Source organism: Hathewaya limosa, assembly GCF_030815255.1.
In the GTDB taxonomy this organism is placed as follows: Bacteria; Bacillota; Clostridia; order Clostridiales; family Clostridiaceae; genus Hathewaya; species Hathewaya limosa.
This window is the reverse complement of the sequence record NZ_JAUSWN010000012.1, coordinates 1-57671: the sequence shown is the minus strand read 5'-3', so window position 1 is coordinate 57671 and position 57671 is coordinate 1. Positions and strand designations below refer to the sequence as shown.

Here is a 57671-nt window from a genome sequence, read left to right as displayed (position 1 = left end):
TATTAACATAATTATATTATCATATTTTAAAACATAAAAATAGGGCAAGTATTTATAATACCTACCCTATTTTTGAATTATAATTATTTGGATGAGGACTATAGTGGTCTAGATAATTACTTAATATAATCTATATAACTATATAACTAAAATTTTTAATACTGGATTTTTTAATAATCTCTTTTTCTATAAGTTTATCTGTTACCATAGAATAATAAATATGATACCACCATATAAAATACTCTTCAAAAGATATCTCATAAAAATAATTAGATTCTTTATAGCTTTCATAAAGAATTTTTTTATTGTTTTCGAATATTTTAATATACTCATCCCTAATAATATCTGCAATATTATTTAACATAAAAAATTCTTTTTTAGTTAAAATAGGGATTACTATATCTTTATCTTTCAATAAATTTAATCTGTTAAATCCATTTATAATTTCAGAGTTACAGTTGTATCCTCTATCTTTAGCGATTTTTAAAAATTCTTTTAAAAGAAACTCCTTAGTCTCATTATCATTACAAAAGTAACTTTCACCAAAATACTCTTTTATCTTTTTTTCCTCAATTGTATAAAAATTTATACTGTTCATTCTTTCATTCCCATATAACCCAAAAGCAATATCTCCATAATATTTAAATATATTTCCATATATATTCAAAGCCTCTTTTATACTATTTTTGCCTTTTTCCTGCAAAGAAAAATAATAATTCATATTATTTCTTTTGGTTCTTTTAGATTTAAGAAATAGTTCCTCTACATTATCTATTTGTATACAATCTAAAATCACATCACTTAAAATAAATAATGATATATCTTCAAACTTAAAATTATTAAAACATTTAAGCTTATAGGTACAGCTTTTAATATCCTCTAACTTCGATTTTATTAATTCTACTGCTATATCCACGAGCTTTTCAGATTCTTCTATAAGTTTCTTAGATTCCTCTATAGATATAATCATACAATTAAGTATAAATTTATTTTTTTCTTTTTTTATTAATTCCTCTTGTAGTAACAAAGATAACCTCATATTTATATCTTTATCACTCCATCTAAAATAGTTTTTTATCTCTTCTATGAATATATCATTATGTAATAAAACACATACTTCTTTTAAATTGTATTTATTTATATTTACTCTTGGAAAATTATCACCTTCAGATATTATTTTCTTTTCATATTCACAATTTAATAATACATTCAACGCTTTATTCATCCTCTTCCCCCTGACTAAATTTAAATGAAATTTTATACTAATTTCTCCTTTAACCCTTCTACCTCTCTTGCTCCAATATCATCACCTAAATACTTAAATACTTCTTCACTTTTATTCAAATATTCTAGTGCTTTATTTGTTTCTTTTTTAGATATATATACTTCACCTAACCCCCTAAAAGCACATGCTATACATACCTTATCTTCTGATTTCTCTGCATAATATAGTGATTTTTCTAATAATACTTTAGCCTTATTGCAATCACCCTTTAAAAGATTTATATATCCATTTTCATAATAATTTGCAGATAAATACATGTTTTTATCCTTAAAAACTTTTAAAATTAGATCATATTCTTTTTTTAGATATTGCAATGCTATGTCATAATTGCCTGCTTCCCTCTCTACCATACATAACTGATGATACAATATACTTTCATCTTCTTTATTTTCTTCCTCTATTGCATATGATAATAATTTAAAATAACATTCTCTAGCTTTTTTGTATTGTTTTGATAGAGTTTTAGTAAATCCTAATCCATATAATGCTTGTTTATATAGCTCATTAAATCTATCCTTTGCACTTATTAAAACTTTACAATATAACTTCTCTGCCTCTATGTAATTTTTTTGATCAAAACTTATAAATGCTTTGTTTAATAAGCTTTCAAGTTTATCTCTTTCCTCCAAAATGCCATCCCCTTATTTTATATTCTTTTCATTAAGTACCCACCTTTTCCATTGCTTTTCTAATAACTCCATATTAACTTTCATATATCCAAACACATCACCATTTTCATAGTTTCTTACAATTTTATTTATAGTATTTTTGCCATACTTTTCTTCTATATATTTGATAAGAGTCCATCCCCATTCATAAGCAAATATCCTATTTTTATCTATATCTCTTAAGTTAGGGATTACACAATTTTTAACATTTTCTTCTACAGTTTTTCTAAATTCCTTTTCATATTTCCATTGTTGTGATAGATATACTGCTAGTCCCTCTCCAAACCAAAGAGAGGAATTCTCCATATCTTTACATAAATATTCCTCAAACATATGTGTAGTTTCATGGTAAATTAATCTTTCATACTCTTTTTGATCATACTTATATATAGAATCTTCTTCATATACATTAGGAGATAATAATACTAAATATTCTTCTTGTGGCTGTGCAATTCTACTTTTTCTTGATGGTATTTCTATGTTTACTTTTAAAATATTTAAAACTAAATTTTCATATTCTTTTCTATTACATGCTAAAATTACTTTTATATTAAAACTTCCCTTTTTAATTTCAAAATAATCTGATAATTCTTCATATGCTTTAATTACTTTTTCTAAAGTTTCTTCTACAAAACACTTATCTTTTTCCATATAAAAAACATATATATTTTCCTTATTCATACACTTATAATTTTCTAACATATTCTTATTCTCCTCATTGTATATAAAATTATAATTTATATTTACTTTAATCTTTTATTATTTTATATATAAAAATGTAATAGTAAAAACTACTACATTTTTAATCCCACTAAAAAATAGAATACTCATTATAAAGTTTATTTTTTATAAACTATAATATTTTGGAAAGTACATTTTTCATCTCCTATATTTTCATATGTATGCATTATATTTGCATCAAATTTGATACAGGTTTCTTTTTTTAAAATAACACTTTCACTTTCAAAATTCATTTTCAATGTTCCCTCTGTTACTATTATATACTCTTCTACTCCCTCAGCATGTTTTTCTGATGAATGTATACATTCTTTTTCTAAATCAATTTTCAATATTTCAAAATTATTTTTTATATCAAAGGGAAAAATAGGATAAATCTTCATTTTGTTATTTTCTTCGGAAATAGGAGTTATTTTAGAAGAATCAACTACCTTATAATTAATTTTTTCTTTCTCCATAAAAGAAGAAAATGGTACCTTCAAACCAGTAGAAATTTTCCACAATGTAGATACAGTTGGATTAGATTTTCCTTTTTCTATTTGAGCAAGCATAGCTTTACTTACTCCTGTTAGATTGGCAACCTCATCTAAACTTAATTTTCTTTTATTTCTAATAGCACTTAAATTATTACCTATAATTAAATTTAATTCTTCCATACTTCCTCCCACAAAATATGTTCAATATATTTTATTTTTGTTTAATATATTGAACATTCATCTAATATATTATATAATTTATTATACTTAAAAACTAAAGTTATTCAAAGGAGTTTATATTATTATGAAAAAAGCTTTATTTTATGGAATAATCGCTTCTATGTTTTTCGCCTTTACATTTATACTTAATCGAAGTATGAATTTATCTGGTGGGAACTGGATGTGGAGTTCAGCTTTAAGATTTTTCTTTATGTTACCACTATTATTCATAATTGTTTTAAATCAAAAAGGTACAAAACGGGTTATAAATTCCATTAGACAAAATTTACTCCCTTGGTTTCTATGGAGTACTGTTGGTTTTGGATTATTCTATGCTCCTCTTACATTTGCCTCAATATACGGAGAATCATGGCTTGTTGCTGGTTGTTGGCAAATAACTATTATAGCCGGTATACTTCTAACCCCTATTTTTAAAAGAAATTTACCTTTAAAAAGCTTATTAATGTCTTGTATTATTTTATTTGGTGTTTTTCTAATACAATATGAACAAGCTACTAAGCTTAATATATCTAAAACTTTTCTTTCAATACTTCCTATACTTATAGCAGCTTTTGCATATCCTTTAGGAAATAGAAAAATGATGGAACTATGTAAAGATACATTAACAACTATAGAAAGAATATTTGGAATGACATTATGTAGCATACCTTTTTGGTTAATTATTTCTTTTTTAGGATACCTAAAAGCAGGATCCCCGAATACCAATCAAATTACTCAATCGCTAATAGTAGCAATTTTTTCTGGTGTAATTGCCACAATATTTTTCTTTAAAGCTACGGAATTAGTTAAAAATGATCCTTCTAAATTAGCAATTATAGAAGCTACTCAATCTGGTGAAGTAATATTTAGCATACTTGGTGAAATCTTTTTACTTAATGGTTCTAAGCCTTCACTCCTAGGTCTTTTAGGCTTATTTTTTATTGTTTTAGGTATGATTTTAAGTAGTATTATTGCAACAAATTCAAATTAATATAAAAAATAGCTAGTATACAACTTAATTTATACTAGCCATTTTACTTGCATACCTATCTTAATTATCCTAAAAATTTATTTACAATATAAATCATATTATTTGATTTGGATCTTTTTTTCATTCTTAATGTATCTATTGTCGTTCCTATAGTATGTCCTTCTTTTGTTTCATTTACTTTCTCCTTTTTCTGATCTTCCACAAAAATCCTAAAGTTCTAATTAAGAATTAGTGATAAAAGACGTTGTATATTTCTTTCTAATGTCCCATCTTTAATTTTTTTAATGCTTTCTTCACCCCATTTAGGAAATATAGGTTTTTTATATGCTAAAATTAATCCTTGTAGGATAGTCAAAACTGAATCTACAATTACTTCTTTTTCGTTTATATACCCGTATTCTTTTTTAAACACTTCACTGGCCTCTTCAGATAATGATGAACATACATTTCTTATATCACTATATCTATAACCTATACCTAAAAAATTATAATCAAACATTAATGCTTGTTTTTTATCTTTAGCAACTGCTAAATTAGTATAATAAAAGTCATTATATACTAAGGTTTCTTCTAAATTATTTATATATTTTAAAATACTTTCAAAGTTATTCTCTATTAATTTCCATACATTATTATCTTCCGTATTTGACCTTTGTCTAATTAATTTAAGATTTTCTTGTGTAATAATATCTGTTTCTCTATAAAATTTAAAACTACTCTTCTTTTTAGATAAATATTTACTACCTTCATGATGCAACTTTAAATACCATTTTGCAAGATTTTTTACAACTTCAATATCACTTAAATCCTCTTCTATTCCTAATCTAAAAACTTTATTCTTACTTAAATCATCTAAAAGCAAACTTTTTTCTGTACTAGCTATAACTTTAATAGTAGGAATATCACATTCCTGTAATATAAAATAATTTTCTATTTCTCTTCTAAATTCTTTATTTATAAAATACTTAAGAACATAACTTTTTTCACCATGTCTCATTCTATATAAATAAATACCATCTTTATGTTGTATTTCTTGGAGATCAATTATTTTGTTATTAATATTAAGAAGTTTTTCTAGCTCTTCATAAATATCTTCATATAATCCCAATGTAACTTACCTCCTAAATTTGTGTTTAATCTGTGCCCTTATATTATCCTTCATGGTCATTAATTCTATTTTATTAAGATTTAAATGTTCAAATATAGTTTTTAAAAATTATAATGTGATATAATTTTGTAAACCTCTTTATTCATCCCTATACAACTTATATACTTTTTAAAACCTTCCTCTAACTTTAATAAATCAGATCCAAAGGTTGTTTCTATTTTTTTGTAAACTTCTTTATTTAATTCACTATAAAATTTTTTATACTTATCTACACCTAAAATACCCATAATATACTCTGTAAAAGCTCCAGCTATGGGATAACTTATATTGCAATCACATTTATAAAACTTTTCATTTTCTAAAAGATCTTTTAATCCTACATATAAATTATTTTCTAAAAAATATTTTGTCCATGCATAATTTGATATTCCCAAGTAAACTTTATCAAAATACATAGCTAGTCCTTCTCTAATAAAAACTTGTGGAGGATTTCCTAAGGTATTATATGCAATTAAGTGAGTGTCCTCATGGAAACCTAAGCATTTTACTTCTTCATTATATACAGCATAAACAATATTAGGATATCTAGCAAAACCATTGCAAGGCTCATTATCTCCACATACTTCACCAACTTTTTTAGGTGAATCACATAAAAAATAGTTAATTTTCTTACTCATTGTTACATTTAGCATATAATTAATAGTATTAAAACAATTTTCTTGAAGTTCTATAATTTTTTCTATATTCCTATGTGCCAATGAATTTTCTTCATAATTAAAAACATAATTTTTACTTTTTGTTTTTATAAAACTCATTAGAATTTCCTCCCATCTTCCTACTTTCTAGTTTTACATAAATATTCATTAGCTTTTTCTAGTAATTTTTTATTTTCTTCAAAATCTCCGCATGATTTTTGAAAATTCATACTTTATTTTCTCCTTTCTCTTGAATAAATAATTTAAAATGTTAAAATATATTTACTTAATTCTTTTAATATTCAGTACCATTTGTGTGGAGGATACTATTATGTCAAAATTAAAAACTTTTGTTAAAACTATTCCCGGATTTCGTTCAAATACAAAATTAAATATGATAATTGCAGGTATTTATTATGTTGTTTCATTACTTATTGGCTTTTTAAATGTACAATTAATGATATCTTTTCTTACTATGCCTTATATAGTATTCCTAATGATTGACTGTGTAGATTCTTAAAAGGAGGTTCACTATTATGACTAAGACATTTTTTTATTCTTATAAAAAAGATAATAGTAAAAACTTAAAAATATTAAGCATTATAGGATTATCTATTTTTATTATTAACTTACTGTATATAATTAGAAGTATACTTGATTTCAATGACAAATCATTAAAATTTATTTTAGTCATGCCAGCAATTTTACTTGGTATTATATTAATAAAAACTATTTCACTTATTAAAAACTCAAAACAAGCTGACTTAACTTTGGAAGATTCAAAAATTATTTTAAATAGTATGTTCTTAAAAAAACAATACTCTTTATCATTAAAAGATATTAAAAATATTGACATAAATATTGTAGACGAAATAATAACACTACAATTATCAAATGCCTCACATATTATTAAACTATCCTCTTTTATGAAAAAAGATAGACCTAAAATAATTGATACCTTTAAACAACTTAAAAGTAACTTAGCTTAAAAACATTAAATCTTCATTTATATTGAATCTTACACACTTTTATAAAAGCAATAGAAATTTATTTTTGTGTGTCTTCCAGCATAGCGAGGAAACTAAAAAAATAATTTCTATGCTTCTACTTATAAAAGTTATTTTTCGTTAACTTTGAATGTAATGAGGAAATAAATAACATATTTCCCTTTTGTAATCTCCTATTTACTAAAGAAATTTCTATATCTTTAAAGGAATAAAATTATATTTTGTGTTGACTTCGAACGTAGTGAGGGAATAAGAAAAATACTATTTTATTCCTAGTAATTATAGAACTTTCTTCTATTATCTCAATGAATTTTTATTTATCTTTACCTTATATACTTTTATAAAAGCAATAGAAATTTATTTTTACGTGTCTTCCAGCATAGCGAGGAAACTAAAAAATAATTTCTATGCTTCTACTTATAAAAGTTTCTTTCGTTAACTTTGAATGTAATGAGCAAATAAATAACATATTTCCCTTTTGTAATCTCCTATTTACTAAAGAAATTTCTATATCTTTAAAGGAATAAAATTATATTTTGTGTTGACTTCGAACGTAGTGAGGGAATAAACAAAATATAATTTTATTCCTAATAATTATAGAAATTTCTTTTATTCTCTCAATAAATTTTTATTTCTCTTTACCTTATATACTTTTATAAAAGCAATAGAAATTTATTTTTACGTGTCTTCCAGCATAGCGAGGAAACTAAAAAATAATTTCTATGCTTCTACTTATAAAAGTTTCTTTCGTTAACTTTGAATGTAATGAGGAAATAAATAACATATTTTCCTTTTGTAATCTCCTATTTATTAAAGAAATTTCTATATCTTTAAAGGAATAAAATTATATTTTGTGTTGACTTCGAACGTAGTGAGGGAATAAACAAAATATAATTTTATTCCTAGTAATTATAGAAACTTCTTTTATTCTCTCAATAAATTTTTATTTCTCTTTACCTTATATACTTTTATAAAAGCAATAGAAATTTATTTTTATGTGTCTTCCAGCATAGCGAGGAAACTAAAAAAATAATTTCTATGCTTCTACTTATAAAAGTTTCTTTCGTTAACTTTGAATGTAATGAGCAAATAAATAACATAGTTCCCTTTTGTAATCTCCTATTTACTAAAGAAATTTCTATATCTTTAAAGGAATAAAATTATAGAAATTTCTTTTATTCTCTCAATAAATTTTTATTTCTCTTTACCTTATATACTTTTATAAAAGCAATAGAAATTTATTTTTACGTGTCTTCCAGCATAGCGAGGAAACTAAAAAAATAATTTCTATGCTTCTACTTATAAAAGTTTCTTTCGTTAACTTTGAATGTAATGAGCAAATAAATAACATATTTCCCTTTTGTAATCTCCTATTTACTAAAGAAATTTCTATATCTTTAAAGGAATAAAATTATATTTTGTGTTGACTTCGAACGTAGTGAGGGAATAAGAAAAATACTATTTTATTCCTAGTAATTATAGAACTTTCTTCTATTCTCTCAATAAATTTTTATTTCTCTTTACCTTATATACTTTTATAAAAGCAATAGAAATTTATTTTTACGTGTCTTCCAGCATAGCGTGGAAACTAAAAAAATAATTTCTATGCTTCTACTTATAAAAGTTTCTTTCGTTAACTTTGAATGTAATGAGCAAATAAATAACATATTTCCCTTTTGTAATCTCCCATTTACTAAAGAAATTTCTATATCTTTAAAGGAATAAAATTATATTTTGTGTTGACTTCGAACGTAGTGAGGGAATAAACAAAATATAATTTTATTCCTAATAATTATAGAAATTTCTTCTATGCTCCTTCTTGTAAGAAACTATATTGTGCCATATAAAGGTTATAATAAATACCTTTTTTTGCAAGTAACTCTTCATGGGTTCCCACTTCTACTATTTCTCCACCTTCTACAACCATGATTTTATCGCAATCTCTAATTGTTGATAATCTATGTGCTATTACAAAAGAAGTTCTGCCTTTTAATAATTTTTTTATACCTTGTTGTACTAACATTTCTGTATAGGTATCTATATTAGAAGTTGCTTCATCTAATATTAAAATTCTTGGATCTGCTAATAAAGCCCTCGCAAAAGAAATTAATTGTCTTTGTCCTACTGAAAGTCTTGAACCTCTTTCATTTATCTCTGTATCATATCCTTTTTCTAAACTCATTATAAAATCATGAGCATTAACACTCTTTGCTGCGGCTATTATCTCATCATCTGTAGCATCTAATTTCCCATATCTTATATTTTCTTTTACAGAATATGAAAATAAGAAAGTATCTTGTAGCATTATTCCCATTTGACTTCTTAAGGACTCTAATGTTACATCTTTTACATTTATTCCATCTATTAATATTGTACCCTCTTGCACATCATAGAACCTACTTATTAAATTTATAATTGTTGTTTTACCCGCACCTGTTGCTCCAACTAATGCAACGCTTTCACCTTTATTAACTTTAAAATTTACATCTTTTAAATTTTTTACTGATCCATCATAAGAAAAACTTACATTATTAAATTCAATATTACCCTTAATTTCAGGCATACTAGATGAATGTTCCTTTGAATATATTGTAGGTTTTATATCCATAATTTCAAAAACTCTTTCACCTGCTGATATATTACTAATTAAGGTATTATAAAAATCCGTAATATGCATTATTGGTTGCCAAAACATAGTTACATACCAAGTAAAAGAGATTAAAGTTCCTACCTTTATATTTCCAATTCCTATAAGATCAATACCTTTAATATATATAATAACCGTTCCAACACCCCAAGATAGTTGTACTATTGGCCAAAATAAATCATTTAACCTTGCACAACTTAAAAATGTCTTTAACATATCTTCTGTCATGTTTTTAAAATCTTTTTCACGTCTATGCTCTGCCGCAAAATTTTGAACAAGTTTAATTCCTGAAAAATCCTCATGTGTAAAAGCATTAACATTAGAACGTTTTTGTCTATATTTTGCCCATAAAGATTCACTAAAATATTGAACAATAAACAATCCAACAAATAAAAAAGGTATTAACATAAGTGTCCATAATGCTAATTTAAAGTTCATCCATAACATTAAAATACTTACACAAACAAGTTTTAATAATTGAGGAATAAAATTAGTTATGCTTACATTAAATAGTTCTTGAAGTGCATTAACATCACCCATAACCCTAGCCAAAACTTTTCCAACTGGTCTACTATCAAAAAAACCAAATGATAATTTTTGAATATGAGTATACAAATCTTCCCTTATATTTATTAGAATCTTATTTGTAACACCCGCCATACATTTTATTCTTATTCTTGCTGCAGTCATAGCTAATAAATTTAATACAACTAATATAACTCCTATATTTATAAGTCCTCTAATATTTTTGTTAGCAATATGCTTATCTATGGCTACCTCTAATAAATAAGGACTAAAAAGCGAACTTAACATAGCTATAATCATTAAAAAAATTACTAATATGATTTTCCGCTTAAAAGGTTTTGCATATTTAAAAAGCCTTTTTAAAATGTATAATTTTGAATGTGATACTCTAATTTCATCTTGTCTAGTACCATTAATCTCCATTATATCGCCTCCTCTTCATCAACATTTTCTATAAAGTCTTTAAACTGTTCTTTATAGATTTCATAATACTTTCCTTGTTTCTTTATAAGTGTAGAATGATTACCACTTTCTATAATTTCACCATTTTCCATAAATAAAATTAAATCTGCATTTTTAACTGCTGAAATTCTATGAGCAATTATAAAAGTTGTGCAGCTCTTTTCTCGCTCATTTAAATTTTTTAGTAGCTGAAATTCAGTTTCCATATCTAACGCTGAAGTAGAATCATCTAAAATTAAAATAGGTGCTTTCTTTATTAATGCTCTTGCTATAGATAATCTTTGCTTTTGACCTCCTGACAACCCTATTCCTCTTTCCCCTACTACGGTATCATATCCTTTAGGTAAGTTATTAACAAATTTCCCTGCACAAGCAAGTTTACTAGCATTTTTTAATTCTTCCTCTGATGCATTTTCTAACCCTAATTTTAAATTATTTTTTACCGAATCTGAAAATAAAAATACATCTTGTGGGACTATAGATATATTGTTTCTAAGGCTAAATAAATCATATTTTTTTACATCTATACCATCTACTAAAACCTCACCCTTTGAAACATCATAATTTCTACCTATTAAACTAATTAAAGAGCTTTTTCCTGATCCTGTAGTTCCCATAATTGCTATAGTCATACCTTTTTCAGCTTTAAAATTAATATTTTTTAATACTTCTTCATCTTTGTATTTAAAAGAAACATTTTTAAATTCTATGTCTCCTTCTATATTTTCTTTAATTATTGCATTTTGACAATTACTGATCTTAGGTTCTGTATCTAATATCTTAAAAACTTTCTTTGCAGATGCTTTAGTTTCGGCAAACATATTAGTAAGCCATCCTAAATTTTCCATAGACCATAACATTCCCCAAATATATCCGTTAAAAGCCACTAATGCACCTAAAGTCATCTCACCCTTCAATACAAAATATCCCCCAAGTGAAATCATCACAATAAGAGATAAGTTTGTAAAAAAATCCATCAAAGGTAAATGATTTGCTAACACATTGGCTTGTTCCATATTAAGTTTATAATACTTTTTATTCATTTTTAAAAATTTTAAAATCTCATGTTTTTCACGACTAAAAGCCTTAACAAGTCTAACTCCAGCAATATTTTCTTCTGCTGTTGTATTCATCTCGGCATTTTGATCACTAATCTTTTCGTATACTTCTCCTTCTTTTTTCTCCAAATTCATAGCTAAAAATCCTACTGGTATCATAGTAATTATACAGGCAACAGCTAACTTAGGACTCAACCAAAATAACGCTACTGCACCAAAAACAAAATGAATAAGATTTTCAAGCAACAAACGCAATCCAAAAGATAGAGATCTCCAGATGTTTTCTATATCTTCTGCTATTCTTGACATAAGTTCACCTGTATTTACCTTATCAAAATAGGCAAACTCTAGTTTTTCTATATGATTAAATAATTCTATTTTTATATCTTTATGAACTTTTACACTTAAAACATCAAATAAATATTCTTCTACATATCCAAAAATTCCTTTTAGAATAGTTATTGTTAAAATACTCAGTAATAAAGTTAATAAAAGTTTATGATTTCCACCTACAATAACCTTGTCTACTAAAATTTTAGAAACATATGGATTTATTAAATCTAATCCAATGCTTATTATCATCGCTAAAAATGGAAGTATAACTAAAACTTTATACTTTTGTACATATTTTAAAATCCTTTTCAATACAATTCCCTCCTTTTTAGAAAAAATAAAGATCATGGAAAATAATGCTCCATGACCTTTATAAAAAAGAGATAACTGCATGCAAAGTATATCTCAATTAAAGATAAAAAGGCCATGAGCACATATAACCCATGACCTGTATATTTTCATTTCAAATTATTTATAGCTATAAAACATTGAAATTTACATAATAAGTCCTTGTTTAGAGATAGGGCTATACATTTTTAAATTACTATTTAAGTTTTCAATTAATCTTAAATTACAATTAAACATCTTTAACATAACATCCTACCTCCTTAAACTTATTTTAGTATTAGTGATAAATTAATTTTATTCTCAGAGATAGAACTATTATGATTTACTTCTCTATTAAATTTAACATTTAAAATAACATTAATTAAATTATTCATAGTTACTACCTCCTTAAAATGATTTGGATAAATTCCATAAATTAAGTATAATCCCATTGTTTTTTAAAGTCAATATATTTTTTGAATATTTTAAAAATTAATTAAAGAAATTTTTTTTATTCAAAATATGTTTTTTATAAAAATAACGCTATAAATAATTTTGAATTATCTATAGCGTTTATTGTGTGTATATATAATTATTAATTAAGATTTTATTATTTTTTATTTATTATTAATGACATTTCTTTTGTTCAGCCATGAAATTTTCTACATCATCGGCTTCTTTTATAACATCTTTAGCTAAGTTTACGCAACCATCTTCGGTTACTAATAGATCATCTTCTATTCTTACACCTATATTTTCTTCCGGAATGTAAAGTCCTGGTTCATTAGTTATTATCATTCCTGGTTCTAATTTTGCATTATAATCTCCAATATCATGTGTGTCTAATCCTAAATAATGTCCTATTGAATGGAAATAATACTTAGATAGCTCGCTATCTTCTTTAATTATTCCTAATCCCTTACAAGCATTTGCAAGTTCTTTTCTAGCAACATTTTCAATATCATTCCAAGTTGCACCTGGTTTAACTGCAGCCTCTACAGCCTTTTGAGCAGCTAATACTCCATTGTATACTTCTTTTTGTCTTGAAGTAAATTTACCATTAACAGGGAAAGTACGTGAAAGATCTCCATTATATAATTGATATTGAGCGCCTAAGTCAAGTAATACTACATCACCATCATTTGCCCTACAAGTATTAGCATCATAATGAAGAACTGTACTATTATGTCCTGCTGCAACTATATTATTAAATGCTCTAAACTTAGATCCATTTTTAACCAATGAGTATTCAAAATAAGCTTCTATTTCATATTCCATCATACCTGGTTTTGCATGAGCCCACATATTGTATATACCTTCTTTAGTGATCTCAATTGCTCTTTTTGTTATAGCTATTTCTTCCTCACTTTTTACTGCTCTTAATCTACCTATTTCATCCCCTATATGATGAAGCTTAAGATATGGATATCTTCTCAAAATTTCAGATGCAAAATCTTGAGTTTTAGTTATTCTTATGCCAAATTCTTGTCTTTCTAAATCTAGATATAAATTTTCTGCTCCTACTCTTGAAATAATCCTTCCAAAGTTATCTTCAAATTGATCTAGATATTCAACATTTTCCATTCCAGTTAACTCTTGAGCTTCCTCAACAGTTAGTCTTTCTCCATACCACCTTGCCATTACTGGATCTTGTCTTTCAATAAATAATTTTTCTGTTATACTATTTCCTTGTTTAAATAACATATATACAGCATTTTCCCTTGGGTATCCTGTAATATAATAAAAATTTCTATTTTGTACAAAAGGATATTTATAATCTGCTGATTTGTATGGTGCGTCTTCTTGGAAAAGAACTACAAAAGAATTGTCTTGTATTTTTTCTAGTAGTTTTTTTCTATTTCTTTGAAAAAATTCTTTATTCATGACTATTCCCCCCCATAAATGAATTTGCTTATATCTATAAGTTACCACCTAGGGAACTTTTTTTCAATGAAAAATACAGTATTTATTATAAATTTAACTGTAAATTCAAAATTTTTAAACTTGTAATTATGCTAATTAATAGACATAAATATATTGTTTTCTATATATAACTTTTTTCTAAATGAAAATAGATAACCCTTTCGAATTATCTATTTTCTTTAAAACTTTATAATATAATTATATTATAAGTTAGGATTTACTAAAGAATCTTAATACGTTTAATTAAATCCTTTAATTTGTACTTCTCTAACCCTAAAGATATATCTTTATTATGAAAGCTATGATATATTAGTATCTCTATTTTTGTTATATTTTTAACTTATTTTTTTATACTTATTTGTTATATTTCTCTTTTATAATTAAATTATATAACTGTAATCACAAAATTTCAAGTTATTTTCTTAATTTTCAGAATATTAGTTTCCAACCTATACTTCTTTGTGTATTTTTTAACTAATTTAACTTATAAAATTTATCTTTACTCTTTCCCTTAATCTAAATTTTATGAATACTTTATAAGCTCTTTCTATGCGGTAAATTTTAAATTATAATAATACTATTAATGTAAATTTTATTTTAATTTTTAGGTGGTGAATTTATGGTTACTCTTATATTATTATGTATTGCTGGTTTTGTAGCTGCCTTTATTGATGCTATAGCTGGTGGTGGTGGATTAATAAGTGTCCCTGCTTTTCTAATGGCTGGTATACCTCCACATCTTACTTTAGGTACAAATAAATTTTGTGCAACTTCCGGTTCTATTACCAGCGTTATAAAATTTGCTAAAAGTGGGAAAATTAATTTTAAGCTTTTAAAATCTTTGCTACCCTTTACATTTTTAGGTTCCATATTAGGTGTAATTGTAGTAGGCTTTATACCCGCAGATTCCTTATCTGGAATCGTACTTATCTTGGTTTTATTTATTGGCATATATACTATTTTTTCTAAGGACTTAGGGGTAGAAGAAAAAAAAGTTATTATAACAAAAAAAATAATTCTTATAGGTATGTTATTTGCTTTTAGTTTAGGATTTTATGATGGATTTTTTGGTCCGGGCACTGGATCATTTTTAATCTTTGGATTGATTGGAATTTTTGGACAGGATTTTACTAAGGCCACTGCAAATGCAAAGTTATTAAATGTTACAAGTAATATTTCTGCTTTAATTATGTTTGCAATAAAAGGACAAATTATTTATAAAATTGCTATTCCTGTAGCAATTTGTATGGCTTTAGGTGCTAGAGTGGGCACTAGAATTGCCATAGATAATGGACCTAAACTTATAAAGCCTATCTTTATAATAATGTCCCTTGCAGTAGCTATAAAACTTATATATCCTTACTTAATAAAATTATTGTAGAAAAAAGAGTGATCATAGTTTTTTAAGATCACTCTTTTTCTTATATTTTTCTATATTATATAAGAACAAAAGTATTTAAATATTCTTCACATATTTCTCCTTTATAGTTTAAATAACCTTTCATAGCATCTATAGCCGTAATATTTAATTGTTCTCTATTTTCACCTAAATATTTTGGAACAGCTTGTTCTGTTATATAACTTACATTATAGGTTTTCTGAGCATCTAATTCCTCATTTTCTATAAATAATTTTTGTATTCTATGCATCTTAGGATTTTCTATTTTTACATATGCCTTTATTCCAATAGCCCTTTGTACATATCCACCGGTTTGACCAAAAGGATTTATGTTATAAGTTTTATTAAGCTTTGTTTCTAATAATTCTAAAATTTCATATCCTTTCATTTGAACATTAATTATCTTAGGATTCATAGGCACTATATTGTATAAATCATTTAATGTTATTTTCCCTGGTGCAATTGGAGCTCCATATCTCCATCCATGTGAGAAACAAATTTTATTTCCTGTAGCATGAGATATTGATTTTAAAAGGAAATTATCCATAGTTGATTCTAAAGCTAAATGTCTACTTAATAAAGTTTTTGTTTCTCCAACAATGTTATTTAATTCTTCTTCATAAGGTTCAAAAATCTGTGTTACTATATTTTCTATTTCTTTATTCTTCTCAACTTTATCATTTACAGTAATAAGTTCGTGTTTAAAATCTACAACTTTGCCATTTATTATTTCTAAATCTAACCTTCCAAGAAATGAACCATGGCATCCTGACTGAATAAGTATACTATTTCCTATTCTTATAGGAGAATTTAGTCTATTATGGGTATGGCCACTAATGCATACATCTACTCCCTCTACAGTCTGTAGAATTTTATAATCTGTTGGCATTCCTAAATGAGATAATAATATAATGAAATCTACTTTTTCTTTGTTTCTAAGTTCTGATACAATTTTAGGAAGTTCCTCATATTCGGGAGACATATAAATTCCTTGACTAAACTTTTTAGGAAATCCTTGAACCACATGTTCACATGCCATTCCTATAATTCCTATTTTTAAACCGTTAATATTCTTTATACAATAAGGATCAAAAAGACGTTTATTTTTATCATAAACATACGTATTAGCTGATAATACAGGATAATTTAACCTATTAGCTAATTCCCTTAAATGAGAAGGTGTATATGCAAAATCCCAATGTGCAGTCATGGCATCTATTCCCATGGCATTTAAAACTGGAATAATTGCATTTCCCTGAGTTTGTGTTGTAATAAATGTTCCATGAAAAGTATCTCCACAATCTAAAAAAAGTGTATTGGGACTTTCTTTTTTTATACCATCTATTACAGTTTTAATTCTAGAATACCCACCAGCTTCTTTAACCTTAATTCCTTTAGCTTCAAAAAAAACTTCTTTGTGCGGTAATATATGACCATGTGCATCATTTAATTGAACAATTGTAAGTTTTGTTGATTCCTTCATTTTTATCTCCTTAAGCTTTAATATAACAGTATCCTTCATTTTCTTTATTTGCAACTTCTACAACACCACTTGGAACTATTTGTACAAAGGCACATAATTCTTCTTGTTGAATAGTGAATTTAGTTAATGCCTTTTTGCATGCAGCAAATTTAACATTTCTTTTTATCAACTCATCCATTTGCATATATAACTTAGTGTTAATTGCTATTTGTTCTTTTAAATTAACTACCGCTATAGAATTTGCTAAAATTTCTATTTCAAAATTTTCCCCTGACTTCTCACCTTCATCTAACATATTTTTAGCATTTTCCATAGTTAACTTCCACTTACTTGCATTATCTATATGGTATAAAACTTTCATAACATTTTCCTCCTAAATTTAAATATAATATTGTTTAAATTTAGTTTAATCTATTTTGAAAAACTTATACCTTGGGCATTTTATTATGCTATAATTTAATATACTTTAAAAATATTATATGAAGTGTTTCCTTGCCAAACCACTTCTTAAAATAATAAAACAAGGAGGAATTTAATTATGATACGTTATAATTCTATTCATGGCAAAAATAATAGAGAAATTGTTCTTTTAAAAGCTTCACCATGTATTTGGGGAAAATGTTCTTTTTGTGATTATATTCATGATAATTCAAAGGATACTAAAGCAAATATTCAATTTAATAAAGATGTTTTAAATAATGTTACAGGGGAATTCAAAGTATTAGAAGTTATTAACTCAGGCAGTTGTTTTGAAATACCTAGAGAAACTTTAGAAGATATTAGATCTGTAATTCAAAATAAGGGTATTAAAAAATTATTTTTAGAAAGCCATTGGATTTATAGAAATAGACTTCAAGAAATGAGAGATTTCTTTGGTATACCAATAATCTTTAAGTGTGGAATAGAAACCTTTGATAATGATTTTCGAAACAAATTTTTAAATAAGGGTGCTATTTTTAACCATCCTTCTGAAGTTGCCAAATATTTTAAATCTATATGCCTTCTAGTTGGTATTAAAGGCCAAACTAAAGAAATGTTAAAAAAAGATATGGAATATCTTTTAAAATACTTTGATTATGGGTGTATAAACATATATATTGAAAATTCCACGCCCTTAAAAAGAGATAGAGAATTAATTAAATGGTTTAAAGAAAATTACTCTTTTTTAGATGAAAAAGAAAATATTGAAGTTCTTTGGAACAATACTGATTTTGGTGTAGGTGCAGATGAATAATCTACTCTTTATTTAAAAACTATAAAAAAGTTTTTTAAATAAAAAAGTGACAAACTTAAAAGATGGTTTGTCACTTTTTTATTCTAAAATCTATTTATTTCTTTCTTAATATATATATTCCTAATAATATAAATACTACTGGAACTATATATCTTTTCATTATATTTATTACATCCCATAACCAAGGTATATATGATAAAATCACATTAAATACACCCAATACTCCTATAATTATTAAAAAAATGCCTACTATAGTGCTTACCCTTTCCTTCTGATTATTTAATAATATTTCATCATTTTCTTCAGAACCTTGACTATTATTCACATATTCATTAATTTTTAGTTTCTTTAGTATATCAAGATCATCTGGTACGTATAATCCATTTGAGATCTTACCTGCCGAATCCACAGCATCAAAAAATGTATAAATTATAATTGGTGCAGTAATCCATACTTTCATACCATCAAAGCAAAGTATTTTATTCATAATAGTTGCAAAAATAAATATTGACATGAAAAATAATCCTCTATTGAATAAACCTAGATACATATGTCCAGTACCTGGGAAAAAAGATAAAATCCCTGCTATAAATTTACTTTTCCTTGTCATTAGATCTTCACTCCTTATATTTTTATTACCATCAATTTATATTTTCTTTATGTCTTTCTGTTTTAAATTTAAAATCTGATAATACTCTACTACCTTCTTTAATTTCAGTTTTTATAGCATTTTGTTTAATTTTACATTGAATTTCAAGTAGGGTATATTCAACGTTACTCATAGAAATCATAAAGAAGAACAGTCCTGTTAGAATTAAACTAATAGAAAGTTTTCTTTTAAATGTTAAGAATTGTAATGACGATCTTGAATCTTTAAATTCCTTATTTTCTTTTATTTTAAGCATAAGTTTGTCTGTATAATATTGATCAGGATTTATATTTTTTACAGAGTTTAAGATTTTTTGATCTAAATCATCTCTTCTCTTTTCCATGTTAATCCCTCCCCCTTTTGAAATTCTATTTTCAATTTTTCTTTAGCTCTATAAATTCTTCCTTCTACGGCTTTTTCACTTATATTTAATATAGCTCCTATTTCCTTTTGAGTTAAATCTGAATAATAATATAATACTACAACTTCCTTAAGCCTTGGTGGAAGCTTTTTTATACAATCTCTAATATAATTTTTTTCTATATTATCTTCACTGGGTGCTGGTTTATCTATTTTAAAAGTATCAACTAAAAATTCTTTTATACTTTTCTTTCTTTTATAATCTAAGCATCTTGATATAGAGATTCTATAAATATACGTAGATAAAGAACATTTACCCTTAAAATTTTTTATATTCTTGAATATGGTCATAAACACTTCTTGTGATAGATCTTCTGCCTCATATAAATCTTTGGTATAAGGATAACATACTCTAAGGATTTTTACTTTATACTCGTCTATGATAAATCTATAGCTTTCTTCATCTCCTTGTATTAACTTAGAAATTAATGTTTCCTCCATACCTAAAATCACCCCTCAGTATTAACTTTTACCAGTCCTGTAGACACCTTAATTTCAAGTTTTGAAGTCCCATTTCCTAAAATTTTTTCTATACTTTTTTCTTTTTCATCATTTAAAGTACAAGTTCCTAAGCTGCTATTGATATATGCATTAATGTTTTTTTCTTGGGTATCTAATTCAACATCTCCGTTAACTGTTTTAAGTTTAAGCATTCTAAATTTATCATTTTTAATTTTAATATCTCCATTTATAATAGATACTTTACACTCTTTTATATCGCCTTGCAATTCCGTATCTCCGTTAACATTATTTATATTAAAATCAACTTTTAAGCTTTGATCAAAACATTTTATATCACCATTAACATCACTAATATCTAGCTGTTTACCATCTGGAACGTATAAAGTTATATCAGAACATTTGATGTTCTTATCTTTAAAATTCAACTTATATTCTCTACCATTTCTAGTAGCATCTATTTTATATTTTTCTTTGAATTTATCATTTTTTAATGTAACAATTGCCTCTACTCTAATTTTTTTATCTTCAGATTTTTTTATTTCTACATCTCCATTAACTAAATTTACCTTCAATTTATCTATATTACAATCTATATTTAGCTTATCATAAACTTCTACCTCATTTTGATCATATACATTATCACTGAAATAAACTAAATTTTTAAATTTTGTTTTTAAATCTTCATTATTAAAAATAATCTCATTTAATCCTATTTGTTTATTATCACATATTGTAGAAAATCCTAGATATCCACGCATTCCAATACTAATTATAAAAACTAATATAATTAGATAATTAAACTGTGCTTTATACTTATCCCTTCTTTTACTAGCATAAACTACTTCTATACCTAGAATTATAAATAAAATAAACCAGAATCTTGACATAAAATATGCAATATTTAAATTTATACACCTTATACCTAAAACTAATCCTATAAATATAAACCCTATAGCACTAGTAATGCTTCCTACCTTTTTCATTATTATCCTCCTCTAAAACCATTCTTTGTAAAAGCCCTTACACCTATTTAGACGTAAGCTATGTTAATAATCCCATGAAATTTATTAAAAATATTTTTAATAGTGTTTAAAAAGAAAAACTGCTAATATCACTTAAAGATATAGCAGCTTTTTTAAAATTATTTTAATATTAATCTATATTGATTATCTATTAGTAAGTCAGTTCCTGTTACCCATGAAGATAGATCACTTGCTAAAAATAAAATAACTTTTTTAATATCTTCTGGCATACCTAATTTGTTTAACGTTCTATCCTTAGGTTCACCTTCTTCGTCCTTAATACACTTAGTAAAAGTATCATCTACATTAATTGAATTCACCCTTATATTTTTATCTTCATAATCTATAGCCATATCTTTAGTTAGATTAGCTATTTCTCTTTTTATCACAGAATAAGCAGATATTTTGTGTAAATCCTTTATGGTCCAAGCTGAACAAGTATTTATTATGCTTCCGCCCCCTCCTTGTGCCATAACAGGAATAGCAACCTTGGATAATTGATAAGTTCCTTTAAGTCCTACATCTAAAATTAAATCATTTTCTTTTTCTTCAATCTCCACTACTGTTTTTCTAAAAGCGTCTTCTGCATTATTAAATAAAACATCTATTTTCCCAAAATCTTTCTTTATCTCTTCTATAACATATTTACAATCCTCAAATTTTGTAACATCACATCTATAAAATTTAGCAACTCTTCCTGCACTACAAAGTCTCTCTATGCCTTTATGTCCCGTTGAACTCATATCTAATAACGCTATTTTTGCACCGTATGCTGATAAAAGTTCTGCTGTCTCAATCCCTACACCTTCCGCTCCTCCTGATATTATTGCAACCTTTCTACTTAAATCTAGAAAATTCGTTTTTTGTAACATACTTTTCCTCCCCTATTTATAAATTTAACATAGAAAAAATCATATACCCATTAATAAATTATCCTCCAATTTATGTAAACCTTAACAATCCTATAAACTATTCAATATTATCATCTGATTTTTAATAAAAATATTACTATAATTTATATGTTTTTATTATTAAAATATTACTTAATTAGTTCATACTCCTAATACAAAATCCATAAAAAAATACACTAACATTGTAAAATCGCTAGTGTATTTTTTTATGGATTTTTATAAAAATCTTTTCCGTTAATTACTTATTGAAAAGAATTCTTTTCTTTAATGCATGTTTAACTTACCTATATCTTTTCTATAATACATTCCTTCAAATTTTATATTATTAACTTCTTTATAAGCTTTTTTAATAGCCTTTTCTAGGAGATTATCTGTAGTAGTTATAGATAATACTCTTCCTCCATTAGTAACCAAACTTTCTTTTTCTTTTTTAACACCTGCAAAGAATACTTTTCCTTCTATTGGTTCTTGGATCTCAATCTTAAATCCTTTTTTATACTCCTTAGGATATCCATTTGAAGCTAATACTAAAGTACATGCATTTCCTTCTTTCCATTTAATTTCTTGATCCTTTAACTTTTTATTTATTGCAGCATTTATTATTTCAACTAAATCCGAATCCATTAATGAAAGAACACATTGAGTTTCTGGATCTCCCATTCTAACATTATATTCTAAAAGATATACTCCTTTTTTACATATCATAATTCCAAAGAAAATTACTCCTATAAAATCTAATTTTTCTTTTTTTATTCCTTTTAAAGTTGGATTCATAATGCTCTCTTTAAAGTCCATTAAGACTTCCTTAGTACAATATGGATTAGGTGCTATTACTCCCATTCCCCCTGTATTAGGACCCTTATCTCCATCTAAAAGTTGTTTGTGATCTTTTGAAGATATAAATGGAATTATAACTTCTCCATCTGTTATACTAAGAATGGATGCTTCTACACCTTCTAAAAATTCTTCCATAACTATAGTAGTTCCTGCTCCTTTAAACACATCTTTTCCCATAAAATCTACTATAGTCTTTTTAGCCTCTTCTTTTGAATTTACTATTACTACTCCTTTCCCTGCTGCAAGTCCATCTGCCTTAATAACAATTGGATACGGTGCATTATTAGCATATTCTAAGGCTTTTTCCATATTATCAAATACTTTATATTCAGCTGTTTTAACCCCATATTTTCTCATAAAATTCTTTGCAAAGACTTTACTTCCCTCTAATTGAGCGCTTTCTTTATTAGGACCAAAAATTTTTAATCCTTCTTTTCTAAATAAATCCACAATTCCTTGGCATAAAGGTACCTCAGGTCCTACTATTGTAAGATCTATATCTTTTTCTTTGGCAAAGCGTACAATTTCCTTATTTTCTTTTATATCTATACATTCACATTTATGTTCTAAAGATATTCCCTCATTCCCCTGAACACAGTATATCTTTTCTATGCTATTATTCTCGGATAGCTTATATGCTAATGCATGTTCTCTTCCACCTGAACCAAGTAATAGTATATTCATTACAATTCACCCCTATTTAGCTAAAATATCTATATAAAATTAATGTTTAAAATGCCTCATACCTGTAAATACCATTGCCATTCCATGTTCATTACAAGCATCTATAGACTCTTGATCACGAATAGAACCACCTGGTTGAATTATTGCCTTTATATTATACTTATTGGCTTCATCTACACAATCTCTAAATGGGAAAAAGGCATCAGATGCTAATACTACTCCATCTTTAGCTCTATCTAGTGCTTCTATGGTTGCCCAAATTCTATTAACTTGTCCAGCTCCAATTCCTTTTGCCATTCCATTTTTAACTACAACTATGGCATTGGATTTTACATATTTTACAACCTTCATAGCAAAAATCAAATCTTTCATTTCTTTTTCTGAAGGAACTTTTTCTGTAACTATTTTTAACTGTTCTATAAGATCATTATCCGAACTTTGTACTAAAATACCACCATCTACCTTTACTAATTCACTCTCATTCTCTCTTCCATTCTTACATTTTATTACTCTTAGATTTTTCTTAGATTTTAACACTTCTAAAGCTTCATCTGTAAAATTTGGTGCCATAACTATTTCTAAAAATATTTTTTTCATTTCCTCAGCTGTTTCTTTATCTACAGTTCTATTTATAGCTACAATTCCCCCAAAAATTGAAACTGGATCACATTCAAATGCTTTTACATATACATCTTTTAAAGTGTCTCCTTTTTTAGCTATGGAGACTCCGCATGGAGTATTATGTTTTAAACCACAACAAGCCACTTCATCAAATTCACAAACTACCTTCCATGCAATATCCATATCCTTTATATTATTATAAGATAATTCTTTTCCATTTAATTGTTCATAGTTATTAATCAATCCTTCTCCTGAAGTATTTTTATATAATGCTGCTGTTTGATGAGGATTTTCTCCATATCTAAGGTCCATTGCCTTTTCATAAGATACTGATAAATATTTAGGATATTCTTCTTCTAACATAAACTTACTAATAGCTGCATCATAAGCGGAAGTTAAATTAAATACTTTTCCTGCTAAATATTTTTTAGTTTGTAGGGACACTTCTTTATTTTCTTCTATTTCTTCCATAACATTTTTATAATCTGCAGTGTCACTTAAAACTACCACATCCTGAAAATTTTTGGCCGCAGAACGTAGCATAGTAGGCCCACCTATATCTATAAATTCCATTTTTTCTTCAAACTCCAGATCCTCCTTAACCTTTTCAAAGAAAGGATATAAATTAACAACTACCATATCAATAGGCGTAATATCTTTTTGTTTAAGCTTTTTCATATGTTCCTGGTTATTACGTTTTGCTAAAATACCTCCATGTACCTTAGGATGTAATGTTTTTACTCTTCCATCTAAAATTTCCTCAAATTCAGTAACATCCGATACATCTATAACATTAATTCCATTTTCCTTTAAATATTTGAAAGTTCCACCTGTAGATAATATATCTACACCTTTAGATTGAAGAAATTTTGCAAGTCCCAATATACCATCCTTATAAAAAACACTTATTAAGGCTCTTTTTATCATTATCCTAATCCTCCCTAATTATCACTTTTCCATTTTTAATCTCCACTTTATTTTCTATTAACAACTTAATTGCTTCTGGTAATGCTTTATGTTCTTGTACTAAAACTCTTTTTTGAAGTTCTTCTGGAGTATCTTCGCCATAAACTGGAACAGTTTTTTGAAGAATAATATTACCTGTATCTGTACCCTCATCTACAAAATGCACAGTACATCCAGACACTTTAACTCCATATTCAATAGCTTTGTCATGAACCTTTATTCCATACATACCTTTACCACAAAAACTAGGAATTAAAGAAGGATGAATATTTATAATTCTATTTTTAAATTTCTTTAATATATCACCTTGTAAAATTGATAAAAATCCTGCAAGGACAATTAAATCCACATCATTTTGTAAAAATTTTAAAATTTCATCTGATATAGATTCACGTAGTACTTTTTTAGGAAGAACTAATGTTTTAATATTATGTTTTTTAGCTCTTTCTATGGCAAAAGCCTTCTCATTATCTGAAACTACATATTCTACTTTACAATTTAAATATTTATTTTCAATATTATCTATTATAGCTTGTAGATTACTTCCACCTCCAGAAACTAAAACTGCTATTTTAAACAAACTCCAGCACCTCCAGCTCTTACATAGCCAATTTCAAATACCTTTTCTCCTAAAGATTGAAGTAATTCTTTTATCAAGTCTACCTCTTCTTTGCTTACACAAAGTACAAACCCAATTCCCATATTAAAAGTATTAAACATATGCTCCTCATCTACACCCTTTTTCATTATTTCTTTAAATATAGGTGGTATTTCAAAAGTATTTTTATCTATTACTGCAGTAAATTCACCTTTAAACATTCTTGGTATATTTTCATAAAAACCTCCACCTGTAATATGTGCCATTCCTTTAATTTCATATTTTTTTAATACTTCCAAAATAGGTTTTACATAAATCTTTGTTGGTGTTAAGAGAGTTTTCCATACTGGTTGTCCCATAAATTCTTCATCTAAATTTTTGAAAATCTTTCTAACTAAAGAATATCCATTACTATGGATTCCTGATGAAGCTAACCCTAATAAAATATCACCATCTTTTATGTTACTTCCATCGATTATTTTATCCTTGTCTACTATTCCAACTGAAAATCCTGCCAAATCATACTCTCCATCCCTATAAAAACCTGGCATTTCAGCAGTTTCTCCTCCAATTAAAGCACATTGTGATTGCATACATCCATCTGATACTCCTTTTACTATATCAGCTGCAACCTTTGAATCTAACTTTCCACAAGCCATATAGTCTAAAAAAAATAATGGTTTTGCACCATGACATAAAATATCATTAACACACATAGCTACACAATCGATTCCTATAGTATCATATTTCTTGGACTTAAAAGCTATATCTAATTTAGTACCAACCCCATCAGTTCCTGAAACTAAAACAGGATTTTCATAGCCTACTCCAATTTCAAACATTCCTGCAAAACTTCCTATATTATTTAGAACACCTTTTGTATAAGTATTCTTAGTATATTCCTTCATTAAATTAACAGCTTTATACCCTTCTTCAATATTAACCCCTGAATCTTTATATGTGATCATATTTTCCCCTCCATTAATCATTAAAATTTTATTTTATAGGTGCTGAAATTGGATATACGCCCTTAAAACATCCTAAACAAAAATTTCCATTATCTTTTAAGGAATTTACTAATCCTTTTACGCTTAAGTAATGTAAACTATCTGCCCCAATCTCATCTTTTATGCTTTCTATATCATTATTTGATCCTATAAGCTCGCTTCTATAAGGAGTATCTATTCCAAAATAACAAGGATATTTTACAACTGGAGATGCTACCATAAAGTGTACTTCCTTTGCTCCAGCTTTTTTTAATATTTCTACTAATCTTTTACTAGTAGTACCTCTTACTATAGAATCGTCTATTAAGACTATACTTTTTCCTTTAACTACTTCTTTTAATGCATTTAATTTAACTGTAACTGCTTTTTCTCTCATTTCTTGAGAAGGTGCTATGAAAGTTCTACCTACATATTTATTTTTAATAAGTGCAACATCAAAAGGAATTCCTGAAGCCCTAGAATATCCTATAGCCGCTGGTATTCCTGAATCAGGTACTCCTATTACTAGATCCGCTTTTACTGGTGATTCCTCAAATAATTTCTTTCCTGTTAGTATTCTAGCATTATTTACTCCTATTCCATCCATAACACTATCTGGTCTAGCAAAATATACATATTCAAAGGCGCAAACAGCCTTTTTACTCTTCTCAGCAAAATTTATAGACTTAATACCATCTTTGTTTATAATCACAATTTCACCTGGTTTTACATCTCTTATAAATTCTACTCCTGTACAATCTAAACCACAACTCTCAGAGGATATAACATAATTTTCTCCTATTTTCCCTAGGCATAAAGGTCTAATTCCATGTGGATCTCGTACTCCTATAAGTTCATTTTTAGTTAATATTACAATTGCATAAGATCCTTTTACAGCCTGCATTGTATCAACTACTGCTTGTTCTATACCTTTTTTAGCACTTCGTGAAATTAAATTTAATATAACTTCTGAATCAATAGATGTTTGAAAAATACATCCACAATCTTCTAAAAGTTCTCTTATAACTTCTGCATTAACAAGTGTTCCATTATGTGCTATAGCAATATCACCTAATTTACAACTTCCTACTACTGGTTGGGCATTCTTTATTAAACTCTCTCCTGCAGTAGAATATCGAACATGTCCTATTGCACAATTTCCTTTCATATTATCTAAAATTTTTGTATCAAACACCTCTGAAACCAAGCCCATTCCTTTATGGATTTTCATTTCTCCCTCATCTGAAGTTACAATTCCACAACTTTCTTGTCCTCTATGTTGAAGTGCATAAAGTCCATAATAAGTTAACTTTGATACATCTAACTCTCCTTCTCTAGAATAAATTCCGTAAACCCCACATTCCTCATGAAATTTATCTTCAAGTTCATCTATATAAGTTACACATTCATTATTTGTTTTTTTATTATCTTCCATGAACTTTCGCCTCCATTACATTTTTAGAAAACTATATATATCTTCTTAACTTTTATGCAATTTATTATGCTTAACTATGCCATAACTAATTAAATTCTTACTAGCTATGACATAGTCTTTTATTTTATTTTTGCATTCTATTTAATATTTCTTTATATCCTTGTACTAAATCTCCTAAATTTCTCCTGAATCTATCTTTGTCCAGTCTTTCTCCTGTTGTCATATCCCAAAATCTACATGTATCAGGTGATACTTCATCAGCTAAAATTATTTTTCCATTAAACTTTCCAAATTCTAATTTGAAATCAACTAATTTAATATTTTCTTTAGCATAAAAATCTTTTAAAATATCATTTACCTTTAAAGCCTGTTCATATATATAATTCAATTCTTCAAATGTTACAATGCCCATTGCTACAGCATGATAATCGTTCATTAATGGATCTCCTAATTCATCATTTTTATAACTTAATTCTAAAACAGTAGTTTTAAGAGCTGTTCCTTCTTCTAACCCATATCGTTTTGCCATACTTCCTGCTGCTACATTTCTAACTATAACTTCTAGTGGAACTATATTAACCTTTTTACAAACTTGTTCTCTATGACTTAACTTTTCAATAAAATGTGTTTCTACTCCATTATCTTCTAATAATTTAAAAAGAATGGAAGTAATTTCATTATTCAAAACTCCCTTTTCGTCTATGGAAGCCTTTTTAGCACCATTAAATGCTGTTGCATCATCTTTGTAATAAATTATAACCTTATTCTCTTCATCAGTAGCATAAATCTTTTTGGCTTTTCCTTCATATAATTGATTTAATTTTTTCATTATAAATCCACCCCTTCATTATTTTCCTCAATAAATTTTTTCTTCATATTATGTCTAAAATTTATAAGTTTTTCTTTTAATTCAGGATATTTTATAGAGAGTATTTCCACTGCTAACATACCAGCATTATAACTATTATTAATTCCAACTGTAGCTACTGGAATAGATTTTGGCATTTGGACTATTGAAAGTAATGCATCCATTCCCTCCATGGAAGCCTTAATAGGAACCCCTATTACAGGTAAAATTGTTTTTGATGCTATAACTCCTGGTAAATGAGCTGCCAAACCAGCACCCGCTATAATACATTCAAAGTTTTCCTTTTCAAGATTATTGATAACTTCCTCTAATTTTTCTGGTACTCTATGTGCTGAAAGAATATATGCCTTGTATTCAATATTAAATTCTTTTAATACTTTAGCTGAATTTTTCATAATTTCTGTATCTGATTTACTTCCAAAAATAATTGCAACTTTCATAAATTACTCCCCCTTATATAAAAAAACTCACCATAATAGGTATTATGATGAGTTTTTAATAACAGATATAGTAATAAGTATCAAAATAAATTTATATACTTAATTCACCATAATTCCTAATAGTCAAAGATTTGCGGCCTTTGCTAGAAACGCTTGAACCCTATTATCAAGCTTATATTAAGAACTACTTATTTAAATTATTAAGTTTTAATTATAATTAAATATTATCATTTTGCAAAGATTAAGTCAATACATTGTTTTTGTTTTATTTGAAATTATTCGTATATTAACGAACATTTTAATATATTGTAATTTTTATTTTCGCTTTTTTACACTTATAATATTTTTTATATATTTAATATCTTTGAACTTTCCATACTCTAAGTACTATTTAAAATATTCAACACCTGATGTAAAAATACTTTGGTTATAATTTCCTTCTACATTTTTAAATGTTCCATTAGATATTCTTTCAGTATGTCCCATTTTTCCAAGAACTCTTCCATCTGGACTAGTTATTCCTTCAATAGCCATAACTGATCCATTAGGATTATATTTTATATCATTTGTATAATTACCATTTGAATCTACATATTGAGTAGCCACTTGTCCATTTTTAAATAATTCTTTAACTACTTCGTCAGTAGCATAAAATCTTCCCTCTCCATGAGATACCGGAACAGTATAGATATCTCCTTGTCTAGCTCTATTAAACCATGGTGATTTAGTAGATACTACTTTTGTATTTACCACACAAGATATATGTCTTCCTATAGAATTAAAGGTTAATGTTGGAGAATCTTCTTTAATATCAACTATATCTCCATAAGGTACTAATCCTAATTTTATTAATGCTTGGAATCCATTACAAATTCCTAACATTAGTCCATCTTTAACATTTAAATGTTCACGAACAGCCTGTTTTATTCTTTCATTTCTAAAAATAGCTGCTATAAACTTGCCTGATCCATCTGGTTCATCTCCTGCACTAAATCCACCTGGTATCATAATGATCTGGCTTTTTCTAATTAACTTCTCCATATTTTCTATAGATTCATTAATATCCTTAGATGTTAAATTATTAAATACAAATAACTCAGTTTCCGCACCTGCTTTTTCAAATGCCAATTTACTATCATATTCGCAATTTGATCCTGGGAAGACTGGAATTAATACTTTTGGTTTAGGAGTATTTATTAATATATTACATTTTTCATGTTGATTTTTTAATACAGTTTTATCTACTTCTATACCAATAGCTTCTTCACTCTTATGTTCTTTATATTTTGTTGGGAAAATCGGTTCTAAAGTTTCTTCCCATTTTTCTATTGCATTATTTAATTTAATAACTTGATTAGCTATATGAATTTCTTGTGATTTAATAGTTTTACCTATTACTTTATAAGAGATTCCATGGAATTTGTCTAAAATATTTACATCACCTTTAAATTCCACAACTATATTTCCATAGTCAGATGAGAATAACTCTTCTTCACTATAATCTTCTTCAAATTTAAAACCAATTTTATTTCCAAAACACATTTTTGATATACTTTCAGCAACTCCTCCAAATTTTATAGCTGAGGCTGAAATTATATTTTTACTTTTAATAAGCTCATGTATAGCCCTAAAGTTATTCCTTAATATATTAAAATCTGGTATTTCTTCTTTATTTCTTTTCACATTAAACATTATAACTTTATTATTATATTCCTTAAATTCAGGAGTACATACTTCATCAAGTTCTGCAGTAGTAACAGCAAAAGAAATTAATGTCGGAGGTACATGTATATCCTTAAAGGTACCAGACATACTATCTTTTCCTCCAATTGCCGCAATTTCAAAAGAAGTTTGTGCAAGTAATGCTCCTAATAATGCCGAAAATGGTTTTCCCCATTTTTCTTCATTGCTACTAAGTTTCTCAAAGTATTCTTGAAAAGAAAGTCTTACTTTAGAATAATCTCCTCCACTTGCTACAATTTTAGATAATGACTCTATTACTGCATATAATGCACCGTGAAAAGGACTCCATTTTCCTATTTTAGGATTATATCCGTAAGACATTAATGATACTGTAGAAGTTTCTCCATGTAAAACTGGAATCTTAGCACACATAGCATCAATTGGAGTTAATTGATTTTTCCCTCCAAAAGGCATAAATACCGTAGATGCTCCTACTGTACTATCAAACATTTCACATAGTCCTTTTTGAGAACATACATTTAAATCTTTTAAATTATTTATAAAGACTTCTTTTAAATTTAAATTTTTATATCTTTCATTTCTTTCTTCAAAATAACTACTATCTTTTGGTGCCTTAACTACTACATTCATAAATTGTCTGGCACCGTTAGTATCCAAAAATTCTCTACTTAAGTCTAAAATTATTTTATTATTCCATTGCATTTTAACTCTTTTTTCTTCAGTTACTTCTGCAACAACTACAGCCTTTAAATTTTCATCATGGGCATACCTTATAAATTTATTCGCATCTTCATTTTTAACAACTACAGCCATCCTTTCTTGTGATTCTGATATTGCTAGTTCCGTTCCATCTAATCCTTCATATTTTTTAGGTACTTTATCTAAATCTATAAATAATCCTTCTGCTAATTCTCCTACTGCAACTGAAACTCCACCTGCCCCAAAATCATTACATCTTTTAATCATAGTTGTAACCTTTGGATTTCTAAATAACCTTTGAATTTTTCTTTCCGTTGGTGCATTTCCTTTTTGCACTTCAGATCCACAAGTTAAAATAGATTTTTCAGTATGTTCCTTTGAAGAACCTGAAGCTCCTCCGCAACCATCTCTTCCTGTTCTTCCACCTAATAATATTATAAGATCTCCACATTTTGGCTCTTCTCTTCTTACATTTTCAATTGGAGTTGCTCCAATAACAGCACCTACTTCCATTCTTTTAGCTAAAAATCCTTCATCATAAAGTTCTGTAACTTGTCCTGTCGCCAATCCAATTTGATTTCCATAGCTACTATATCCTCTAGCTGCTTCTTTGGTTATTTTACTTTGTGGAAGTTTACCCTTCAATGTTTTATCTATAGCTTTTCTAGGATCTGCAGCTCCTGTTACACGCATAGCTTGATAAACATAGCTTCTTCCTGATAGTGGATCTCTAATAGCCCCTCCTAAACAAGTTGAAGCTCCACCAAATGGCTCTATTTCAGTTGGATGATTATGGGTTTCATTTTTAAACATTAAAAGCCACTTTTCATTTTTTTCATCTACTTTAACATCTATAACTATGCTACAAGCATTAATTTCATCTGATTTATCTAGATCTTCTAACTTCCCATCTGCTCTTAATTGTTTCATTCCAATTACTGCTAAATCCATTAATGTTTGTTTTTTATCTTTTCCACTATATAATTTTTCTCTAATCTTTAAATAATTTTTATATTCCTCTTGAATAATATCTGTATATTTTCCTTCTTCAATATTAATCTCTTCTAAAATTGTATTAAAAGTAGTATGTCTGCAATGATCTGACCAATAAGTATCTATAACCTTTATTTCCGTTATAGTAGGAAATTTATTTTCTTTTCTAAAATATTGTTGACATAACTTCAAATCTTCAAAACTCATAGCAAGGTTTCTATCTTGTAAAAAACTTTTTAACTCTTCATCATTTAATGTATTAAAACTTTCTAAAACTTCTACTGAATTTTTTAATTCTATTTCTTTATCATCATCCTTAATTTTATCTAAAGAAGTTTCTTTAGAATCCACCTTATTTATGTAGTAATTCTTTATTTTGTCTAATTCATCACTTGTAATATCCCCTTCTATAAGAATAACTCTAGCATTTTTTACAGTACATTCTTTTCCTTGTAAAATTAATTTAATACACTGTTCAGCTGAATCCGCTCTTTGATCATACTGACCTTTTAAAAATTCTACTGCAAAAATATTTTTATTTACATATTCAATATCTTTTTCAAATATCATATCCACATTAGGTTCACTTAATACATATTTCTTTATCTTATTAAACTCTTCTTCGTTAACTTCAAAAACATCATATCTATTTAAGAGTCTAACATTTGTAATTTTTTCTATACCTAAGTTGTCTTTAAAATCTCTTAATAATTTTTGTGCTTCCACATTAAAGTTCGGTTTTTTTTCTACAAAAACTCTATAATTTTGTAAATTCATTTTAATCCTCCTTAAGTTAGAACTATTTACGAATATTTTTTTTATTTTTTTGTATATTGTTCGATAGACTTATTATAATATATATTTCAAATATTTAAAAGTATAACTTTTAAATATTCTTACAATTTACAATTTTATATTTTCTATATAATTATTCCATAAAAAATAAAGCAAATCAAAGGAATCTTATTATATCCTTGATTTGCTTTATTTTTTAAGTTAAACTTTATAAATTTAGTTGTTTATTTAGTTTTGACATGTTTTGATATATCATCATAATCTTTTAACTTTTCTTTTACTATGGCTGATAATGCTATAATTGCGATTAAATTAGGAATAACCATTATTCCATTGAAAAAGTCTGCAAGTTCCCAAACTAAATCAACTTTTAATGCACAACCTATAAATACAAAGAACATAACCAAAACTCTATATCCTGGTAAAGCTTTTTTACCAAATAAATATTTAATATTTGCTTCACCAAAGAAATACCATCCTATTATAGTTGAAAAGGCAAAGAAGAATAATGATATAGCTATGAATTTTTCTCCAAAATTACCCATTCCAGCAGTAAATGCCTTTTGAGTTAAACTAATACCTGTAGTTTTTCCATCTAAAGCTCCTGTAGTTAAAATTACAAGTGCTGTTAAAGTTAAAATTACAAAAGTATCAACAAATACACCAACTATAGCAACTAAACCTTGATCACATGGATGGTCAACCTTTGCCACTGCATGTGCATGAGGTGTAGATCCCATACCTGCTTCATTAGAGAATAATCCTCTTGAAACACCGTATCTAACAGCTTGTTTAATAGTAACTCCGACTACTCCACCACCTACTGCTTGGGGGTTAAATGCACCTTCAAAAATCATTCCTAATGCAGGTAATATTTGATTATAATTCATAAATATAATTACTAAACTTCCAATAATATAAAATAACGCCATAACAGGAACTATTTTTTCAGCAAAAGATGCTATTCTTGATATACCACCTATAAAAATAGCTGCTGTTAAAACTGCTAATATACCTCCAATTATATATGGACTAATATTAAATGCTGTTTTAAAAGCACTTCCTATAGAATTAGCTTGTACCATATTTCCTATAAATCCAAGAGCTATAATTATACTTATAGAGAAAAATCCTGCTAAAAATTTATTATGGAGTCCTTGGCTAATATAATATGCAGGGCCCCCTGTTACTTCTCCATCTTTCTTAGTTTTAAAAACTTGAGCTAATGTAGCCTCTGCAAAGATTGTACTCATTCCAAAGAAAGCACTAATCCACATCCAAAATATAGCACCTGGTCCTCCAGAAGCCATAGCTGTTGCAGCTCCTGCTAGGTTTCCTGTACCAACTTGTGCTGATATAGCTGTTGCTAAGGCTTGGAAAGAAGACATACCATCTTTTCCTGCTTTTTTACCAAAGCTTATTCCTCCAAAGGTATTTTTAAAAGCCTTTCCAAACTTTTTAACTTGTACAAATTTTAACTTAAATGAAAAGAAAATCCCTGTACCACAAAGAAGAAAAATTAAAATATAATTCCATAAATAGTGGTTTAAACCTTTAACTAAATTCAATGCTGAATCCATGCAAAACCCTCCTTCTTTTTTTTAAATCTTAATAAATAATAAATAAATAATAAATAATTGATTAACAAATAACTTTTAATTAATTATATGATATTTTTTGTAAATTTGCAACACTTTCTGAATATTCGAAATGGTTTTTAATTAAATTTGTTTCTTATTGAATTTTATATATTGATTTTATATAGTTTACATATACTAGATTAAAGTTTGCAACTACTTTACAGTTAACTTTTATATATTATGATATAATTATTAAGTAATTTAACATATAGTTTTTGTTTAATTTAAAGGAGGATTTTATGAAAAAAATTATATTATCATTATGTTTATGTTTTAGCATATTATTTACTTTAACTGCTTGTGGTAATTCAAATGCTACCGATACCAAAAGTAAAGAAAATAAGACTGAAGAAAAAACTTCTACGTCTGAAAATACTAATGAACCTCTTGCTCAATTTACAACTCCCAAAGTTGGAGAAGAAATCGCGGTTTTACAAACTTCCATGGGAACAATTAAAATTAGATTTTTTCCTGAGTATGCTCCTAAAACTGTAGAAAATTTTAAAACCCATATAAGTAAAAAATATTATGATGGTCTTATTTTTCATAGGGTTATAAATGATTTTATGATACAAGGTGGAGACCCTAAAGGAACTGGTATGGGTGGTGAAAGTATCTGGGGAAAACCTTTTGAAGATGAATTCACACCAAAATTACATAATTTTAGAGGCGCACTATCTATGGCTAATGCTGGTCCCAATACAAATGGAAGTCAATTTTTTATAGTTCAAGCAAAAAAAACACCTGATCAACTAATAAATGCCATGAAAAATGCAGATAAATCTTCTTATGGAGAAAATGTAATAAAAAAATATTCTGAGGTAGGTGGAACTCCTACTCTTGATTATAAACATACTGTATTTGGTCAGGTTATCGAAGGAATGGATGTAGTAGATAAAATCGCTAGTACAAAAACTGTTTCAAATGATAAACCTGAAAAAGATGTAAAAATAAAAAAAGCTTATTTAGAACCATATAAAAAATAAATTTTAGAAATAGAAGTCTTTTATTTAAATTTTAAAAGACTTCTATTTTAATTTATTTTTATTTATAAATTTTCATCTCCTTGTCTCCAGTTTAATGGACACATACCACCGCTTTTCAAAGCCTGTAATACTCTTAAAATTTCATCCACATTTCTTCCTATATCCAAATCATGAATTACGGAATATTTTATCTTTCCTTCCGGATCAATAATAAATAATCCTCTCAAAGGAATTCCCTCTTCTTCAATTAATACACCAAAATTTTTAGTAACCTCTTTTGTGTAATCTGAAACTATGGGAAAATTTATTTCCCCCAATTTTCCTCTAATCCAAGTTTTATGTGAGTATAGGCTATCGCAACTTATAGCTAAAATATCTGCCCCAAGATTTTGAAACTCTTTATATCTATCACTAAATCCTCTTAATTCTGTATGACATACCTTAGTAAAATCTAAAGTATAAAAAAGCATAATAATCCAACTACCCTTATAATCTTCTAATGAAATTTTCTTAATTTCTTTCCCATCCCCTAAAACAGCTTGAACTTTAAATGCTGGTGCTATTTTTTCCACTATTCTATCCATAATTCTTGTAACGCCCCTTCTTTTATTTTATAAAAAACCATGTACTCTTATAATTAGTTTAATAAGAATACATGGTTTTATACCATTATTATTTTGTTTTATAAATATCTACAATTTCACCATAATACAATGTATGATAATTTCCATCTTCATATAGTTTCTTTACTTCAAGATCATTTATCATATTAATATCTATGGGATGACTATAAACAACCTTACATTCGTAATGCATATCAGCATTTTCTATAATAGGAGTTGAAATTTTATTTCCTTCTTTTAAAGATAAACCACATTCTTTAAATTTATCTATATCCTTACCTGATTTAGTACCACAGATTGTTAATGCCTGTTTTAAATTCTTAGAAAATGGAATGCTTACTGTAAACTCTTTAGCATTTTCTAATAGTTCATAAGTATATCTTGATTTTCTTACTAAAACCATAAATACTGGTTTTCTCCATTGATAACCAATTTGCCCCCAACTAATAGTCATAGTATTTACTGTATCTCCATCTTTAACAGTTAAAAATGCTCCTTGGGTATGAAGCCAGTCCATAGTTTCTCCTAAATTTTCTGTAAAATTTAATGAACTCATTGAAAACTTCCTCTCTATCTAAATTATTTTATTATTTCTAAATTATCATAGCAGATTTCTCTACCTTTAAAATAAACATTTTTTAAACCTACTTTATTTATTATATCTATAGCATATTCGAAGTTTCCACCAATAGCTTCAGGATTATGACTATCTGATCCTACTGTAACTATTTTACCACCTAAATCTCTATATCTTGAATAAATCTTTAAGAGATTATTTCTTGCTCCCTCTAAATTCAAACGTCTTGTGTTGATTTCCATTGCTTTTCCTTTTTCTATAAGTAGCTTTAAAACTTCATCTATATGATCACTAAAATCATCATAATATATTTCTTTGTCTTCATATGGTGCATATCTAGAAATATAATCAATATGTCCTAAAGTATCAATATCATTATAAATTTTTAGACATTTAATCATAGCTTCTAGATATTCTTCATATGCTGCTTTTTTACTTTTTCCTTCATAATAATCTTTTCTAAAAATATCCATTCCATTTACTACATGAATAGATCCAATAACAAAGTCAAAGTTATCACTTTTTATAATTTCTTCATTTCTCTTTAGAAATTCTGGTCTAAGTCCTACTTCCATACCTAAAAGTAATTTATCATTTCTTAATTTACCGTATTTTTTAAAATAATCTTCTACATTAAAAGTAAAATCTTCTCCCTCTGCTGCTCCTGGATATTCTATATCCATATGTTCAGTTAATACTAAATTTACCCCCCTTGTATTTGCTGCTTTAATAGCATCTTCTATAATCATTGAAGAATCTGCAGATATCTCTGTATGAACATGATTATCAAACAATATAATCCCTCCCATTTATAATAAATTAGAAAATACCCTAGCTAATGCTTCTAAAAACTTAACTTTTAAAGTAGCATTTTTAAAATAATCTTTAGGAATAAGATAACTATTTTTAATATCCTTTAAAAAAGTATTTTCCAATTGTTTTGTAATTTCATTATCATATATTACAGTATTAATTTCATAATTCAATTCAAAACTTCTTACATCCATATTTGCAGTCCCAACCATACTAACTTCTCCATCGACAGTAATAACCTTAGAATGTATAAAAGCTTTCTTATCATAAAAATAAATTTCTACGCCATATGATATAAGTTCAGATAGATAAGTTCTAGATGCATAATAAACATGAAAATGATCATATTTTCCTGGAAATAAGATTTTTATTTTTATTCCACCTAATGCAGCTATTTTAAGTGCAGTCATAACACTTTCTGTAGGAACAAAATAAGGTGTTGTTATGTAAATATAATGTTGAGCTTTATTTATCATCATAAGAATTGCCTGCATTATAGCCGGATTTTCAGAATCTGGTCCACTTTTCGCTAGTTGAAGAATTTTACCTTCATATCTAAAATCCTTAAAATAATCTTCTACATTTCCCTTATATCCTAATTCTTTATCTAAAATTTTTTTTATCATGCAAAAATCATCAATAAATACTGCTTGCAATCCTAAAACACAATCACCCTTGATCATAAGGTGGGTATCTCTCCAATATCCCAATTCTCCTTTTCCTAAATATTCATCTCCTATGTTTATTCCACCTATGAATCCAACCTTACCATCTATTATAACAATTTTTCTATGATTTCTATAGTTTATTTGAGTATTTATAATTCTTAATAATGGCGCTAAAAAATAAGTATAAACTACTATATCTACTCCAGCTTCCTTAAGGCTTTTTATATCTCTTTTTTTTAGTCCCAAAGATCCAAGTTTATCTATTATAAGTCTAACTTGTACTCCTTCCTTAGCTTTTTTCTTTAAAATATCCATAATTTCTGTACCTATTCCATCACTTTTAAAAATATAATATTCTAAATGTATATGATGTCTTGCCTTTAATAACTCTTTTTTTAATACTCTAAACTTCTCTAATCCATTATCAAAAACTTCAACCTTATTTTTACAAAATATAGGCGATGAACTATTATTCTTTAAAAGTTCCATTAGCTCACAATACTTATTAGATGGAATTTTAATTTTATATGCCTCAGCTAATTCTTCAGATATATTAAATCTTTTGTCTTTTAATCTTCTTTTTTTCCAATTTCGTCCTAAAAAAACATATAAAAATATGCCTAAGGGTGGAAAAAATAAAAATATTACAAGCCATGCTATAGTTTTTTCTGGTCTTCTTCTTTCCAAAATTATTATTACTATAGCAAAGAGTGAATATATTAGTAATAATATATATAAATTTTTAAAAGTCATATTTTATCTCCTGTAATAGAGACCAAATTTATATTTTACATATTATAAATCAAATCTCTAAATATTTAGATTTATTTTTAATATGTATATAATTCTAATTTTTTATGTAAATATATTAATCTTTATATATTTTCTTATACTTTATATTGCAAAAATAAAACAATATCTTTATAACTAATAAAATAAGAATATTAGCTATAAAAATATTGTTCTTTGAATATAGTTAAATTTTATAGCAAAAGCCACTGACTAATCAGTGGCTCTTTGCATTATAATCTAACTATATATTAACTTTTTTAAAAAGATCTCTATATAAAAACGATTATAATTTATTAACTTTAGCTGCTTGAGGACCTCTTTCGCCTTCAACAACTTCAAATTCAACTTTTTGGCCTTCTTCTAAAGATTTGAAACCATCTCCTTCGATAGCTGAGAAATGAACGAATACGTCTTTTTCTCCTTCAACTGAGATAAATCCAAAACCTTTTTCTGCATTAAACCATTTAACTATTCCTGTTTTCATTTAAAAATCCTCCAAAATAAAAAAAATACTTAATGAAATTTTATTTCACTATATGCTTAGAAGAATAACATATTTTTAGAATCATGTCAATATGTTATTTTAACCAAATATTTAGAAAATTGTTATTTTAACTTTTTTAATATTATAACTTAAAAAATTTAATTTTTAAGTTATAATATTATTCATGAGAAAGGAGTCTAACTTATGAAGAAAATTGGAATGAGAAATATAAAAACAGCAATAGCCGTATTTATATGTATTATTACACTTGGTTTTTCTAAATTTAATTTTCCATTTTATGCTTGTATAGCAGCTATAATTACAATGGATAAAACTATTTATAACTCTTTTAAAATTGGTAAAAATAGAACTATAGGTACTACTATAGGTGCTTTAGTAGGTTTAGTTTTTGCTCTACTTATGCCTAATAACAATTTTTTAATACCACTATGCATGGCTATTGGAATATCACTTACTATTTATCTTTGTAATACATTAGGATATAAAAAATCCATAACTATTGCCTGTATAGTTTTTATTGCAATAACCGGTAATTTAAAGGGAACTAGTCCTTTGCATTATGCTACAAATCGTTTATTCGAAACCGTTTTAGGTATTATAATAGCTGTTATTGTGAATTACCTTGTTTTCCCGCCCAATTTAAAAAAGCAAATTTTTGAATCTAGTAATAAAATTCATAAAGATTTATTATTATTGTGTGGAGAAAATTTTTATAATGAAAATGCTAAAAATTTAGAAGAACTTTATAATCATATTAAAACTTTAGAAAGTTCTATAGCTGCTTATGAAGATGAATATAAGATATCCACTGATAATTTGAATTTAAATAAATATAAAAATAGTATAACTTTATTCTATAAATTACATACTCATTTAATGATTGTAGAAGAGATGAAAAATAGTGTACCTTTAAAAGATACATTATATAAAGAACTTCACAATTTAACTTCTCTTCAATTTAAAGAAATACTAGAAATTAAAAATAATGATTTAGTTTTTGTCTTTAACTATCATATGGAAAAGGTTAAAGATATTCTAAATAATTTAAATAATATAAGTATGTTATAATTTTTAATAACTTATGATTTTTATAGAAAGGATGTTTTCATTGACTAAAGAATTTTTTAAAGGTAGTACTATGTTAAACCCTCTACCCGTAGCCTTAATAACTTCAAAATCAAAAGATAATAAGGTAAATGTATTTACAGCTGCTTGGATTGGTACTGTATGCACCCACCCTCCAATGATTTCTGTCTCAATTCGTCCCGAAAGATTATCTTATGAATACATAAAAGAAAATGGAGAATTCGTTGTAAATATGCCTCATGGTAATATGAGTAAAATTGTTGACTTCTGTGGTGTTCGCTCTGGTAGAGATATAGATAAAATAGAAAAATTTAATTTAAAATTAGAGGATAGTACTAATATTAGTGTGCCTTATATTGATGAATGTCCAATTAGCTTAGAATGTAAACTGCATGATATTATTCCTTTAGGCTCCCATCATATGTTTTTAGCTACTGTAGTAGGTGTCCATGTAGATACATCATTAATGGATGAAAAAGGCAAAATTCACTACGAAAAAGCAAGATTACTTTCCTATTGCCATGGTGAATATTATACCTTACCTATAGAATCTAACGGAAAATTCGGTTACTCCGTTCAGAAAAACAAAAATAAGAATAAGCATAAAACAAAAAAGCATTCTTCTAAATAATTTATAAAGACCATATCATTAAATAATAAAAATATGGTCTTTATTAGTTCTATAAAAATCTATTTTTTAATTATATTACGTGCTGGAATCCCTACTGCTGTAGCATCATCTGGTACTTCCTTTAGAACTACTGCATTAGCTCCAATTTTAACATTATTCCCTATCTTAATTGGACCTAATATTTTTGCTCCGCTTCCTACAATAACATTGTTTCCCAAAGTAGGATGTCTTTTTCCTTTATCCTTTCCTGTTCCACCTAAAGTTGTTCCATGAAATAAAGTAACATTATCTCCTACTTCTGCTGTTTCTCCAATTACCACTCCCATACCATGATCTATGAAAAATCCCTTTCCTATTTTAGCTCCTGGATGAATCTCTATACCTGTAAAAAATCTAGAAATTTGAGACAATAATCTAGCTAAAAAGAAAAGATTTTTAGTATATAGGAAATGTGTTATTCTATACATTATAATTGCATGAACAGATGGATATAGTAAAAACACTTCTAGTTTATTTCTTGCTGCTGGATCTTTTTTTAATACATTATCTAAATCATATATCAAAGTTTTAAACATTCTTTATTCCTCCATATAAATTATTTTTTTGCATATAAAAAGACTCCATCTCTTATAGAGATGAAGTCACCCTCATTATTCCACTCTAATAAATAATATCCATTAAAATTCGAAATATATTTCAAGCACATCTTAATGCTCTAGTATTATAACGGATACTTCCGATACAGCCTACTTAATTCGGTGTATAACTCCAAAGGGCACTTCATATAATCTTCTATTTAAGAATTCTTTCAGCTAGTAAATTCTCTCTCTGTAAACTCCAATTATATTACTTTCCTTTTTCATAGTTTTTTTAATTTATTCAATAATTTTATTTTTCATTATAATATATAATATATTATTTTTTTATTTTTGTCCATAATATTTTATTACTATTACATGAATTTACATATATTTTATTTTTGTGGCTCAAAAACATATTTTCCTTCTTTATTTACATAACCTATTTTCGTACCAATTTGTATTTGAGCCAATCCTTTGTAAAATCCATATGCTTCATCAAATTTAGGTTCCACTACAAATTTTTCATTTAAATCTATATAACCCCATTTTTCTCCAATCATAACACTTAACATATCTTCACTAATATAATCAACATCATCATATTTTAACTGAATTATTATCTTTCCTTCTTCATTTATATATCCATATTTATCATCTATACTAACTACAGCTTTACCATCCTTAAAATCCTCGCCTGTATGAAATTTAGGTTCGATTACTATTTTACCATCCTTATTTATATAACCTATTTTCCCATTTTGTTCTATAGCTGCAAGCCCTTCACTAAAGTTTTTAGCAATATAGAATTTGCCCTTAATTATTACATTACCCTCTTTATCTATATATCCATACTTATTTCCTATAGCAATAGACGCTAATCCTTCACTAAAATTTCCTGCATAATCATATATAGGAGAAATAGCTACATTACCTTCTTTATCTATATATCCTAATTTACCACCAATTTGTACTAATGCTCTATCATCATTAAATTCATATGCGTCCATAAATTGAGGTTTTATAATTTCCTCACATGATTCATTTATATAACCCCACTCATATGATTTTTTTACTAAACATAAACCATTGTTGAAAGTTTTAATTTCATTATATATAGGTTCTATTATAATTTTATTTTCTTTATTTATAACCCCTAACTTTTCGTTCTCTTTATAAGCAAATAAATCATCATTAATCATTTCTAAAAAATCATATTTATTTTCAATTAAAAATTGATTTTTTTCATTTATTACACCATATTTACCTTCTAAACTTACTATGGCCATATTATTTATAAAATCTTCTGCTGTATCATATTTAGGTTCAATAACTATCTCACCTTTATTATTTATGTATCCATACTTTTTTTTATTTTTAATAATATATAATTCTTCTCCGCTCATAACTTATTAAAAACCTCCTTTAGATTTTCTTTAGCTTTATATTACATTTTTCTTTATTTTATAGTATACTTTAAACATATTAAGATTTATTCTTAAAATATATTTTAACATATAAACACATTAATTTATAATTGTTTTTAATTTAATTTAAAAAGGAGGTATCATTATATGAGTAAGGTTTTTCGAACTGTTGATGTTAAAAAAAATATAGCTCTTGTTGCACATGATAATAAAAAAAGTGAATTATTAGCTTGGGTTAAAGCTAATAAAGAAATATTAAGCCAGCATAACCTATTTGCAACTGGAACCACTGGATTAATAATTCAGAATGAAACTGGACTTGATATAACATCTTTTAAAAGTGGTCCATTAGGTGGCGATCAGCAACTTGGAGCTACTATAGTTAACTTTGGTTTAGATATCTTAATATTCTTTTGGGATCCCTTAGAATCTCAACCTCACGATCCTGATGTTAAAGCTCTACTTAGAATAGCAACTTTATATAATATACCATCTGCAACAAACAAATCTACAGCTGATTTTATAATATCTTCTAGTTATATGAATACTTGTTATGATCTAGCTTTATATGATCATGCAGAATATAACAATAGAAAAATTGATATAAAAAAAGAATAGCAGTTAGTTCTGCTATTTTAAAATTATATTTCAGAATATTTTTTATACATTTTATTTAAAGAATATTTTTTATTATTTATTTTTTCTTTTTTTAGTACATTTAAGGTTTTTTTGAGTTATAGTATATAAGAACAGGAAAGAGGTGATAATTTGAAGTACTTAAGACAATTAGCTATAATATTTTCATTTTGTATTTTAGGTGAAGTTATAAAACATATTTTTCATCTAAATATACCTAGTAATGTTATAGGAATGCTATTACTTTTAGGCGCATTATGTTCAGGAATTGTAAAATTATCTATGCTTGAAGAAATGTCTAATCTTTTATTAGAGCATTTACCATTTTTATTTATTCCTGCAGGAGTAGGACTTATAACTTGTTTTTCTCTTATAAAAAACAGCCTAGTAAAATTCTCAGTTATAATTATTATTTCAACTTTAATAGTATTAGCTATAACAGGATTAACTATTGAATTATTAATGAGGAGGAAAGCAAAATGAATACATTAATACAAAGTCCTATATTCGGAATAACAGTTTCATTAATTGCTTTCGAACTAGGATGCTTTTTATTTAAGAAAACCAAAAATCCTATATTTAACCCCTTATTAATAGGGATTGCTATAGTTATAGGGTTTTTAAAAGTAACTAACATAAGTTTTGAAACCTATAATATAGGTGGTCAATATATTTCATTTTTATTAGGACCAGCAACTGTAATTTTAGCTGTACCTTTATACAAAAAGATTGCCCTTCTTAAACAATACGGGTTAGAGATTTTTTTAGGAATAAGTATTGGAACATCTTGTGGGATCTTAAGTGTAATTTTATTAAGTAAATTATTTGGAATAGATAAAAGTCTTATGATGTCTTTAGTTCCAAAATCAATAACTACTCCTATAGGAATGGAAGTTTCTAAAGGACTTGGGGGTAACACTTCTATTACTGTTGCAGCGATTATCATTACGGGAATATTAGGTGCCATTATTGGTCCAATGTTATGTAAAATTTGTAAAATAAAAAACAAAGTTGCTATAGGAATATCTCTTGGTACTGCTTCCCATGCTATGGGTACAGCAAAAGCATTAGAATTAGGAGAAACTCAAGGGGCTATGGGTGGACTTGCTATTGCAATTTCAGGTCTATTAACAGTTTTTTTAGCACCATTAATAGTAAGTCTATTTTTATAACACTTGTACATATATTTAAAGGCAAGAGAATAAGATATTTAATCTTATTCTCTTGCCTTTTGTAAAAACATATTTAATTGACTTTTTACTTCTTGTTCTTTTTCTTTTGTTATAGGACCTCTTCCTAACCTATCACATAATGAAATTAAGTATATCTCCTTAGGATCTATTTCCATTTTCATATGCTCTAAATCTGAAAACGGAAGATTTTTTGCTACAAATAAAGTCTGCATATGCCATCTTACTATAGCTGTAACCTTCCTAATAAACTCCTTGTCTTCTCTAAAATAAGTTAAAAACTCTTCTGCTAGACTTTTTCCTTCTATATCATGATTATAAGAAGTTATTCTTCCCTTTCGAATCTTTGTAGTTTTTGTCTTTCCTATGTCATGAAGAAATGCCCCCCACATAAAAGCTCTTTGATCTTTACTTTCTTTTTTATATTGTGTAGCTAAATCAACAACTTGCATAGTATGATTCCAAACATCTCCTTCTGGATGATACTTAGGTTCCTGATTTAAGCCAATGAATTGTGCTATATAATTAAAAGGATATCCTATAACTTTAATTTCATCCTTTATATGTTTATTTAAAATCATGGATGGTTTTTCTTCAGTTAATAATATTGTGTTTATTTTTTCATATAATTCCATTGTTTTATCCAAATTATCCCCTCTTTTCTTATTTTAAAAATCTAACAGTGAATTTATCCTTACTTAAAGTATCAAATTTAAATCCTTTATTCTTTAATCCTTGAATAATTTCTGGTAGTGCCTTTACAGAGGTTATTTTAGCAGGACTATCATGCATAAGTATTATAACTTTATTTGAATAATCACTTTCTCTTAATACATTATTAACTATTTTCTCTTTACTTTGCACCGCTACAGATGCATCTGTAGAATCCACATTCCAGTCAAAATAATATAGATTATTATTGTTCATATAGTTAACTAATTCTCTCATAATTTTTGTTCCACCATAATTATGACTAACTGTATTATTACTTCCTCCTGGGAATCTTAATATATTAGGCTCAACTCCCGTAACATCCTTTATGAGCTTCTCTAATTTATTAAAATCCTTAATAAAATTTTCTTTACTACTATATATATAGCTATATTCATGAGAATAAGTATGATTTCCTATACTATGTCCTTCATTAACTATTCGTTTATACATTTCTATTCCTAATTTAGAATCATTCCCTTTAACAAAAAATGTAGCCTTTATATTATGGCTTTTTAATATATCTAATATGTTACTGGTATTAGAAGATGGTCCATCATCAAATGTTAAATATGCTATTTTTTTAGCATCTTTAATTTGTTTTTTTAAATCATTATCTCGTTTAATTTTTTCTTTCTTAATTTTTTCTAGTTTTTTAACTTGTAAGTTTAAAGTTTTATACTCTTTTGCAACATTATTTAGCTTTAAATCTAACTTTTTTTCTTCTTCTTGTTTACTTTCAAGGTTTTGATTTAAGGAGGATACTATATAATGATTTTGCACTAAATTAAATATTAATATCATTTGCATTATAACCCCAATAATCAAAAAAGCTCTAGCCATTGTATATTTCTTCATTTGTTTTTCCTCCTAAACTTCATTCCTACATTAAAATAATTGGTTTTTTTTCTGTTTTAACTTATAAATTTTATCTTGTTCTATCTTAATTTGTTCCCTTTTTTTTAACAACTTATTTTCCACAATATTTATAGAGGAATGTATTTTTTTTATGTTATTAGTTTGATATATTAATAATATAGTAGATATTAAAAGTATAATTAATAAAATTACACTAAGTCTTTTATACATACTTTTTATAGGAAACACCACCTTTCTACTCTAAATATATTATGTGTATACAAATAATAAAAATACTTATTTTTATTGTTCTAAAAAAGAGATTATATAATTAATTTTTTTAACTATACAATCTCTTTTTAAAGACTTAATATTTTAATCTATATTTAATTTTTTTCTTTTTTTATCTTTTATAAGATAGTTTAAATACCAAATCAACCTATAAAAACTTTCACTAATTAAAACTGCAAATATTAAATCTAAAATTACATGTTGTTTTATAAATTGAGTAGCCAATAAAATACTAATAGTCAAAATATAATTTACGCCTAGTTCATAAGAATTTAATTTTAATTTATTTAAACCTTTAAATACAGAATAAGTAGTTATACAATGAATACTTGGAAAACAATTATAAGGATTATCACATATATATGTATATTTTACCCATTTGGTTAGTATATCATTGTTTACTAATTTAGGTCTATCCACTGTAGTTTGAAAAAAATAAAAAAATACATATGCCATAAGCAAAGATAATATTAGGGAAATAAGAGTACACTTATAGGCTTCTTCATTTTTAATACATAGTATAATTAATCCAATAGCGATAAATACATACCATATTTTATATGGTATTATGAACTGTTTTACAAAAGGTATAGATTTATCTAAATCTGTTGCAAGAGAATATATAGCACCTTTTTTTATATTTAACTCCTCATAAAAAATATGCACTCCTGGAATAGTTAATATCCATAAACATAAAAAAATCTTTCTTTTAATTAAATTCATACTTTCACCCTATTTCTTTTTTAATAGGTTTTGTATTTTTTATTTTTATATACAAAAAAACTTTCACCAAATATTGTTTTATTATTGGCAAAAGCTTTTTATCTTAACTATTAAATTGCTATTCCTAGTTCAACTAATCTATCTAATACCTTTTTATAAGTTTCTTCCACCTTACAGGCAAAATGTTCACTAGAATATGCGTCTGTTCTTAAAACACTATTATGACTTAGTTCTTTTAATAACTCATCATTCCTTAACAACTTTATTACAGACTTCTTAAACTCATCTTTCGTTTTATAAGTATATCCATTATGTTCATTTATAACAAGATGTGAGATACATGGATCCCATCTGCAAATCACAGGTAATCCGCTTGATAACGCTTCTATATATGTTAATCCTTGTGTCTCACTAGTGGATGCAGTTACAAAAATATCTCCTATTTTATAATACTTATGAACTTCAGATGGTTTAACCATATCCGTGAAAAATACTTTATTATTTATATTTAGTGAATCTACCTCTTGTCTTAACTTCTTTAAATAAGGTCCTCCACCTACAATTACCAAACTAACATTTTCATCTTCGCAAAATTCACTATAAAAATTAATTATCTCTTCTATATTTTTTTCTTCTGCTATTCTTCCTATGTACATGATTTTTTTTCCTTCTTTAGGAATACCATGTTTTTGTAAAATATTATTTTTCTCTTCTTCTGACATCTTTTCTTTAAATTTACTCAAATCTATACCTGTAGGAATAATACTTGTTTCTGTATGCGTTCCATATCCAAGTAATGTTTCTTCTACCTTTTTAGTAGGTGTTATTACACATTCCATAGAATTTAGAAGTACAGATGTTAACTTTGCAGATAACCTTTTACTTAATAATTTTCCTCCCCATAAATAATGAAGATAATCTTCATACATAGTATGATAAGTATGAACCTGAGGAATATGAAGTTTTTTAGCTATTATTTTAGCCACTACCATTGTAGTAAATTCCGTTTGTGAATGTATAATATCTGGTTTCCATTTAATGATTTCTTTTGTGATAGAACTAAAAAATGGATTTCCTACTCTAGCACCTGGATAAATTTTTGTTTCTAAAGATTTTAAATAATATATATCACCATCAATTTTACTTTCTCCATCTGTGGATAAAGTTAATATTTTAACGTCATGTCCTAATTTTTTTAATTCTTTATATAAATTATTTGTAGAAATTACAACACCATTTACAATTGGAAAATAAGTATCGGAAGTTATTAATATTTTCATGATAACTATCCTCCTTTAAAACTCTTAATTTATTATCTTAATTAATGATATAACTAAAATCTTAAATAACTCCATTAGTTTTCTTAAATTTACCTTAAATTTTTCTTAATAATTGAAAATTTTTATTATTTATTATTGCTTTAAAACTCTATTTTATCTCCTTCTATAAATATCTTTATCCTTTCACTTACTGAAATTCTTTTTAATTTTAAAAGAAATTTAGAGTTTTCCACATACATTATTCTATTATCTATTACTTTTTCCAACATTTCCACATCTATGCTATTAACCTCTCTTCCAATTAATGAAGAAAATTTATCTTTTATACTTTTCTCTAAAATATATGTAGTAACCTCATCCACTTTAGATTTAAAATCAATTTTTACTTCTATTTCATTAACTGTATATTTATCAACTTTTATGGAAGTCTTTATTCTTTCAAGTTCTTTATTTTTTTCTTCTAAAACTATTTGCATTTTTCTAATTTTGCTATAATTTTTTTCTATTTTGTGAGTAAAAAATATAGTAAAACTTATTATAGATACCAATATACCAACCAAACAACCTGTTACAAAAAAAATTAAATATTTTTTCTTTATTTCATCCATAAACGTCCACTCTTTTCAAATAACCTTAAGATTTCAACCGCCATATTAGCACCTATAAATGCAAATATTATATATATAATCTGTTTTCCTATAGATTTAAAATTACCATTAAATAACCCCTCTTCAAAAATTTCAAAGGACGAAAACGTCCCCCCTAAAGCCGTTGCTATAGCCCATATTTTTATTGAATTAGCTACATTTAGCATAATTTTAAGTGGAGAATTGCCATTTATAATTGCACCAAAAGTAGCAAATAAACTACCACCTAAAACTACACCAAAGGATATAAAAAAACTATAAATTATGCTTGCAAAAAATTTTTCCATGTTTTTATTACCTCTAATCATATTTTATTATAAATTATGAATTCTTATCATGAAGTATTCGGCTTTCTTTATAATACATTGACCTTAGAATATATGTCTAAATTTAATATTCGTTTTACAAAATAACAAAAATCACATAAAATTAACATATAACCATTAATAAACTTTAAAGAAAGGAAAATTTGTTAATGAGATTAAATAAATTTATTAGTGAAAAAGGAATTTGTTCTAGAAGAGAGGCCGATAGATTAATTGAAGCCGGTAAAGTCACCGTTAACGGAAAAATTGCGCAAATAGGTATGGACGTTTCAGACGAAGATAAGGTAATAGTTAATGATGTTCCTCTTAAAAATCGAGACGAATTTGTATATATAGCTTTTAACAAGCCGGTGGGTATAACTTGTACTACTGATAGATCTATTAAGGGGAATATTATTGATTATATCAATTATCCAAAACGAATATTTCATATAGGTAGATTAGATAAACCTTCTCAAGGCTTAATTTTTTTAACCAATGATGGTGATATTGTAAATAAAATTCTTAGGGCTGGAAACAACCATGAAAAGGAATATATAGTTACAGTAAATACTCCTATTACTCCAGAATTTATAAAACAAATGGGAAATGGTCTTCCTATTCTAAATACCGTTACAAAAAAATGCTTTGTTAAAAGAGAAAGTAAATATGTATTTAGAATAATTTTAACTCAAGGTCTTAACAGACAAATACGAAGAATGTGTGAATATCTAGGATACACTGTAACCAAACTCAAAAGAGTTCGAATTATGAATATAACCCTAGATAATATTCCTGAGGGAAAATGGAGATATATATCAAAGGAAGAATTGCAAGAGATAAATAATATGGTTAAGAACTCTATAAAAACAGAGGAAGCTTCTGTATAGCAATTAAGGATAGGCTTTTTCAAACCTATCCTTAATTATATATATTAATAATATTTAGGGATTGCAATATTGTAAAATTTTTGTTGGATGAATTCCTGACATAATTAAAGAAATTACTTTTTCTTTTCTCGTGTTAAATCTATTAAATGTTTCTTCTGCTTTCTCTAAATCATTATATACCTTCCAATATCCACAAACTAAACATTTTTTATTTGGACAATTTATAAAACTTTCAACATCTTTTACAGGGTATCCTAAAAATATACCTATTTCATGTGGACAACCATTTTTATATCTATTTCTAAGTAAATATAACTTGTTGTTTAAAGACCATTGTCTTCTATATCCATTTTCATTCATAAATACTGCATTTTCTCTGTTAGCTAATGTTTTTCTTAACAAATCTTCTTTATAAAAAAGCACAATAGCACCTTTTTCATATCTATGTAGTTCAAAGTACTTTATATTAAAAAAGTTACAAACTTTTTCTTTAGCTTCATCCCATATTTTTAATAATTTTCTTTCCCCATTATTAAAAACAATTAAGGAAGATGGTTTTTCTCTAAAAATAGTTGGTGCAATACTATAAGCTAATAATCCATAAAAATATTCTTCATCTTGAAATTCATTTATCATCTTAAAATATTTACACATACTATCTTTACACATACACATCTCCCTTTCTCATTTATTTAGCTAGATTTCGTCCTAAGTTTTTACATTCATCTATAGCAGCATCATCAGGTGTTTCATTAATAATAAGTGAATCAAAAATTAAGTTAGCTCCAAGTTCCTTCATTTTATCTTCCCAATTTCTCATCCATTCACCATCGCCCCATCCATAAGATCCAAATAGAACTATGTTCTTTCCTTGTGCTTCACCTGAAATTGATTCAATAAAAGGCTCCATTTCTGCTTCTTCTAAAACTTCAGCCCCCATAGCTGGACATCCTAGAACTACTACATCTGGATTTTTTATATCATCTAAAGAAGCTTCTCCTACTTGCTTTACTTTAACTTCTGCACCTTCTTCACTTGCACCTACTTCTATAGCCTTTGCCATCATTTCTGTATTACCTGTACCGCTCCAATAAATTATATTTATAGATTTCATTTCTGTTACCCCCTAATTAATTGATATCGATTTTCATTTTCAATAACATTATATACAGAGTATTTTATTTTGTCAATGTAATTGATAAATATTTTCAATTATTCATGCTTTCATCTTTATTTTTTTCCAAAATAACCTTTATATTTATTTACAACTTATTTATGAATTATACTAACATTATAGACATGAGTATTAATTATGTAGATTTTTAAAAATATATTTTGTAAAAACTATTACAAAAATTATTACGTATTTGCCTTTATCAATAGACTAAATATGGACATGGATGATAAAATTCAAATAATTAATTTTTTATTAAACAAAAAGTGGTTGATAATATTATCAACCACTTTCACTTTAAAACATTACTTCTACAGTAATAATTTTGGCAGGGGCACGAGGACTTGAACCCGGAACCAACGGTTTTGGAGACCGCTACTCTACCAATTGAGCTATACCCCTTCGACATATTTTTTATTTTTTTGTCAGCGTTTTACCAACGAAATTAATTATAATATAAAAATTTACTTTAGTCAACAAAAAAATAATATTTTTTTTATTTTTGGTTAAAGTAATCTTAATTAGTTTATCAAACTTTCTTAAAATTTTAGGAGGTCATGTTATGCACAATAATAAAAATCATATGAAAACTGATGAAAAATCTAATGCTGAACTTAGAAAAATGTATCATAGAAATGGTGGAGACATAGGTATTGAAAATGGAGTTAAAATAGATGCCAATAATGATAAATTTACTAAACGCTCTAAGTTATCTCATAATAAATAACTTATTTATAAATTTATAAAAAGGTTCATATATTATATGTATTCTCTTTTATTAATTTATAACCAAATAAAGCACACCTTAATATTAAAGTGTGCTTTATTTTTATTTATATTATCCTAATTGTTGTAAAACACAGCCCTTTATAAATTTAATATTATTTTGTTTACAAAATTCAACTATTTCATCACTTTCAGCTCCTGGTTGAATTAAAACCTTATCTATATTTAATTGCCTAGCCTCTTTTAAAATTTCTAATCCTAATTTAGGATTTATACATAAATCAATAACATCAATGTTAAAATTAGAAGATTTTAAATCTATAAAAGATGCTTTCCCATCTCCTCTAGGATCTATTCCAATAACATTATATTTTTCCCTTTTTAAGGTATTTAAAATTTTATTTGCATATTTACTTTCATTAGTAACATCTCCAACTACAACCCAATTATAATATTCAAATAATGCTTCAATATTCATTTTGTTCTTCCCTTCTTCTTTATTTGAATTTTTTTATTTAATAGATTTTATGTTATTCTAACACAAAAGCTCATATTTAATCATATCATTTCATTTTTCTTCATTTTAATTCATATATTCATTAGTATTCTTTGCATAAGTAAGACATTTGTAGACATTCTTCACCTTGACAACAATATTTAATATAGTATAATTAAAAACATAAAAAAAATTATGTGGACGGCTAGTGATAGAGGCGCTGTATTTATTAGTACTACTATTGAGGTAAGCACTATGAAATAGTAGAAAAGGAAATATGGCCGAAGTATATAACTAATGCTTTAAGGTTATATAACTGGGCTTACATAAAATATATGTAAGACTGTCACAAATATATTGTTTGTGAAGAGCTATCTTAAATATTTATTCATAAAATTAGGTCTTTACCTTTTTAAAATGATAAAAACCCTAAGATAACTTCTTAGGTTTTTTTGTCTTTTTCAGCTTTTCTTATCCTCTATATCCTTCCACATTTAAAGAGGAGGAAACACCTATGAGAAAAACTAAATATTCTCTAAGAAATTCTTTTGTTTTATTAAGCTCCATTTTATTTTTTAATTTTTTATTATTACAACCAGTCTTTGCTGCAGAAGCTAACTCTGCCCAAACCAATGCACACAGATTTGGATTTTTAACTCTTTTACCCCCTATAATTGCAATAGTTCTTGCATTTTTATTTAAAAATGTAATTATCTCTTTATTTGCAGGTATTCTAGTAGGAGGATTTTTATTAAATCTATCTGGATTTAATGTTTTTTCAGCTCTTTTAAATTCATTCTCATTAGCTATTCATGAAATTTTAAATTCCTTAGCAAACCCATGGAATGCTGGAATAATACTTCAATGTTTAACTATTGGTGGTCTTATTGCTTTAATTTCTAGAATGGGTGGAACTAAAGCTGTTGCTGAAGCTCTTGCAAAAAGAGCAAAAACAGCCAAAAGTGCTCAGTTAATAACATGGTTATTAGGTATTTTTGTATTTTTTGATGATTACGCAAATTCCCTTATAGTAGGACCTATAATGAAACCTGTTTGTGACAAAATGAACGTTTCAAGAGAAAAATTATCTTTTATAGTTGATGCCACAGCTGCACCTATATCTGGTATAGCTTTAATTTCAACTTGGATAGGATATGAACTTAGTTTAATAAAATCTGGATTTGCCGATATAGGCGTTCAAGCTAATTCTTATAATGTATTTATGTCTACAATTCCTTATAGATTTTATAATATTTTAATTTTGGTCTTTATTGTTTTAACTGCAGTTTTATTAAGAGAGTTTGGTCCAATGCATAAGGCTGAACTTAGAGCAAGAACTACTGGCGAAACTTTAAGAAAAGGATCTAATCCCCTTTCTTCTCAAGAAAATGATATGGAACCTAAGGAAGGTGTAAAGCTTAATATATGGAATGCAATAATTCCTATTTTAATATTAATTGTAGGAGGATTTATTGGTTTTTATATTAATGGTTATGGTGCTATTATGTCTGGTAATAATACTGAAGCTATTAATTTATTAAAAACTTCTCCATTCTCATTTACTGCTATACAAACTGCATTTGGTCAATCCGATGCCAGTATAGTATTATTTACATCAGCATTAGTGGCTAGTATAGTTGCAATGATCATGGCTCGTGTACAAAATATATTTAAAATAAGTGAATCTATTGAAATTTGGATTGATGGTATGAAGTCATTGGTTATAACAGGTGTTATATTACTTCTTGCTTGGTCATTGAGCTCAGTAATTAAACAACTAGGAACTGCTCCTTACTTAGTTTCTATATTATCAAATTCAATACTACCACCATTTTTATTACCAACTATAGTATTTATATTATCTTCTATTATTTCTTTTGCAACTGGTACATCTTATGGAACCATGGGTATATTAATGCCTCTTACAATTCCTCTTGCATTTGCGTTATCTGGAGATCAATCATATGTAATATTAAATATAAGTGCTATATTAACAGGTAGTATATTTGGAGATCATTGTTCTCCTATTTCAGATACAACTATACTTTCTTCTATGGGATGTGGATGTGATCATTTAGATCATGTTAAAACTCAGTTCTTATATTCCTTAGTAGTTGCTGGAGTAACTATATTATGTGGATATATACCTTGTGGACTAGGTATGCCTGTTTATTTTGCATTACCTCTTTCAATATTAGCTATATATCTTATTATTAGATTTATAGGTAAACCAATACCAGCACACAATGAAAATATATCAGAAAATGAAAAAGAAAGTATGCAAGTAGCAGAATAATTTTATTCATAGATTGAGTTTTAATATTTTTGAAGTTTTAATTATACAAGCCTTAAATTTCCTTGAAATTTAAGGTGTTTTTTTACATATTAATATATTTTTTATGATTAAAAAGTTTTTTTGAAATTCATTTGACTAAATTCTTTAAAGTCATTATAATTATATAAAAATTATATAGTAAACGAGGTGAACACATGAAAAAATTAGGACTACTTCCTAAATTAATTTTAGCAATTATACTTGGTCTTTTTATTGGTGCTTTTACCCCAAAATTTATTGTACAAGGATTTGCTACATTCAATGGAATCTTTGGGACTTTTCTTAAATTTTGTATTCCATTAATCATTCTTGGTTTTGTAGTTTGTGGTATTGCTGATCTTGGTAAAGGTGTTGGGAAATTATTAGGAATAACTACACTATTAGCATATGGTTCTACACTATTTGCAGGTTTATTTGCATTCGTTGTATCTAAAAATATCTTTCCATTATTTATACATACCACTGAAACCTTAAATAATGCTGGAAATCCTGAAGAAAAACTTTTAAAACCTTTTTTCGAAATTTCTATGCCTCCTATCATGGATGTTATGTCAGCATTAATATTAGCTTTCTTACTTGGAATAGGTATTTCCGCTATAAAAGACAAAGGTAAAGCTTTATATAATATGGCATATGAATTTCAAAGCATTATTCAAAAATTAATAAAATCATTTATTATTCCACTTCTTCCAATACATATAATGGGCATATTTGCTAATATGACTTATACTGGAGAAGTTTTTAAAATACTATCAGTTTTTTGGAAAGTATTTTTAATTGTTTTAGTAATGCATCTTATAGTAATTTTAATACAATTTATTATAGCCTCTATTGTAGGAAGAAAGAATTTATTTACTTTACTTAGGAATCAAATCCCTGCATATTTAACTGCTATAGGAACTCAATCATCAGCCGCCGCTATACCTGTTAACTTACAAAGCGCTGAAAAAAATGGAGTTTCTAAAGGTATTCGTGAATTTGTAATTCCTCTTTGTGCAACAATCCATTTATCTGGTAGCACTATAACCTTAACATCTTGTGCTATAGCATTAATGTATTTAAACAATATGCCATTTTCTGTTGCTAAAATTCTTTCTTTTGTAGCTATGCTTGGCATAACTATGGTAGCAGCTCCTGGTGTTCCTGGTGGAGCTGTAATGGCCGCATTAGGTACACTAGAATCAATTTTAGGATTTACTTCACCCATGTTATCTTTAATGATAGCATTGTATATAACTCAAGATAGTTTTGGTACTGCTTGTAATATTAGTGGTGATAATGCCATTGCTTTAATTGTAGATAAATTTAATTCAACATTAAAATCGAGTAGGAGCTAAATAATTATTTTATTTAGCGTCCTCTCACACCACCGTACGTACCGTTCGGTATACGGCGGTTCATTAAGAATTATGTAT

Annotated in this window: 57 protein-coding genes, 1 tRNA gene and 2 riboswitches; of the genes, 15 read left to right on the top strand and 43 right to left on the bottom strand. The window is 26.7% G+C overall.

The genetic code is table 11. The features are described 5' to 3' along the window. Positions 1-130: 130 nt before the first annotated feature. The 4 genes from QOZ93_RS08095 to QOZ93_RS08080 form a co-directional block, all read right to left on the bottom strand. Positions 131-1225 carry a hypothetical protein gene (locus QOZ93_RS08095; RefSeq protein ID WP_307355805.1) on the bottom strand — a complete coding sequence of 365 codons (1095 nt, stop codon included), beginning with the start codon at positions 1223-1225 and terminating at the stop codon, positions 131-133. 32 nt (positions 1226-1257) lie between these two features. Beyond that, positions 1258-1914 (bottom strand): tetratricopeptide repeat protein, encoded by a 657-nt coding sequence (locus QOZ93_RS08090; protein ID WP_307355804.1) that lies wholly within the window; start codon positions 1912-1914, stop codon positions 1258-1260. 12 nt (positions 1915-1926) lie between these two features. Continuing rightward, positions 1927-2655 (bottom strand): hypothetical protein, encoded by a 729-nt coding sequence (locus QOZ93_RS08085; RefSeq protein ID WP_307355802.1) that lies wholly within the window; start codon positions 2653-2655, stop codon positions 1927-1929. A 137-nt stretch (positions 2656-2792) separates the two neighbouring features. Next, positions 2793-3347, bottom strand: coding sequence for a helix-turn-helix domain-containing protein (locus tag QOZ93_RS08080; protein WP_111943343.1), 555 nt, complete (start codon positions 3345-3347; stop codon positions 2793-2795). Positions 3348-3471: 124 nt separating this feature from the next. Here QOZ93_RS08080 and QOZ93_RS08075 point away from each other — a divergent pair, with 124 nt between their 5' ends. Then, entirely contained in the window at positions 3472-4377 is a 906-nt protein-coding gene (locus QOZ93_RS08075; RefSeq protein ID WP_307355801.1) for a DMT family transporter, read from the top strand. A gap of 64 nt (positions 4378-4441) precedes the next feature. On the opposite strand, the gene QOZ93_RS08070 is transcribed toward QOZ93_RS08075, so the two are convergent. From QOZ93_RS08070 to QOZ93_RS08060, 3 genes are all read right to left on the bottom strand, one after another. Beyond that, positions 4442-4579, bottom strand: coding sequence for a hypothetical protein (locus tag QOZ93_RS08070; protein WP_162630403.1), 138 nt, complete (start codon positions 4577-4579; stop codon positions 4442-4444). A 15-nt stretch (positions 4580-4594) separates the two neighbouring features. Further along, positions 4595-5485: a hypothetical protein gene (locus QOZ93_RS08065; RefSeq protein WP_111943347.1), complete on the bottom strand. Its 891-nt coding sequence runs from the start codon at positions 5483-5485 to the stop codon at positions 4595-4597. 101 nt (positions 5486-5586) lie between these two features. Continuing rightward, positions 5587-6300, bottom strand: coding sequence for a hypothetical protein (locus QOZ93_RS08060; protein ID WP_307355800.1), 714 nt, complete (start codon positions 6298-6300; stop codon positions 5587-5589). Between the two features lie 211 nt (positions 6301-6511). On the opposite strand from QOZ93_RS08060, the gene QOZ93_RS08055 reads away from it, so the two are divergent. Beyond that, positions 6512-6700, top strand: coding sequence for a hypothetical protein (locus QOZ93_RS08055; protein WP_111943351.1), 189 nt, complete (start codon positions 6512-6514; stop codon positions 6698-6700). A 16-nt stretch (positions 6701-6716) separates the two neighbouring features. Further along, positions 6717-7169 (top strand): hypothetical protein, encoded by a 453-nt coding sequence (locus QOZ93_RS08050; RefSeq protein WP_111943353.1) that lies wholly within the window; start codon positions 6717-6719, stop codon positions 7167-7169. A 1825-nt stretch (positions 7170-8994) separates the two neighbouring features. Here QOZ93_RS08050 and QOZ93_RS08045 read toward each other — a convergent pair. From QOZ93_RS08045 to QOZ93_RS08035, 3 genes are all read right to left on the bottom strand, one after another. After that, positions 8995-10782, bottom strand: a complete 1788-nt coding sequence (locus QOZ93_RS08045) for an ABC transporter ATP-binding protein (protein ID WP_307355799.1) — start codon at positions 10780-10782, stop codon at positions 8995-8997. After that, on the bottom strand, positions 10782-12560 hold the full coding sequence (locus tag QOZ93_RS08040) for an ABC transporter ATP-binding protein (protein WP_307355798.1): 1779 nt from the start codon (positions 12558-12560) through the stop codon (positions 10782-10784). The genes QOZ93_RS08045 and QOZ93_RS08040 overlap by 1 nt, the downstream gene beginning before the upstream one ends. Positions 12561-13166: 606 nt before the next feature. Continuing rightward, on the bottom strand, positions 13167-14423 hold the full coding sequence (locus QOZ93_RS08035) for an aminopeptidase P family protein (protein WP_307355797.1): 1257 nt from the start codon (positions 14421-14423) through the stop codon (positions 13167-13169). Between the two features lie 658 nt (positions 14424-15081). Between QOZ93_RS08035 and QOZ93_RS08030 the strand changes: the two genes are divergently transcribed. Then, the gene (locus QOZ93_RS08030; protein WP_111943361.1) at positions 15082-15843 is read left to right on the top strand and encodes a TSUP family transporter; all 762 of its coding nucleotides are present in this window, start codon (positions 15082-15084) and stop codon (positions 15841-15843) included. 55 nt (positions 15844-15898) lie between these two features. Here QOZ93_RS08030 and QOZ93_RS08025 read toward each other — a convergent pair whose 3' ends face one another. Continuing rightward, a complete protein-coding gene (locus tag QOZ93_RS08025; RefSeq protein ID WP_307355795.1) occupies positions 15899-17383 on the bottom strand; it encodes a bifunctional metallophosphatase/5'-nucleotidase in 1485 nt (494 codons plus the stop codon). Beyond that, on the bottom strand, positions 17355-17705 hold the full coding sequence (locus tag QOZ93_RS08020) for a DsrE family protein (protein WP_307355794.1): 351 nt from the start codon (positions 17703-17705) through the stop codon (positions 17355-17357). Before QOZ93_RS08020 ends, QOZ93_RS08025 begins: the two co-directional genes overlap by 29 nt. Positions 17706-17882: 177 nt before the next feature. On the opposite strand from QOZ93_RS08020, the gene QOZ93_RS08015 reads away from it, so the two are divergent. Further along, complete coding sequence (locus QOZ93_RS08015) at positions 17883-18578, top strand: radical SAM protein (RefSeq protein WP_307355793.1); 696 nt, start codon at positions 17883-17885, stop codon at positions 18576-18578. A 94-nt stretch (positions 18579-18672) separates the two neighbouring features. Here QOZ93_RS08015 and QOZ93_RS08010 read toward each other — a convergent pair whose 3' ends face one another. The 14 genes from QOZ93_RS08010 to QOZ93_RS07945 all read right to left on the bottom strand — a co-directional run bounded on the left by QOZ93_RS08010 (position 18673) and on the right by QOZ93_RS07945 (position 35248). Further along, positions 18673-19188 carry a cadmium resistance transporter gene (locus QOZ93_RS08010; protein ID WP_307355792.1) on the bottom strand — a complete coding sequence of 172 codons (516 nt, stop codon included), beginning with the start codon at positions 19186-19188 and terminating at the stop codon, positions 18673-18675. Positions 19189-19219: 31 nt separating this feature from the next. Further along, entirely contained in the window at positions 19220-19570 is a 351-nt protein-coding gene (locus tag QOZ93_RS08005; RefSeq protein WP_307355791.1) for a hypothetical protein, read from the bottom strand. Further along, positions 19546-20088 carry an RNA polymerase sigma factor gene (locus QOZ93_RS08000; protein WP_307355790.1) on the bottom strand — a complete coding sequence of 181 codons (543 nt, stop codon included), beginning with the start codon at positions 20086-20088 and terminating at the stop codon, positions 19546-19548. Before QOZ93_RS08000 ends, QOZ93_RS08005 begins: the two co-directional genes overlap by 25 nt. Before the next feature lie 8 nt (positions 20089-20096). Then, positions 20097-21092 carry a DUF4097 family beta strand repeat-containing protein gene (locus tag QOZ93_RS07995; protein ID WP_307355789.1) on the bottom strand — a complete coding sequence of 332 codons (996 nt, stop codon included), beginning with the start codon at positions 21090-21092 and terminating at the stop codon, positions 20097-20099. A gap of 158 nt (positions 21093-21250) precedes the next feature. Next, complete coding sequence (locus QOZ93_RS07990; RefSeq protein WP_307355788.1) at positions 21251-22003, bottom strand: SDR family NAD(P)-dependent oxidoreductase; 753 nt, start codon at positions 22001-22003, stop codon at positions 21251-21253. Positions 22004-22306: 303 nt separating this feature from the next. Further along, on the bottom strand, positions 22307-23563 hold the full coding sequence (purD, locus tag QOZ93_RS07985; RefSeq protein WP_307355787.1) for a phosphoribosylamine--glycine ligase: 1257 nt from the start codon (positions 23561-23563) through the stop codon (positions 22307-22309). 39 nt (positions 23564-23602) lie between these two features. After that, complete coding sequence (purH, locus tag QOZ93_RS07980; RefSeq protein ID WP_307355786.1) at positions 23603-25111, bottom strand: bifunctional phosphoribosylaminoimidazolecarboxamide formyltransferase/IMP cyclohydrolase; 1509 nt, start codon at positions 25109-25111, stop codon at positions 23603-23605. 4 nt (positions 25112-25115) lie between these two features. Next, positions 25116-25730, bottom strand: coding sequence for a phosphoribosylglycinamide formyltransferase (gene purN, locus QOZ93_RS07975; RefSeq protein ID WP_307355785.1), 615 nt, complete (start codon positions 25728-25730; stop codon positions 25116-25118). After that, positions 25718-26716, bottom strand: a complete 999-nt coding sequence (gene purM / locus QOZ93_RS07970) for a phosphoribosylformylglycinamidine cyclo-ligase (protein WP_307355784.1) — start codon at positions 26714-26716, stop codon at positions 25718-25720. Before purM ends, purN begins: the two co-directional genes overlap by 13 nt. Positions 26717-26744: 28 nt before the next feature. Further along, positions 26745-28169 (bottom strand): amidophosphoribosyltransferase, encoded by a 1425-nt coding sequence (gene purF / locus QOZ93_RS07965; protein ID WP_307355783.1) that lies wholly within the window; start codon positions 28167-28169, stop codon positions 26745-26747. 124 nt (positions 28170-28293) lie between these two features. Beyond that, positions 28294-28998, bottom strand: a complete 705-nt coding sequence (gene purC / locus QOZ93_RS07960) for a phosphoribosylaminoimidazolesuccinocarboxamide synthase (RefSeq protein ID WP_111943385.1) — start codon at positions 28996-28998, stop codon at positions 28294-28296. Next, on the bottom strand, positions 28998-29477 hold the full coding sequence (gene purE / locus QOZ93_RS07955) for a 5-(carboxyamino)imidazole ribonucleotide mutase (RefSeq protein ID WP_111943387.1): 480 nt from the start codon (positions 29475-29477) through the stop codon (positions 28998-29000). The genes purC and purE overlap by 1 nt, the downstream gene beginning before the upstream one ends. A 100-nt stretch (positions 29478-29577) precedes the next feature. After that, a riboswitch (purine riboswitch) is annotated at positions 29578-29677 on the bottom strand. Positions 29678-29864: 187 nt separating this feature from the next. After that, positions 29865-33650 carry a phosphoribosylformylglycinamidine synthase gene (locus QOZ93_RS07950; RefSeq protein ID WP_307355782.1) on the bottom strand — a complete coding sequence of 1262 codons (3786 nt, stop codon included), beginning with the start codon at positions 33648-33650 and terminating at the stop codon, positions 29865-29867. Between the two features lie 242 nt (positions 33651-33892). Then, positions 33893-35248, bottom strand: a complete 1356-nt coding sequence (locus QOZ93_RS07945) for an alanine/glycine:cation symporter family protein (RefSeq protein WP_307355781.1) — start codon at positions 35246-35248, stop codon at positions 33893-33895. A 299-nt stretch (positions 35249-35547) separates the two neighbouring features. Between QOZ93_RS07945 and QOZ93_RS07940 the strand changes: the two genes are divergently transcribed. Continuing rightward, positions 35548-36294, top strand: a complete 747-nt coding sequence (locus tag QOZ93_RS07940) for a peptidylprolyl isomerase (RefSeq protein WP_307355780.1) — start codon at positions 35548-35550, stop codon at positions 36292-36294. Between the two features lie 62 nt (positions 36295-36356). Here QOZ93_RS07940 and QOZ93_RS07935 read toward each other — a convergent pair whose 3' ends face one another. From QOZ93_RS07935 to QOZ93_RS07915, 5 genes are all read right to left on the bottom strand, one after another. Continuing rightward, positions 36357-36878, bottom strand: coding sequence for a peroxiredoxin (locus tag QOZ93_RS07935; RefSeq protein ID WP_307355779.1), 522 nt, complete (start codon positions 36876-36878; stop codon positions 36357-36359). A gap of 88 nt (positions 36879-36966) precedes the next feature. Beyond that, the gene (locus tag QOZ93_RS07930) at positions 36967-37473 is read right to left on the bottom strand and encodes a flavin reductase family protein (protein WP_307355778.1); all 507 of its coding nucleotides are present in this window, start codon (positions 37471-37473) and stop codon (positions 36967-36969) included. Positions 37474-37496: 23 nt separating this feature from the next. Then, positions 37497-38288 carry a histidinol phosphate phosphatase gene (locus QOZ93_RS07925; protein ID WP_307355777.1) on the bottom strand — a complete coding sequence of 264 codons (792 nt, stop codon included), beginning with the start codon at positions 38286-38288 and terminating at the stop codon, positions 37497-37499. Positions 38289-38303: 15 nt separating this feature from the next. Then, positions 38304-39728: a cardiolipin synthase gene (cls, locus tag QOZ93_RS07920; RefSeq protein WP_307355776.1), complete on the bottom strand. Its 1425-nt coding sequence runs from the start codon at positions 39726-39728 to the stop codon at positions 38304-38306. Positions 39729-40050: 322 nt separating this feature from the next. Then, a complete protein-coding gene (locus tag QOZ93_RS07915; RefSeq protein ID WP_111943405.1) occupies positions 40051-40251 on the bottom strand; it encodes a cold-shock protein in 201 nt (66 codons plus the stop codon). Positions 40252-40455: 204 nt separating this feature from the next. Between QOZ93_RS07915 and QOZ93_RS07910 the strand changes: the two genes are divergently transcribed. Next, on the top strand, positions 40456-41340 hold the full coding sequence (locus QOZ93_RS07910) for an FUSC family protein (RefSeq protein WP_111943407.1): 885 nt from the start codon (positions 40456-40458) through the stop codon (positions 41338-41340). 40 nt (positions 41341-41380) lie between these two features. Next, positions 41381-41989 (top strand): flavin reductase family protein, encoded by a 609-nt coding sequence (locus tag QOZ93_RS07905; RefSeq protein WP_111943409.1) that lies wholly within the window; start codon positions 41381-41383, stop codon positions 41987-41989. 59 nt (positions 41990-42048) lie between these two features. Here QOZ93_RS07905 and epsC read toward each other — a convergent pair whose 3' ends face one another. Together epsC and QOZ93_RS07895 are read right to left on the bottom strand one after the other, a co-directional pair. Further along, positions 42049-42564, bottom strand: a complete 516-nt coding sequence (gene epsC / locus QOZ93_RS07900; RefSeq protein WP_307355775.1) for a serine O-acetyltransferase EpsC — start codon at positions 42562-42564, stop codon at positions 42049-42051. 398 nt (positions 42565-42962) lie between these two features. Continuing rightward, on the bottom strand, positions 42963-43973 hold the full coding sequence (locus QOZ93_RS07895; RefSeq protein WP_111943413.1) for a WG repeat-containing protein: 1011 nt from the start codon (positions 43971-43973) through the stop codon (positions 42963-42965). A gap of 168 nt (positions 43974-44141) precedes the next feature. On the opposite strand from QOZ93_RS07895, the gene QOZ93_RS07890 reads away from it, so the two are divergent. The 3 genes from QOZ93_RS07890 to QOZ93_RS07880 all read left to right on the top strand — a co-directional run bounded on the left by QOZ93_RS07890 (position 44142) and on the right by QOZ93_RS07880 (position 45802). Further along, the gene (locus QOZ93_RS07890) at positions 44142-44612 is read left to right on the top strand and encodes a methylglyoxal synthase (RefSeq protein ID WP_111943415.1); all 471 of its coding nucleotides are present in this window, start codon (positions 44142-44144) and stop codon (positions 44610-44612) included. 150 nt (positions 44613-44762) lie between these two features. Further along, complete coding sequence (locus QOZ93_RS07885; protein WP_307355774.1) at positions 44763-45113, top strand: CidA/LrgA family protein; 351 nt, start codon at positions 44763-44765, stop codon at positions 45111-45113. Next, entirely contained in the window at positions 45110-45802 is a 693-nt protein-coding gene (locus tag QOZ93_RS07880) for an LrgB family protein (RefSeq protein WP_307355773.1), read from the top strand. The genes QOZ93_RS07885 and QOZ93_RS07880 overlap by 4 nt, the downstream gene beginning before the upstream one ends. Before the next feature lie 44 nt (positions 45803-45846). On the opposite strand, the gene QOZ93_RS07875 is transcribed toward QOZ93_RS07880, so the two are convergent. The 6 genes from QOZ93_RS07875 to QOZ93_RS07850 form a co-directional block, all read right to left on the bottom strand. Further along, entirely contained in the window at positions 45847-46455 is a 609-nt protein-coding gene (locus tag QOZ93_RS07875; protein WP_422723877.1) for an HD domain-containing protein, read from the bottom strand. A 28-nt stretch (positions 46456-46483) separates the two neighbouring features. After that, positions 46484-47389 (bottom strand): polysaccharide deacetylase family protein, encoded by a 906-nt coding sequence (locus tag QOZ93_RS07870; RefSeq protein ID WP_307355771.1) that lies wholly within the window; start codon positions 47387-47389, stop codon positions 46484-46486. 375 nt (positions 47390-47764) lie between these two features. Next, positions 47765-48403, bottom strand: a complete 639-nt coding sequence (locus QOZ93_RS07865; protein WP_307355770.1) for a phosphatase PAP2 family protein — start codon at positions 48401-48403, stop codon at positions 47765-47767. Between the two features lie 110 nt (positions 48404-48513). Continuing rightward, a complete protein-coding gene (locus tag QOZ93_RS07860; protein ID WP_307355769.1) occupies positions 48514-49683 on the bottom strand; it encodes a glycosyltransferase family 4 protein in 1170 nt (389 codons plus the stop codon). Between the two features lie 140 nt (positions 49684-49823). After that, on the bottom strand, positions 49824-50291 hold the full coding sequence (locus QOZ93_RS07855; RefSeq protein WP_307355768.1) for a sporulation membrane protein YtrI: 468 nt from the start codon (positions 50289-50291) through the stop codon (positions 49824-49826). Further along, the gene (locus QOZ93_RS07850; RefSeq protein ID WP_111943431.1) at positions 50279-50617 is read right to left on the bottom strand and encodes a YtrH family sporulation protein; all 339 of its coding nucleotides are present in this window, start codon (positions 50615-50617) and stop codon (positions 50279-50281) included. Before QOZ93_RS07850 ends, QOZ93_RS07855 begins: the two co-directional genes overlap by 13 nt. A gap of 188 nt (positions 50618-50805) precedes the next feature. Here QOZ93_RS07850 and rluF point away from each other — a divergent pair, with 188 nt between their 5' ends. Continuing rightward, entirely contained in the window at positions 50806-51525 is a 720-nt protein-coding gene (gene rluF / locus QOZ93_RS07845) for a 23S rRNA pseudouridine(2604) synthase RluF (RefSeq protein WP_307355767.1), read from the top strand. A 54-nt stretch (positions 51526-51579) separates the two neighbouring features. Here rluF and QOZ93_RS07840 read toward each other — a convergent pair whose 3' ends face one another. The 3 genes from QOZ93_RS07840 to QOZ93_RS07830 form a co-directional block, all read right to left on the bottom strand. Further along, on the bottom strand, positions 51580-52194 hold the full coding sequence (locus QOZ93_RS07840; RefSeq protein ID WP_162630404.1) for a DUF3793 family protein: 615 nt from the start codon (positions 52192-52194) through the stop codon (positions 51580-51582). Positions 52195-52213: 19 nt separating this feature from the next. After that, positions 52214-52639: a flavodoxin gene (locus QOZ93_RS07835; protein WP_307355766.1), complete on the bottom strand. Its 426-nt coding sequence runs from the start codon at positions 52637-52639 to the stop codon at positions 52214-52216. 386 nt (positions 52640-53025) lie between these two features. Beyond that, positions 53026-53101 (bottom strand) — tRNA-Trp (locus tag QOZ93_RS07830). A gap of 160 nt (positions 53102-53261) precedes the next feature. Here QOZ93_RS07830 and QOZ93_RS07825 point away from each other — a divergent pair. Further along, positions 53262-53426 carry a hypothetical protein gene (locus QOZ93_RS07825; RefSeq protein ID WP_307355765.1) on the top strand — a complete coding sequence of 55 codons (165 nt, stop codon included), beginning with the start codon at positions 53262-53264 and terminating at the stop codon, positions 53424-53426. Between the two features lie 111 nt (positions 53427-53537). On the opposite strand, the gene QOZ93_RS07820 is transcribed toward QOZ93_RS07825, so the two are convergent. Next, positions 53538-53903 (bottom strand): CoA-binding protein, encoded by a 366-nt coding sequence (locus QOZ93_RS07820; protein ID WP_307355764.1) that lies wholly within the window; start codon positions 53901-53903, stop codon positions 53538-53540. 222 nt (positions 53904-54125) lie between these two features. Next, positions 54126-54303, top strand: a riboswitch (Lysine riboswitch). Positions 54304-54435: 132 nt separating this feature from the next. Between QOZ93_RS07820 and QOZ93_RS07815 the strand changes: the two genes are divergently transcribed. Both QOZ93_RS07815 and QOZ93_RS07810 read left to right on the top strand, forming a co-directional pair. Next, positions 54436-56217 (top strand): Na+/H+ antiporter NhaC family protein, encoded by a 1782-nt coding sequence (locus QOZ93_RS07815; RefSeq protein WP_307355763.1) that lies wholly within the window; start codon positions 54436-54438, stop codon positions 56215-56217. Between the two features lie 194 nt (positions 56218-56411). Next, positions 56412-57593 (top strand): dicarboxylate/amino acid:cation symporter, encoded by a 1182-nt coding sequence (locus tag QOZ93_RS07810; protein ID WP_307355762.1) that lies wholly within the window; start codon positions 56412-56414, stop codon positions 57591-57593. The last annotated feature ends 78 nt before the right edge of the window (positions 57594-57671 follow it).

Coding starts and splice junctions, on each gene's coding strand:
- QOZ93_RS07860 (WP_307355769.1), bottom strand. CDS start 49,683: ATGAAAATATTAATAACTTCCGATACTTATTTTCCAATTGTAAATGGT.
- QOZ93_RS08005 (WP_307355791.1), bottom strand. CDS start 19,570: ATGGAAAAGAGAAGAGATGATTTAGATCAAAAAATCTTAAACTCTGTA.
- QOZ93_RS07990 (WP_307355788.1), bottom strand. CDS start 22,003: ATGTTACAAAAAACGAATTTTCTAGATTTAAGTAGAAAGGTTGCAATA.
- epsC (WP_307355775.1), bottom strand. CDS start 42,564: ATGTTTAAAACTTTGATATATGATTTAGATAATGTATTAAAAAAAGAT.
- QOZ93_RS08010 (WP_307355792.1), bottom strand. CDS start 19,188: ATGACAAGGAAAAGTAAATTTATAGCAGGGATTTTATCTTTTTTCCCA.
- QOZ93_RS08020 (WP_307355794.1), bottom strand. CDS start 17,705: ATGAAAGTTTTATACCATATAGATAATGCAAGTAAGTGGAAGTTAACT.
- QOZ93_RS07880 (WP_307355773.1), top strand. CDS start 45,110: ATGAATACATTAATACAAAGTCCTATATTCGGAATAACAGTTTCATTA.
- QOZ93_RS08025 (WP_307355795.1), bottom strand. CDS start 17,383: ATGAAGGATACTGTTATATTAAAGCTTAAGGAGATAAAAATGAAGGAA.
- QOZ93_RS08055 (WP_111943351.1), top strand. CDS start 6,512: ATGTCAAAATTAAAAACTTTTGTTAAAACTATTCCCGGATTTCGTTCA.
- QOZ93_RS07815 (WP_307355763.1), top strand. CDS start 54,436: ATGAGAAAAACTAAATATTCTCTAAGAAATTCTTTTGTTTTATTAAGC.
- QOZ93_RS07940 (WP_307355780.1), top strand. CDS start 35,548: ATGAAAAAAATTATATTATCATTATGTTTATGTTTTAGCATATTATTT.
- QOZ93_RS08080 (WP_111943343.1), bottom strand. CDS start 3,347: ATGGAAGAATTAAATTTAATTATAGGTAATAATTTAAGTGCTATTAGA.
- QOZ93_RS08095 (WP_307355805.1), bottom strand. CDS start 1,225: ATGAATAAAGCGTTGAATGTATTATTAAATTGTGAATATGAAAAGAAA.
- QOZ93_RS07840 (WP_162630404.1), bottom strand. CDS start 52,194: ATGTGTAAAGATAGTATGTGTAAATATTTTAAGATGATAAATGAATTT.
- QOZ93_RS07820 (WP_307355764.1), bottom strand. CDS start 53,903: ATGAATATTGAAGCATTATTTGAATATTATAATTGGGTTGTAGTTGGA.
- rluF (WP_307355767.1), top strand. CDS start 50,806: ATGAGATTAAATAAATTTATTAGTGAAAAAGGAATTTGTTCTAGAAGA.
- cls (WP_307355776.1), bottom strand. CDS start 39,728: ATGACTTTTAAAAATTTATATATATTATTACTAATATATTCACTCTTT.
- QOZ93_RS08050 (WP_111943353.1), top strand. CDS start 6,717: ATGACTAAGACATTTTTTTATTCTTATAAAAAAGATAATAGTAAAAAC.
- QOZ93_RS08015 (WP_307355793.1), top strand. CDS start 17,883: ATGATACGTTATAATTCTATTCATGGCAAAAATAATAGAGAAATTGTT.
- QOZ93_RS07935 (WP_307355779.1), bottom strand. CDS start 36,878: ATGGATAGAATAGTGGAAAAAATAGCACCAGCATTTAAAGTTCAAGCT.
- QOZ93_RS07890 (WP_111943415.1), top strand. CDS start 44,142: ATGAGTAAGGTTTTTCGAACTGTTGATGTTAAAAAAAATATAGCTCTT.
- QOZ93_RS08075 (WP_307355801.1), top strand. CDS start 3,472: ATGAAAAAAGCTTTATTTTATGGAATAATCGCTTCTATGTTTTTCGCC.
- QOZ93_RS07870 (WP_307355771.1), bottom strand. CDS start 47,389: ATGAAGAAATATACAATGGCTAGAGCTTTTTTGATTATTGGGGTTATA.
- QOZ93_RS07915 (WP_111943405.1), bottom strand. CDS start 40,251: ATGAAAACAGGAATAGTTAAATGGTTTAATGCAGAAAAAGGTTTTGGA.
- QOZ93_RS07875 (WP_422723877.1), bottom strand. CDS start 46,455: ATGGAATTATATGAAAAAATAAACACAATATTATTAACTGAAGAAAAA.
- QOZ93_RS07855 (WP_307355768.1), bottom strand. CDS start 50,291: ATGGATGAAATAAAGAAAAAATATTTAATTTTTTTTGTAACAGGTTGT.
- purC (WP_111943385.1), bottom strand. CDS start 28,998: ATGAAAAAATTAAATCAATTATATGAAGGAAAAGCCAAAAAGATTTAT.
- QOZ93_RS07895 (WP_111943413.1), bottom strand. CDS start 43,973: ATGAGCGGAGAAGAATTATATATTATTAAAAATAAAAAAAAGTATGGA.
- purD (WP_307355787.1), bottom strand. CDS start 23,563: ATGAATATACTATTACTTGGTTCAGGTGGAAGAGAACATGCATTAGCA.
- QOZ93_RS07810 (WP_307355762.1), top strand. CDS start 56,412: ATGAAAAAATTAGGACTACTTCCTAAATTAATTTTAGCAATTATACTT.
- QOZ93_RS08085 (WP_307355802.1), bottom strand. CDS start 2,655: ATGTTAGAAAATTATAAGTGTATGAATAAGGAAAATATATATGTTTTT.
- QOZ93_RS07865 (WP_307355770.1), bottom strand. CDS start 48,403: ATGAATTTAATTAAAAGAAAGATTTTTTTATGTTTATGGATATTAACT.
- QOZ93_RS08040 (WP_307355798.1), bottom strand. CDS start 12,560: ATGATCTTTATTTTTTCTAAAAAGGAGGGAATTGTATTGAAAAGGATT.
- QOZ93_RS07950 (WP_307355782.1), bottom strand. CDS start 33,650: ATGAATTTACAAAATTATAGAGTTTTTGTAGAAAAAAAACCGAACTTT.
- QOZ93_RS08000 (WP_307355790.1), bottom strand. CDS start 20,088: ATGGAGGAAACATTAATTTCTAAGTTAATACAAGGAGATGAAGAAAGC.
- QOZ93_RS08035 (WP_307355797.1), bottom strand. CDS start 14,423: ATGAATAAAGAATTTTTTCAAAGAAATAGAAAAAAACTACTAGAAAAA.
- QOZ93_RS07945 (WP_307355781.1), bottom strand. CDS start 35,248: ATGGATTCAGCATTGAATTTAGTTAAAGGTTTAAACCACTATTTATGG.
- QOZ93_RS07835 (WP_307355766.1), bottom strand. CDS start 52,639: ATGAAATCTATAAATATAATTTATTGGAGCGGTACAGGTAATACAGAA.
- purM (WP_307355784.1), bottom strand. CDS start 26,716: ATGATCACATATAAAGATTCAGGGGTTAATATTGAAGAAGGGTATAAA.
- QOZ93_RS07910 (WP_111943407.1), top strand. CDS start 40,456: ATGAAGAAAATTGGAATGAGAAATATAAAAACAGCAATAGCCGTATTT.
- QOZ93_RS07850 (WP_111943431.1), bottom strand. CDS start 50,617: ATGGAAAAATTTTTTGCAAGCATAATTTATAGTTTTTTTATATCCTTT.
- QOZ93_RS07995 (WP_307355789.1), bottom strand. CDS start 21,092: ATGAAAAAGGTAGGAAGCATTACTAGTGCTATAGGGTTTATATTTATA.
- QOZ93_RS07930 (WP_307355778.1), bottom strand. CDS start 37,473: ATGAGTTCATTAAATTTTACAGAAAATTTAGGAGAAACTATGGACTGG.
- purH (WP_307355786.1), bottom strand. CDS start 25,111: ATGATAAAAAGAGCCTTAATAAGTGTTTTTTATAAGGATGGTATATTG.
- purE (WP_111943387.1), bottom strand. CDS start 29,477: ATGAAAGTTGCAATTATTTTTGGAAGTAAATCAGATACAGAAATTATG.
- QOZ93_RS07825 (WP_307355765.1), top strand. CDS start 53,262: ATGCACAATAATAAAAATCATATGAAAACTGATGAAAAATCTAATGCT.
- purF (WP_307355783.1), bottom strand. CDS start 28,169: ATGGAAGATAATAAAAAAACAAATAATGAATGTGTAACTTATATAGAT.
- QOZ93_RS08045 (WP_307355799.1), bottom strand. CDS start 10,782: ATGGAGATTAATGGTACTAGACAAGATGAAATTAGAGTATCACATTCA.
- QOZ93_RS08060 (WP_307355800.1), bottom strand. CDS start 6,300: ATGAGTTTTATAAAAACAAAAAGTAAAAATTATGTTTTTAATTATGAA.
- QOZ93_RS08030 (WP_111943361.1), top strand. CDS start 15,082: ATGGTTACTCTTATATTATTATGTATTGCTGGTTTTGTAGCTGCCTTT.